At 51.0% G+C, this 54773-nt stretch carries 65 protein-coding genes and 2 rRNA genes (1 of these 67 only partly in view); 41 read left to right on the forward strand and 26 right to left on the reverse strand.

The genetic code is table 11. From position 1 onward, the window contains the following. Positions 1-1136: ribosomal RNA gene (locus MJO52_RS02965) — 23S ribosomal RNA — on the forward strand; it begins 1745 nt to the left of the window's first position. 203 nt (positions 1137-1339) lie between these two features. After that, positions 1340-1455 (forward strand): 5S ribosomal RNA (rrf, locus tag MJO52_RS02970). 785 nt (positions 1456-2240) lie between these two features. Here the strand turns inward: rrf and MJO52_RS02975 are convergent. The 5 genes from MJO52_RS02975 to MJO52_RS02995 all read right to left on the reverse strand — a co-directional run bounded on the left by MJO52_RS02975 (position 2241) and on the right by MJO52_RS02995 (position 7070). Next, complete coding sequence (locus tag MJO52_RS02975) at positions 2241-3653, reverse strand: M20/M25/M40 family metallo-hydrolase (protein ID WP_252084474.1); 1413 nt, start codon at positions 3651-3653, stop codon at positions 2241-2243. A gap of 29 nt (positions 3654-3682) precedes the next feature. Continuing rightward, the gene (locus MJO52_RS02980) at positions 3683-4033 is read right to left on the reverse strand and encodes a hypothetical protein (protein ID WP_252084475.1); all 351 of its coding nucleotides are present in this window, start codon (positions 4031-4033) and stop codon (positions 3683-3685) included. 3 nt (positions 4034-4036) lie between these two features. After that, the gene (locus MJO52_RS02985; protein ID WP_252084476.1) at positions 4037-4678 is read right to left on the reverse strand and encodes a TSUP family transporter; all 642 of its coding nucleotides are present in this window, start codon (positions 4676-4678) and stop codon (positions 4037-4039) included. A gap of 108 nt (positions 4679-4786) precedes the next feature. After that, positions 4787-5419, reverse strand: coding sequence for a lysophospholipid acyltransferase family protein (locus tag MJO52_RS02990; protein WP_252084477.1), 633 nt, complete (start codon positions 5417-5419; stop codon positions 4787-4789). A 70-nt stretch (positions 5420-5489) separates the two neighbouring features. Then, positions 5490-7070 carry a peptide chain release factor 3 gene (locus MJO52_RS02995; RefSeq protein WP_252084478.1) on the reverse strand — a complete coding sequence of 527 codons (1581 nt, stop codon included), beginning with the start codon at positions 7068-7070 and terminating at the stop codon, positions 5490-5492. A gap of 361 nt (positions 7071-7431) precedes the next feature. Between MJO52_RS02995 and MJO52_RS03000 the strand changes: the two genes are divergently transcribed. Beyond that, complete coding sequence (locus MJO52_RS03000) at positions 7432-7839, forward strand: hypothetical protein (RefSeq protein ID WP_252084479.1); 408 nt, start codon at positions 7432-7434, stop codon at positions 7837-7839. Between the two features lie 67 nt (positions 7840-7906). On the opposite strand, the gene MJO52_RS03005 is transcribed toward MJO52_RS03000, so the two are convergent. From MJO52_RS03005 to MJO52_RS03060, 12 genes are all read right to left on the reverse strand, one after another. Then, positions 7907-8104, reverse strand: coding sequence for a helix-turn-helix transcriptional regulator (locus MJO52_RS03005; RefSeq protein WP_252084480.1), 198 nt, complete (start codon positions 8102-8104; stop codon positions 7907-7909). Between the two features lie 49 nt (positions 8105-8153). After that, positions 8154-9635 (reverse strand): DNA cytosine methyltransferase, encoded by a 1482-nt coding sequence (locus MJO52_RS03010; protein WP_252084481.1) that lies wholly within the window; start codon positions 9633-9635, stop codon positions 8154-8156. 18 nt (positions 9636-9653) lie between these two features. Then, entirely contained in the window at positions 9654-10568 is a 915-nt protein-coding gene (locus MJO52_RS03015; protein WP_252084482.1) for a hypothetical protein, read from the reverse strand. Beyond that, positions 10565-11248, reverse strand: coding sequence for a hypothetical protein (locus tag MJO52_RS03020; protein WP_252084483.1), 684 nt, complete (start codon positions 11246-11248; stop codon positions 10565-10567). The genes MJO52_RS03015 and MJO52_RS03020 overlap by 4 nt, the downstream gene beginning before the upstream one ends. After that, complete coding sequence (locus tag MJO52_RS03025; protein WP_252084484.1) at positions 11248-11694, reverse strand: hypothetical protein; 447 nt, start codon at positions 11692-11694, stop codon at positions 11248-11250. The genes MJO52_RS03020 and MJO52_RS03025 overlap by 1 nt, the downstream gene beginning before the upstream one ends. Positions 11695-11764: 70 nt before the next feature. Then, on the reverse strand, positions 11765-12046 hold the full coding sequence (locus MJO52_RS03030) for a hypothetical protein (RefSeq protein ID WP_252084485.1): 282 nt from the start codon (positions 12044-12046) through the stop codon (positions 11765-11767). A gap of 85 nt (positions 12047-12131) precedes the next feature. Beyond that, entirely contained in the window at positions 12132-12419 is a 288-nt protein-coding gene (locus tag MJO52_RS03035; protein WP_252084486.1) for a phage antirepressor KilAC domain-containing protein, read from the reverse strand. Further along, positions 12416-12574, reverse strand: a complete 159-nt coding sequence (locus tag MJO52_RS03040; protein WP_252084487.1) for a hypothetical protein — start codon at positions 12572-12574, stop codon at positions 12416-12418. Before MJO52_RS03040 ends, MJO52_RS03035 begins: the two co-directional genes overlap by 4 nt. Beyond that, positions 12574-12882 carry a DUF6378 domain-containing protein gene (locus MJO52_RS03045; protein WP_252084488.1) on the reverse strand — a complete coding sequence of 103 codons (309 nt, stop codon included), beginning with the start codon at positions 12880-12882 and terminating at the stop codon, positions 12574-12576. Before MJO52_RS03045 ends, MJO52_RS03040 begins: the two co-directional genes overlap by 1 nt. Then, positions 12879-13181 (reverse strand): DUF7673 family protein, encoded by a 303-nt coding sequence (locus MJO52_RS03050; RefSeq protein ID WP_252084489.1) that lies wholly within the window; start codon positions 13179-13181, stop codon positions 12879-12881. The genes MJO52_RS03045 and MJO52_RS03050 overlap by 4 nt, the downstream gene beginning before the upstream one ends. Continuing rightward, entirely contained in the window at positions 13178-13363 is a 186-nt protein-coding gene (locus MJO52_RS03055; protein ID WP_252084490.1) for a hypothetical protein, read from the reverse strand. The genes MJO52_RS03050 and MJO52_RS03055 overlap by 4 nt, the downstream gene beginning before the upstream one ends. Next, positions 13360-13701, reverse strand: a complete 342-nt coding sequence (locus MJO52_RS03060; protein ID WP_252084491.1) for a response regulator transcription factor — start codon at positions 13699-13701, stop codon at positions 13360-13362. The genes MJO52_RS03055 and MJO52_RS03060 overlap by 4 nt, the downstream gene beginning before the upstream one ends. A 143-nt stretch (positions 13702-13844) precedes the next feature. Here MJO52_RS03060 and MJO52_RS03065 point away from each other — a divergent pair, with 143 nt between their 5' ends. Continuing rightward, a complete protein-coding gene (locus MJO52_RS03065) occupies positions 13845-14495 on the forward strand; it encodes a hypothetical protein (protein ID WP_252084492.1) in 651 nt (216 codons plus the stop codon). Between the two features lie 55 nt (positions 14496-14550). Here MJO52_RS03065 and MJO52_RS03070 read toward each other — a convergent pair whose 3' ends face one another. Then, a complete protein-coding gene (locus MJO52_RS03070) occupies positions 14551-15417 on the reverse strand; it encodes a helix-turn-helix domain-containing protein (RefSeq protein WP_252084493.1) in 867 nt (288 codons plus the stop codon). A 111-nt stretch (positions 15418-15528) separates the two neighbouring features. On the opposite strand from MJO52_RS03070, the gene MJO52_RS03075 reads away from it, so the two are divergent. The 33 genes from MJO52_RS03075 to MJO52_RS03235 all read left to right on the forward strand — a co-directional run bounded on the left by MJO52_RS03075 (position 15529) and on the right by MJO52_RS03235 (position 41719). Next, positions 15529-15798 carry a transcriptional regulator gene (locus MJO52_RS03075; RefSeq protein WP_252084494.1) on the forward strand — a complete coding sequence of 90 codons (270 nt, stop codon included), beginning with the start codon at positions 15529-15531 and terminating at the stop codon, positions 15796-15798. Between the two features lie 284 nt (positions 15799-16082). Then, a complete protein-coding gene (locus MJO52_RS03080) occupies positions 16083-16991 on the forward strand; it encodes a helix-turn-helix domain-containing protein (RefSeq protein WP_252084495.1) in 909 nt (302 codons plus the stop codon). After that, entirely contained in the window at positions 16942-17307 is a 366-nt protein-coding gene (locus MJO52_RS03085) for a hypothetical protein (RefSeq protein ID WP_252084496.1), read from the forward strand. The genes MJO52_RS03080 and MJO52_RS03085 overlap by 50 nt, the downstream gene beginning before the upstream one ends. A 136-nt stretch (positions 17308-17443) precedes the next feature. Beyond that, positions 17444-17689, forward strand: a complete 246-nt coding sequence (locus tag MJO52_RS03090) for a hypothetical protein (protein ID WP_252084497.1) — start codon at positions 17444-17446, stop codon at positions 17687-17689. A gap of 46 nt (positions 17690-17735) precedes the next feature. After that, positions 17736-18122 (forward strand): hypothetical protein, encoded by a 387-nt coding sequence (locus MJO52_RS03095; protein WP_252084498.1) that lies wholly within the window; start codon positions 17736-17738, stop codon positions 18120-18122. Positions 18123-18280: 158 nt separating this feature from the next. Beyond that, the gene (locus tag MJO52_RS03100; protein WP_252084499.1) at positions 18281-18673 is read left to right on the forward strand and encodes a DUF5675 family protein; all 393 of its coding nucleotides are present in this window, start codon (positions 18281-18283) and stop codon (positions 18671-18673) included. Further along, on the forward strand, positions 18673-19029 hold the full coding sequence (locus tag MJO52_RS03105; RefSeq protein ID WP_252084500.1) for a hypothetical protein: 357 nt from the start codon (positions 18673-18675) through the stop codon (positions 19027-19029). The genes MJO52_RS03100 and MJO52_RS03105 overlap by 1 nt, the downstream gene beginning before the upstream one ends. Then, positions 19026-19256 (forward strand): holin, encoded by a 231-nt coding sequence (locus MJO52_RS03110; RefSeq protein ID WP_252084501.1) that lies wholly within the window; start codon positions 19026-19028, stop codon positions 19254-19256. The genes MJO52_RS03105 and MJO52_RS03110 overlap by 4 nt, the downstream gene beginning before the upstream one ends. Next, positions 19246-19956 (forward strand): hypothetical protein, encoded by a 711-nt coding sequence (locus tag MJO52_RS03115; protein WP_252084502.1) that lies wholly within the window; start codon positions 19246-19248, stop codon positions 19954-19956. The genes MJO52_RS03110 and MJO52_RS03115 overlap by 11 nt, the downstream gene beginning before the upstream one ends. Before the next feature lie 86 nt (positions 19957-20042). Next, positions 20043-20564 (forward strand): hypothetical protein, encoded by a 522-nt coding sequence (locus MJO52_RS03120; RefSeq protein WP_252084503.1) that lies wholly within the window; start codon positions 20043-20045, stop codon positions 20562-20564. Beyond that, positions 20527-22530 carry a terminase gpA endonuclease subunit gene (locus tag MJO52_RS03125; RefSeq protein ID WP_252084504.1) on the forward strand — a complete coding sequence of 668 codons (2004 nt, stop codon included), beginning with the start codon at positions 20527-20529 and terminating at the stop codon, positions 22528-22530. Before MJO52_RS03120 ends, MJO52_RS03125 begins: the two co-directional genes overlap by 38 nt. Continuing rightward, positions 22531-22746, forward strand: a complete 216-nt coding sequence (locus MJO52_RS03130) for a primosomal replication protein PriB/PriC domain protein (RefSeq protein WP_252084505.1) — start codon at positions 22531-22533, stop codon at positions 22744-22746. Further along, the gene (locus MJO52_RS03135; RefSeq protein ID WP_252084506.1) at positions 22746-24239 is read left to right on the forward strand and encodes a phage portal protein; all 1494 of its coding nucleotides are present in this window, start codon (positions 22746-22748) and stop codon (positions 24237-24239) included. The genes MJO52_RS03130 and MJO52_RS03135 overlap by 1 nt, the downstream gene beginning before the upstream one ends. A 9-nt stretch (positions 24240-24248) precedes the next feature. Continuing rightward, on the forward strand, positions 24249-26291 hold the full coding sequence (locus tag MJO52_RS03140) for a ClpP-like prohead protease/major capsid protein fusion protein (RefSeq protein WP_252084507.1): 2043 nt from the start codon (positions 24249-24251) through the stop codon (positions 26289-26291). A 98-nt stretch (positions 26292-26389) separates the two neighbouring features. Beyond that, positions 26390-26761, forward strand: a complete 372-nt coding sequence (locus tag MJO52_RS03145) for a DUF2190 family protein (RefSeq protein ID WP_252084508.1) — start codon at positions 26390-26392, stop codon at positions 26759-26761. A 7-nt stretch (positions 26762-26768) separates the two neighbouring features. Then, positions 26769-27065, forward strand: coding sequence for a head-tail joining protein (locus MJO52_RS03150; RefSeq protein ID WP_252084509.1), 297 nt, complete (start codon positions 26769-26771; stop codon positions 27063-27065). A gap of 157 nt (positions 27066-27222) precedes the next feature. Beyond that, positions 27223-27615, forward strand: coding sequence for a hypothetical protein (locus MJO52_RS03155; RefSeq protein ID WP_252084510.1), 393 nt, complete (start codon positions 27223-27225; stop codon positions 27613-27615). A gap of 91 nt (positions 27616-27706) precedes the next feature. Further along, the gene (locus tag MJO52_RS03160; RefSeq protein WP_252084511.1) at positions 27707-28189 is read left to right on the forward strand and encodes a hypothetical protein; all 483 of its coding nucleotides are present in this window, start codon (positions 27707-27709) and stop codon (positions 28187-28189) included. 105 nt (positions 28190-28294) lie between these two features. Then, positions 28295-28609: a hypothetical protein gene (locus MJO52_RS03165; protein ID WP_252084512.1), complete on the forward strand. Its 315-nt coding sequence runs from the start codon at positions 28295-28297 to the stop codon at positions 28607-28609. A gap of 158 nt (positions 28610-28767) precedes the next feature. Next, positions 28768-29181 (forward strand): DUF2513 domain-containing protein, encoded by a 414-nt coding sequence (locus MJO52_RS03170; RefSeq protein WP_252084513.1) that lies wholly within the window; start codon positions 28768-28770, stop codon positions 29179-29181. A gap of 137 nt (positions 29182-29318) precedes the next feature. Then, entirely contained in the window at positions 29319-29726 is a 408-nt protein-coding gene (locus MJO52_RS03175; RefSeq protein WP_252084514.1) for a hypothetical protein, read from the forward strand. A gap of 26 nt (positions 29727-29752) precedes the next feature. Continuing rightward, positions 29753-30166, forward strand: a complete 414-nt coding sequence (locus MJO52_RS03180) for a phage tail tube protein (protein WP_252084515.1) — start codon at positions 29753-29755, stop codon at positions 30164-30166. A 2-nt stretch (positions 30167-30168) separates the two neighbouring features. After that, on the forward strand, positions 30169-30594 hold the full coding sequence (locus MJO52_RS03185) for a phage minor tail protein G (protein WP_252084516.1): 426 nt from the start codon (positions 30169-30171) through the stop codon (positions 30592-30594). Continuing rightward, positions 30594-30860, forward strand: coding sequence for a phage tail assembly protein T (locus tag MJO52_RS03190; protein WP_252084517.1), 267 nt, complete (start codon positions 30594-30596; stop codon positions 30858-30860). The genes MJO52_RS03185 and MJO52_RS03190 overlap by 1 nt, the downstream gene beginning before the upstream one ends. 3 nt (positions 30861-30863) lie before the next feature. After that, positions 30864-33080 (forward strand): phage tail length tape measure family protein, encoded by a 2217-nt coding sequence (locus MJO52_RS03195; protein ID WP_252084518.1) that lies wholly within the window; start codon positions 30864-30866, stop codon positions 33078-33080. A 3-nt stretch (positions 33081-33083) separates the two neighbouring features. Then, positions 33084-33479, forward strand: coding sequence for a hypothetical protein (locus tag MJO52_RS03200; RefSeq protein ID WP_252084519.1), 396 nt, complete (start codon positions 33084-33086; stop codon positions 33477-33479). A 2-nt stretch (positions 33480-33481) separates the two neighbouring features. Next, positions 33482-38323 carry a hypothetical protein gene (locus MJO52_RS03205; protein WP_252084520.1) on the forward strand — a complete coding sequence of 1614 codons (4842 nt, stop codon included), beginning with the start codon at positions 33482-33484 and terminating at the stop codon, positions 38321-38323. Positions 38324-38331: 8 nt separating this feature from the next. After that, positions 38332-38715, forward strand: a complete 384-nt coding sequence (locus tag MJO52_RS03210; protein WP_252084521.1) for a hypothetical protein — start codon at positions 38332-38334, stop codon at positions 38713-38715. Positions 38716-39036: 321 nt separating this feature from the next. Beyond that, a complete protein-coding gene (locus MJO52_RS03215) occupies positions 39037-39330 on the forward strand; it encodes a hypothetical protein (RefSeq protein WP_252084522.1) in 294 nt (97 codons plus the stop codon). A 103-nt stretch (positions 39331-39433) separates the two neighbouring features. Beyond that, positions 39434-39742, forward strand: coding sequence for a hypothetical protein (locus tag MJO52_RS03220; protein WP_252084523.1), 309 nt, complete (start codon positions 39434-39436; stop codon positions 39740-39742). Between the two features lie 75 nt (positions 39743-39817). Continuing rightward, the gene (locus MJO52_RS03225) at positions 39818-40237 is read left to right on the forward strand and encodes a hypothetical protein (RefSeq protein WP_252084524.1); all 420 of its coding nucleotides are present in this window, start codon (positions 39818-39820) and stop codon (positions 40235-40237) included. A 74-nt stretch (positions 40238-40311) separates the two neighbouring features. Further along, positions 40312-40932 carry a hypothetical protein gene (locus tag MJO52_RS03230; protein WP_252084525.1) on the forward strand — a complete coding sequence of 207 codons (621 nt, stop codon included), beginning with the start codon at positions 40312-40314 and terminating at the stop codon, positions 40930-40932. Positions 40933-41107: 175 nt separating this feature from the next. Continuing rightward, the gene (locus MJO52_RS03235; RefSeq protein ID WP_252084526.1) at positions 41108-41719 is read left to right on the forward strand and encodes a hypothetical protein; all 612 of its coding nucleotides are present in this window, start codon (positions 41108-41110) and stop codon (positions 41717-41719) included. A 66-nt stretch (positions 41720-41785) separates the two neighbouring features. On the opposite strand, the gene MJO52_RS03240 is transcribed toward MJO52_RS03235, so the two are convergent. Beyond that, entirely contained in the window at positions 41786-42127 is a 342-nt protein-coding gene (locus MJO52_RS03240; RefSeq protein ID WP_286037000.1) for a helix-turn-helix domain-containing protein, read from the reverse strand. Between the two features lie 241 nt (positions 42128-42368). Between MJO52_RS03240 and MJO52_RS03245 the strand changes: the two genes are divergently transcribed. The 3 genes from MJO52_RS03245 (at position 42369) to MJO52_RS03255 (ending at position 44339) form a co-directional block, all read left to right on the forward strand. Beyond that, positions 42369-42578, forward strand: a complete 210-nt coding sequence (locus MJO52_RS03245) for a hypothetical protein (protein ID WP_252084528.1) — start codon at positions 42369-42371, stop codon at positions 42576-42578. A gap of 117 nt (positions 42579-42695) precedes the next feature. Next, the gene (locus tag MJO52_RS03250; RefSeq protein ID WP_252084529.1) at positions 42696-43085 is read left to right on the forward strand and encodes a LexA family protein; all 390 of its coding nucleotides are present in this window, start codon (positions 42696-42698) and stop codon (positions 43083-43085) included. Beyond that, positions 43086-44339 carry a Y-family DNA polymerase gene (locus MJO52_RS03255; RefSeq protein WP_252084530.1) on the forward strand — a complete coding sequence of 418 codons (1254 nt, stop codon included), beginning with the start codon at positions 43086-43088 and terminating at the stop codon, positions 44337-44339. Between the two features lie 38 nt (positions 44340-44377). Here the strand turns inward: MJO52_RS03255 and MJO52_RS03260 are convergent, their stop codons facing one another. Both MJO52_RS03260 and MJO52_RS03265 read right to left on the reverse strand, forming a co-directional pair. Further along, on the reverse strand, positions 44378-44887 hold the full coding sequence (locus MJO52_RS03260; protein ID WP_252084531.1) for a hypothetical protein: 510 nt from the start codon (positions 44885-44887) through the stop codon (positions 44378-44380). A 214-nt stretch (positions 44888-45101) separates the two neighbouring features. After that, a complete protein-coding gene (locus MJO52_RS03265) occupies positions 45102-46319 on the reverse strand; it encodes a tyrosine-type recombinase/integrase (RefSeq protein WP_252084532.1) in 1218 nt (405 codons plus the stop codon). Positions 46320-46869: 550 nt separating this feature from the next. Here MJO52_RS03265 and MJO52_RS03270 point away from each other — a divergent pair. Further along, positions 46870-48633 carry an aminopeptidase P family protein gene (locus MJO52_RS03270; RefSeq protein WP_252084533.1) on the forward strand — a complete coding sequence of 588 codons (1764 nt, stop codon included), beginning with the start codon at positions 46870-46872 and terminating at the stop codon, positions 48631-48633. Between the two features lie 83 nt (positions 48634-48716). Here MJO52_RS03270 and MJO52_RS03275 read toward each other — a convergent pair whose 3' ends face one another. The 5 genes from MJO52_RS03275 to MJO52_RS03295 form a co-directional block, all read right to left on the reverse strand. After that, positions 48717-49388, reverse strand: a complete 672-nt coding sequence (locus tag MJO52_RS03275) for a response regulator (RefSeq protein ID WP_252085957.1) — start codon at positions 49386-49388, stop codon at positions 48717-48719. Positions 49389-49393: 5 nt separating this feature from the next. Continuing rightward, positions 49394-50836 carry an ATP-binding protein gene (locus MJO52_RS03280; protein ID WP_252084534.1) on the reverse strand — a complete coding sequence of 481 codons (1443 nt, stop codon included), beginning with the start codon at positions 50834-50836 and terminating at the stop codon, positions 49394-49396. 223 nt (positions 50837-51059) lie between these two features. Next, entirely contained in the window at positions 51060-51620 is a 561-nt protein-coding gene (locus MJO52_RS03285) for a hypothetical protein (RefSeq protein WP_252084535.1), read from the reverse strand. Between the two features lie 29 nt (positions 51621-51649). After that, a complete protein-coding gene (locus MJO52_RS03290; RefSeq protein ID WP_252084536.1) occupies positions 51650-53011 on the reverse strand; it encodes a YHYH protein in 1362 nt (453 codons plus the stop codon). Positions 53012-53430: 419 nt separating this feature from the next. Next, complete coding sequence (locus MJO52_RS03295; protein ID WP_252084537.1) at positions 53431-54768, reverse strand: YHYH protein; 1338 nt, start codon at positions 54766-54768, stop codon at positions 53431-53433. Between the last annotated feature and the right edge of the window lie 5 nt (positions 54769-54773).

A 54773-nucleotide genomic window follows, 5' to 3' on the forward strand; every position in this document is an offset into this window, starting at 1 on the left:
TGCGACTGTTTATTAAAAACATAGCACTCTGCAAACTCGTAAGAGGACGTATAGGGTGTGACGCCTGCCCGGTGCCGGAAGGTTAATTGATGGGGTTAGCTTCGGCGAAGCTCTTGATCGAAGCCCCGGTAAACGGCGGCCGTAACTATAACGGTCCTAAGGTAGCGAAATTCCTTGTCGGGTAAGTTCCGACCTGCACGAATGGCGTAACGATGGCCACGCTGTCTCCACCAGAGACTCAGTGAAATTGAAATCGCTGTTAAGATGCAGTGTACCCGCGGCTAGACGGAAAGACCCCGTGAACCTTTACTACAGCTTTGCACTGAACTTTGAGCCTACTTGTGTAGGATAGGTGGGAGGCTTTGAAGCAGTAACGCTAGTTACTGTGGAGCCGTCCTTGAAATACCACCCTGGTATGTTTGAGGTTCTAACTCTGGTCCGTTATCCGGATCGAGGACAGTGTATGGTGGGTAGTTTGACTGGGGCGGTCTCCTCCCAAAGAGTAACGGAGGAGTACGAAGGTGCACTCAGCATGGTCGGAAATCATGCAATGAGCATAATGGTATAAGTGCGCTTGACTGCGAGACAGACATGTCGAGCAGGTACGAAAGTAGGTCATAGTGATCCGGTGGTTCTGTATGGAAGGGCCATCGCTCAACGGATAAAAGGTACTCCGGGGATAACAGGCTGATACCGCCCAAGAGTTCACATCGACGGCGGTGTTTGGCACCTCGATGTCGGCTCATCACATCCTGGGGCTGAAGCCGGTCCCAAGGGTATGGCTGTTCGCCATTTAAAGTGGTACGCGAGCTGGGTTTAGAACGTCGTGAGACAGTTCGGTCCCTATCTGCCGTGGGCGTTGGAAATTTGAGAAGAGTTGCTCCTAGTACGAGAGGACCGGAGTGAACGAACCTCTGGTGTTCGGGTTGTCACGCCAGTGGCATTGCCCGGTAGCTATGTTCGGACGGGATAACCGCTGAAAGCATCTAAGCGGGAAGCCTCCTTCAAGATTAGATTTCCCTGACTCCTTGAGAGTCCTAAAGGGCCGTGGAAGACTACCACGTTGATAGGCTGGGTGTGGAAGCGTTGTGAGGCGTTGAGCTAACCAGTACTAATTGCCCGTGCGGCTTGACCATACAACAGAGATGGTTACTAACGACTAGCTAAGCTAGCGGATTGTGGAATGAAAGACACACAATGATCGCTTGCGGTGTATTACTACAGATTGTTTTACCGACTTATTTGGGGTTATCGCCGGTCAGCAGACCGAGGCAAACAGCGATAACACGGCAGGCCAAGCAGATTGCTTATAAGACCAACGCCAACCCAAGCCAGTTTGCCTGACGACAATAGAGTTGTGGAACCACCTGATCCCTTGCCGAACTCAGAAGTGAAACGCAACATCGCCGATGGTAGTGTGGGGCTTCCCCATGTGAGAGTAGGTCATCGTCAGGCTTCTAATCCGAAAAGGGCCACCCAATAGGGTGGCCCTTTTTTTATGTACAAAAAAATTGAATATATAAAAAATAAAAACAGAGAATAAAAAAATAAATTCAAAATACAGAATAAATAAAAAGCCCAATCGAATTTTTACTCGCAACACTCCCGCCGAAAAATCCAACCCGGTAAAAGCTAATGAAAAAAGCGCAGGCTCTAAAAAGCTCCGAAGAGCCTTCCCTCCTATAAATAAAGCACTTTCTTAAATTTTTTCTGTAAGGAAAAAATGGAAATACAAAAAAATAACGCGCTTTATTTAATCTGTACCTCAGGCACCACCAAAAAAATACCTGAAATTAAAAAGTGCTCTTTAACCTAGAAAAATTATTGCGTTGAAAAAAACGGCGCAGAAATACCAATAAAAATACCGGTGATTTTTTGCACGTTTTAATGAACCTGTGCAACCACGGGGCCTGGCGCGGATATACCGCAGTTATGCACAAGTCTATCCAGACTTTCTGTTAATAACGCCAAGCGGTGGAAAGTGGATAAATGGCTGGTGTTTTTTTACCCGTTGAAAAGGCCCCCGCGGAAACAGGGGCCTGAGCGTGGATATCCCTGAGTTATACACAGCTCTATCCATGGATTCTGTTAGTAACAGCCTGTTAATGGAATGGTCACCAGCAGGAAACAGAAATATGCCTTGCTGTTGTGGGTAACTTGGGGAATGGTACGAATAGGATAGGTGAGGTATAAAGAGCCTCCACTGAGGAGGCTCTTGTCGTGGTTGTGAGGTGCTTAGTTTACTCTTTTATTTTTGAGGGAATTCGGCCGAGGTTATCTTCCATCTCGGTGGCAAGGAAGGACATCACTACCCAGGCTGCGACGTTCTGGCGCAGGTTCTCTGGCTTCACCTTATCGAGGGTATCGTTAGGGGTATGGTGGTAGTCGAAGTAGTCGGTACCATCCTGGTAGAGACCGAAGGCAGGGACTCCTTCGGCGACAAACACGCTACTGTCTGGTCCGCCATAGGATTTGTTATGTCCGCGCTCAATGCCGAGAGGTGCTAGTAATTGCATCATTTGGTCGGCAATATCGAATTTACTCTCAGGCAAACGAGTATCAAATCTCCAGATCTTACCTGCGCCAAAGTCAGACTCAGAGATGGCAATAATATTATCCAGCTCGTGACGATGTGCATCTAAATACTGCTTGGCACCGACCAGGCCAATTTCTTCGGCGCCGAAGAGAACTACGCGCAGGGTACGGCGAGGACGCTTGGGGAGCTCGGCAATCAGGCGAGCGGTCTCCATTACTATGGCGACTCCGGCGCCATCATCCAGCGCTCCGGTACCTTCATCCCAAGAATCCAGATGGGCGCCAATAATCATGACTTCTTCGGGTTTCTCGCGGCCAGTAATTTCTCCAATAACGTTAAATGATGGGCCATCACTGTGACGCTGATTATCTATAACGAGCTTAACTTCTACCGGCTTGCCACGTTTCAACATGGCTTCTAAAAGGTTGGCATCCGGGGCTGACAGTGCCAGTGCGGGAACTGGGTTTTCGACATCATTAATAGACATCATGCCGGTATGGGCAAAGCGGTCAGAGTCTGTGCCCACGGACCTTAGGAGCAGTGCGGCAGCACCTTTCTCAGCGGCTGCACGCATACCTTTACTGCGCCCTTGCACTGCGGGGCCGTAGCCTTCACCCGTACGAGCTTTTTCCATACGCTTGTTGATGAAGGCTATTTTCCCTTTTACCTGTTTAGGGGAGGCTTGCAGTAGGGCTTCAACATCAAGAAACTCGACGATTTCCGCAGTAAGGCCACCTTTGGGGGTTGCTACGCTATAGCCCAGGGAAGACACCACCAGTGGTTGGGGGTAGGGCGAAACCACCTGGGCGTGGGCATGTCCACGTGTCCAGCGGGGTACTTCAATTTGCTCTGTATAAACCCGATCGAACCCCAGGGATTTCATTTTTTCCTGGGCCCAAGCCACTGCACGCCGATCACCTTCCGTACCTGCGCGACGGGGGCCCACTTCTACCGTCAAGGATTCAACGATGCTATAGGCATCAGAAGAAGTCAGGGCGCGATCACGCAATACTTCTGCCACGGACAGATCTTCCTGGGGTAGTGGCTTCGCCTGGGCGATGCTGATCGCTGTGGTTGCAATAAAGGCCCCAGTGAGGGTCAGCAGTTGTTTAAACATATGTTTATCCTTGATTAAAGCTCGTTGACTCAAGATCTAGGTTGTTTGTTAGGTGTGTTGATAAGTAGCCTACTGCGAATATGCCGCAGTTGTTCCAGCCCCTTCTCGGTAAATAAATAGGGCGGGTGATCACTGGACTCGTGCTCTTCTATTTCGAGACACTTGAGTCGCATTGCTTCCAGCTCAGGATCATGGCGCATTGGTATCGCCACTAAGGCACGCCATTCACTCTCGCTAGCCTGGCCCGTGATGGCATCCTCCAGGCCTTTAACAAAGCTGGCTCTGTCCATACGAAATCGCGGAGTGCGCAGATGCATTAATGTCCAGATCACAATGACAAAAGCACAGAAGGACAGCAGCAGAGTGAGGAACAGGGTCACTTTCTAGGGCTCCAGCAGTAATTTTATCGCGATGGTCATAGTAACGAGAATAACTACAGGCTTAATCAGTTTGGCTCCATGGGAAATAACCAGGTTAGATCCTAATCTTGCACCGATAATCTGGGTGCCCGCCATAGTGATACCGACTATCAGTGAAAAGTATCCGCCCAGCATAAATATAACCAATGAGGTGATATTGGTGGCCAATACCAGCGGTTTGCTTGATGCCGTGGCTTTACGCATGTTGTAACCCAGTAGAGCGGCGAATGCCAGGGCATAGAAGGCCCCTATCCCAGGACCAAAAAAACCTCCATAAAAACCAATCCCACCACCAATCAGAATGTTAAATAGCCCAGGGCTTATTCTGGATTTAGAGTCAATATCAGAAATTCGCGGCGAAAATGCGAAGTAGAGGGCGATGACGATAATTAATATCGGCAGTAGTGTATCGAGTATGTCTCCCCCGATTTTAGTGACTGCCCAGGTACCCAGAGCGGAGCCAAAAACGGCCGCTATCAAGCCCGGCCACTGGGGTTTCAGTTGTAAGTGCCCTTTTCGAAAATAGTTGAAGCTGGATGAGAGAGTACCGAAAACGGCCTGGAATTTATTAGTGCCGAGGGCATCTAGGGGGGGAGGCCAGCCCATAAGAGTGCGGGCAGGGTTAGCAGGCCTCCGCCGCCGGAGATGGCGTTGATAAAGCCAGCGGTGAAAGCCACCGCGGCGAGTATCAAATATGTGCTAAGGGTTAAATCGCTACTGAATTCTATCACGGGAGGAATCACTGCCCTCCAAGAGATCGGTTTGCATATTGTGGTGGAACCCTTGGTATTTACTGAAGCGACGTTGGATTTCCGTCATATCCTCTTCCAGGTTTCCAGTGGGATGGTAGAGGGAGTCCAGGCAGAAACGCTTGCGAGAAAAGTCCCAGGCAACCAGTAAAATTGGTACCTCGGCAGCATAAGCAATTCGCAGGAAGCCACTTTTCCACTTAGTGACTTTCTTGCGAGTTCCCTCGGGAGTTATACCGACCCACATTTTTTCGTTATTGCGGTATTGCCTAGCTACCTGTTTGGCGATGCCCCCTGCAGAACCACGATTGGTGGGCACACCACCGAGCCACATAAAGAGATTTTTAAAGGGGAAGAAAAAAGCTTCCTTCTTCATGAGCCAGGAAATTTTCACCCTATAAGCCATGATAAAAGGCATGGCCACGACAAAGTCCCAGTTGGAGGTGTGCGGGGCCAGGGCCACCATCACTTTTTTTTCCGGAGGGAAGGTACCTTCCAGGCGCCATCCCATCAGCCGGATCAGCAGCCTACCAATAGCAGCGGTCAGGCCGTTGCCTAGGCGGGGCATTTCTTCCGGTAATTCTTTCTGCTGACTCATTATTGATCTCTCTGTCTACTGCTCAAACATCCTGGAACTGACAAGCGATTTCAGGAAACGTCCACCCAAGTTAATGCTCGCGGGTGGCGTAGAAGCGAATATCTGGATAACGCTCCTCCGCCAACTGCAAATTCACACGGGTAGGCGCTAGGTAGGTCAGGTGTCCACTGCCATCTATGGCAAGGTTGGTACTTGCTTTGCGTTTAAAGTTTTCCAACTCTTTCACGCTCTCGCTTTCCACCCAGCGAGCAGTATTTACATTTACATTTTCATAAATGGCTTCCACCTTATATTCGTCCTTGAGGCGATAGGCGACCACTTCAAACTGCAGGACACCGACGGCGCCGACAATAATGTCGTTGTTATCCAGTGGGAAAAATACCTGGGTAGAGCCCTCTTCGGAGAGCTGCTGCAAGCCCTTTTGCAGTTGCTTTAGTTTTAAAGGATCTTTCAGGCGAATACGACGGAATAACTCCGGGGCGAAATTGGGAATGCCGGTAAACTTTAGAGACTCACCTTCAGTAAAGGCATCTCCGATCTGGATAGTGCCATGGTTGTGCAGGCCGATAATATCGCCGGCAATAGCCTCTTCCACGTGGGTTCGGTCGCCAGCCATAAATGTTACGGCGTCGGCAATTTTTATATCTTTGCCGATGCGTACATGTTTCATTTTCATGCCACGGCTATAAGTACCGGAACAGACGCGCATAAAGGCAATACGGTCGCGGTGTTTGGGGTCCATATTGGCCTGAATCTTAAACACAAAACCGGAGAACTTTTCTTCGTTTGGCTCTACCTGGCGCTCCTGGGTGGCGCGAGGCTGAGGGCCCGGGGCCCATTCGACAAATCCATCGAGCATTTCACGTACGCCAAAATTACCAAGCGCTGTGCCGAAAAATACCGGAGTCAGTTCGCCAGCTAAATAAGCTTCCAGATTGAATTCGTGGGTAGCGCCGCGTACCAGTTCGATTTCCTCGCGGATGTCCTCGGCATATTCGCCGAGTAGCTCATCGGCCTCAGCGGAGTCGAGCCCTTTGATCTGGATATCGTCGGGAATTGTGTGACCCTGGCCTTGAGTAAATACGTGAATTGTATCGGTGTAGAGGTTGTATACCCCTTTAAAATTTTTACCGGAGCTTAGTGGCCAATTGATGGGGGCGGCTTGGATATTCAAGACTTCTTCAATTTCATCCATCACTTCGATGGGGTCGCGAATATCCCGATCCAGTTTGTTGATAAAGGAGAGAATCGGCGTAGTGCGCAGTCGGCACACATTCATCAATTTGATGGTGCGGTCTTCGACACCCTTGGCGCCATCAATCACCATCAGTGCAGAGTCGACCGCAGTGAGTACCCGGTAGGTGTCTTCGGAGAAGTCTTCGTGCCCGGGGGTGTCGAGCAGGTTAACCGTGCGCTCCTTGTAGGGAAACTGCATCACCGAGGAGGTGACGGAGATACCCCTTTCTTGTTCCATGGTCATCCAGTCGGAGCGCGCGTGGGGACCTTTTTTCCCTTTAACCGAACCTGCCAGCTGAATGGCATTTCCGAATAAAAGTAGCTTTTCGGTCACGGTTGTTTTACCGGCGTCCGGGTGGGAAATGATGGCGAAAGTTCTACGTCTTTGAAATTGTTGAGAAAAATCTTGATTCACTTAGATTTAACCTTATCTGTGTACGCCCCTGTGTACACATATTGAAATATACCCCAAGGCCGAATCTGAAAGGCCGCATTATAACAAATTGGCCTTTGGTTTTGCTCTCGGGGGCTGACTAGTGGGCGCTACTTGGTCAGTTTGATTGGTGCGAATAAGGTACAGGATAAGCTCTTGGCCGCGTACATATGTTGTTGCTGGAGTTGAGTCTGTTCAACAATCCAGGCTTTGCACCAATGGTTAGTTTGTGCACTTCAAGTTTTGTACTCACATGACATTATTGACATTTGATGTCAGCGTGAGTTGAAATGGCTGTGGACTTGCTGAAAGTCTTTACACGTCATTTTCAAGGAGCAATGAAATGGAAGTTAAACGAAAATTTATTCTTACAGCGGGATTACTTGCATCTGTAGCATTCTCTGTACCAACACTGGCAGCTACATTATCAACAAGCATAGAGCTAAAAAATAATACTTCTTCTGATAATGTGCTCATTAATGGAACAAATTCAACCGGTATTATTTCTCCACTATTTCCAAGCCCTGCGGCAGCAAACAGTACGACTTTTCATACCTCAATAACTAATGGTGTGGCGGATGCTGGGGTATTAACCTATCAATCATGTAGGTTCAATTGGTCAGTAATCCAGATGAATGGCTATTATCAATTCTCAATAGGGGCAACCCCCTCATCTAAGTGCAGTTCAGATGTATTGGTTCAAAATGTATTCACAGGTGAATACAAAATAAGATTCAATATCGACGCTTAATCAAGGGGTCAATCCTTAGCGAGGGTGATGATGTGAATACCATCGCTAAGGATGAGGTGAGGAACATCTAGGCAGCTGCTTGATATGAAACTTGATCCTCCCATTGCTCTACATCATCAATCGCCCAAAGGTTATGGCTGCCAGAGGCTTTGATACGTGGTTTTGGGAATGGGTTGGTTTCACGCTCTACCCATCTAAAGATTGTACGGCTTGAGCAGCGGTAGCGTTCGCTTAAGTCTTTGGTTGACCAATATCCTTTAATCATAAGATTTTCCTTTTTGGCAATTTCTCAATGTCTCTGTTTTGAAGGTCTTCTAAGCGGCTGCTTGGTTACAGTCCCCGCTCAGTTGCTTTAAAGCTTGTTTGATTTTTTTCCCTATCCAGCGCACTACCGGCACCGCCTTGCTGTTGCCTATGGCCTTGTATCGGGGGCCATCGCTGGCCAGGTAATCGCACTCCTCGGCGGTGAGTTCTCGGCCCAGTTGGCGGCTGTAATAGGCCACCATTTCTGTTTCCACTTTCTTGCGAGTCTCAAGAGGAATTAAGGTGTGGTTATCGGGGAAGCCCTGCAGGCGTTCGCACTCCACAGGGGTGAGGCGGCGCGCAGCCAAGCCCTGGCGAACTGCGGCAAATCCTTGGCTAGGCTTGCCACCGCCAGAGCTCAACGTACCAACTAGTGGTGACTCGCGGAGCTCATCACGGCTGTTTTGTGCAAAGGCCACTGCTGTTGTGTGTGTTACCGAAAGCGCCGGGCTTAGGTTTTCACTGGCGGCGCACTGGGTTCCACTTAGTTCGGCGGGAAAGGCAATTGCGGGCTGTACCAAAAAGGTTTCGCTCTCGAAGTCCTGGCGCCCGGCATGGGCAGTAACTGCGTGGCTCACATCCACCGGACCAGATTGCCGGTTTTGCCCAAATGCTACAGGCAATAGCCCGCCGGGCATTTCCGCGAGGTCCCGGCCTGACTGCTCGCCATAAGTTGCAGTCAGGGTTCCGGTGGTGAGTTGTTCGGGCTCGATGCCCGCGCCACGACGCCTTCCAGCGCCTGCCGTAATAGTTCCGGCAACTTCTTGCGGCGTTTCTCGGCTCGGCGCAGAATCCCGGCGCAAGCCTTCGCGCTCAAAAAGTATCGCTGCGGGATCGAATCCTTCTCTAGCACTTGCGACAAGGAACACACGGCGGCGTCGTTGGGCCACTCCGAAATATTGGGCATCAAGTACCCGCCACGCGATTGTGCGGCGGGGTCCAATAACGTGACCTGACTTCGACCAGACTGGAAAATGCTGACGGGTTTTCTTGCACCACTGCCAATGGGCGCTGGACCGTCCTGGCTCAGGTTGTGGACCAGGAGTAAGGGTGTTGTCGTCACCTGCGAGCTCCGCGAGGAAGCAGCCAAAGGCGTTATCTTTCGAGCTAAGGACACCGGGGACGTTTTCCCACACGGCGATGGTTTTTTGCTCTCCCCGGCTGGTGCGAACATGGTCAATTGCATCGAGTAACTCCACATATTTGATAGTCAGCTGGCCACGCGGATCGCTCAACCCTTCGCGCATCCCCGATACAGAAAAAGCCTGGCAAGGTGTGCCGCCCACCAATACCTCTGGCGCTTCGACAGTGCCGCGCAGCACCTCCGTGGCAATCTTTGTCATATCTCCCAGGTTGCGTACTTCCGGCCAGTGGTGAGCCAGAACCGCAGAGGGAAATGGTTCAATTTCTGCAAACCAGATTGCATGCCAGCCCAGTTGCTCCCAAGCCACACTTGCCGCTTCGATACCGCTGCAGACGCTTCCAAACTTCATGATTCTTTCCCTCGTCTTTTAGCTCTGCACCAGGGCAAACCGCTGGCCGTTGCGTTTGAGTGCGCCTGCCTGTTGCAGGGCGTCGAAAACGGGTTTAACGATTCTGTATCCGCCGGTGATGCTGTTGCTGATGTTGCGTAACACTGGGCGGTTGCCGAATTCACCGGCGCAGATACGTTGGGCCAGTTGTTGCTGTTCTTTGCTCAGGTGGCTGGTGTGTTCTGGTTGTTGCTCTGCTGTTTCGGGCTGTTGAAACGGTTGTGAAACGCGTTTACCAACCGTTGCAGCGGCGTTAAACGCGAGTAACGCGACCAGTCCCACTATGTCGGTGATGATCGCCAGGGCCAGAAAGCCGATATGCTGAAGCCGCGCGGGGTCTGCGTTTAGGGTGTTGGCGAGGCTGTTAAAGGCGCTGTGTGTGTTGGCGGTTTGGCCGATGGTGGATAACTTCTCTATCAGCTGGGTTCGCTCAGTCTCCAATGTGGATAACTGCGCTGCGGTATTAAGAGCGCGCTGGCGGTAGCCGTTGTTGGCATCGGTGTTGATCAGGCCGTTTAGGGTGTTTATCTGCTGTTGCAGGCTGTTGAGCTGCTGTTGCAATGCTCGGTATTCCTGGCTGTTGCGGGCGCTGCGTTGTTGCTGCTCTTCGCTGTGGGTGGCGAGGAATCCAACGGTGGCGACAATGCTGATCACTACCAGCAGGGGCCAGAGGCAGAGTAGGGCATAGCCGCTCTTTTGCCCTTGGCTGCACAACCACAGGCCCAGCGGGGCGAAGCTGAATTTGCACAGTTCTAGGGCCACCGCAGTGGCACCGGCCACCAGCTGCCCGCCCAAACCTGCGGGCATGGATACCCAAAGCTGTACGGTAAAGGCCAAGCTGGTGCCGCAGAAGATTAGGGCGGCGATGCCGGTGAGGGATTGCCAGAGCTTCACGCGGCGGCCTCCGCCTGATGCTCTACTCTGCGAAACTCAATAACCCATACCCATGGGTTTTGGTCCCAACTGTCTTTGCCGTAGGTAGATTCCCAGAGAGCCCCATATGCATCCCTGGCCGACTCACCGCAAATTGGTGTTGGCCACGGCCCGCAGTGATACATGACAGTTTTAGTTGGCGGCGCTTGTAGGGTTGAATTAAGAACTCCTTCAGCTATAGCGTCTTCTTCGCTGATGTTCTGAATACGTTGAATTCGAATAGCTGTAATTTCTAAGGTGATACGGCTGGCCCAGCGGGGCATGTGGATTGAGGGGCGCCACTTCTCCCCAACCATTGAGCAGTCTTCCCCACATTCGTCCTCATTGAAAGGATTGAAGGGGTAATCGGCTCTATAGGTGACTTTTTTTTGGTGGCTAAGGTGGTGTGTTTCGCGCACCCATAAGCGGTCATCAGGCTTTCCAAGTGGGCAAGGGATATCCGCACACCCACTTCGCCAAGCTTGATTAATTACCTGATGCAAGGAGAGTCTAGGGGGCAAGCCGCCAATTTGTTTTATGGCCTCTTCATCGCTTACGCCATTAAATGGCTGCGGATTTATCAGCCTGCGCGTTTGGGTTTTACGTCCATCCAGAATTGCCCGCACCATATCCCCATTAAGTAAAATAGGTCTTTCTTTCATTATGCTGCTCTCCCTTTCTCCTGCTTACGATTCAGCAGAATCTCCGCCTGCCATCCGTGGTCTTTGTAGTGGTTGGGGTTGGCTTGGTTTTGGATGTTGTCCAGCTCTGGGCGCACCAGTTCCGCCAAATCGTTTAGGCGGACTCCGCGGGCTTCGAACTCGGTGGAGTCGGTATAGCGTTCGCCCTTTGGGGTTTTGCACTCGACAAAAACCGTTACCAGCCAGTGGTGTTGCCAATTGAGTATTTCGTGTTGGAGCTTGGCGCGGGCTATATCGCCAACGGCGCCGCCTTGGCGTCGATGGCTGATATCGAGAATGGGGTCTCCATCGGTATCCAGGCCGGTGCTGCTGCGGGCGGTGAGGACCAAGCCGGGCAGCCAGCGGTTTACCAGGCGGGCGTGTTGGGCCTGCTTGCTCATGGGTTTGCGGGGTTTACGCTTGGCCATTCTCTATTCCTCAATATCCTCTACCCACTTAGCCCGCACTGGGCGGGCTGAGAGAGCTATTTTTTAAGGGTTAAGCGTATTGAGGCTCGGCTGCGGCTATTAATTTTTTTGATGGGCGTTCGCACTCGTCGGGTTCTTGTTCCTTTAGCTCGCCTCTGTAGAATTTAAAATTTCTCGCCTTATCGGTTTTCTTGTCGAATATTTGTATCCAGTCAAGAAATGCTTCTGGTTTGGCGATTTCTTTAACTCGTTCCAATGCTTGTTCTTCAGTGTGTACGGACTCTTTAAAATCTTTTGCTCCGCCCATCATGAGGCTGTTGTAGCTGCCGCAAAAAATTGCAAATCGTTTCATTGGTTTCTCCCATTTTTAAAATGGGCTCCGTACAGGCAGCCCTAGCGGTTACAGCTGACTGATGCGCCTGGGCGCGGTTAAATTTTTAGCTGGCTTTAGGTGCCGTATTTTGTTCAACGATGTCTCGTATCCAGGCCATGCCTTTAGTGGTAACTAGTGCGGTGATGTGCTGCACTTTTACCGGTCCTACGAGATATTCGCCTTCCTTTTGCTTTAAGAGTTTTTGCTCTAGGGCCCACTTTGTGGGTGAATTGCGCATGGGTTCACGGCTATACAAAAAGCCATTGTCACGGAGAAGTTTCAGCAGGTTATTCCTGCCCATTCCTAGCATTCGGGCGGCCTGGGTGACGGTATAGGGTTTTGTCTGGTTCACGCTGCCTCCTGATTTTCCTGTTGTGGGACTTGGCCCTGGGTAGCTTCTGAGAGTGCGGCGATTTGTTCGCGCATACTCTCAATTAGAATTTCTTGCAGCTTTACCTTGTTCAGTAGTTCTACGTACAGATCTAAGATTCGGCTGAACTCACTCATCAGGTGGCTCTGGCTTTTGCGGCGGCTTCGCCGGCTAGGCCGAAATAGGCTGCGCCGTCTTCATAATCGTCTGCTACAAATAGGCCGCTGCTTGCGCGGGCCTGTTTAAGCAGCACCATAAACATCCAGCCTTCTTCCTCAGTGAGGTGGTGTCCGTAAAGCGCATTAAATGCGTTTACGGTTTTGGCCATAGATCGCTCGCCGGTTTCGCTATCGCGCTGCTCGGCGCGGTCGCGCATGTGATGGACACCTTTTTCCAGAAAAGCGTGGGCTCTGTAATCCGGTGGGGAAAATTCTTTGTCGTTCACGCTGCTTCCTTCCTTTGTATTTCCAGGTGGTTCCATTCGCGGTAGAGGGCACTCAATTTTTTATCGCCGTCTGCAATTACGCTTTGCGGTGCTCTGCCGTGGTATCGCAGATTCATCACGTTGAGGGCGTGTTGGTAGTTGTCGCCATCCAGCAGTGAGAGGCTTGCAACGGGGACTGCGAAATCACTGCTATTCCAGGCTGAAAGCAAAACCTGTGCGGCTATTTCACTCGCGCCGGAGTATCCGTTGGCAACGCGGAGCAGGGTTTCCACGCTCTGGGTTGGGCTGAAAGTATTCATGCGGCATCACCTCCAAATGGGGGCCAGTTATTGTTTTGTGTTGGCCGTGCAAAAGTGGTTTTTGGTTGCACTAAACGGATGTGCGCTTTGTGGTCGGCGTTGACGATGTCGATGCGGCGTTTCAACTGATCGATATTGTTTTTGCTCATAGCCGTTGGATGTACAAACACGGTGGCGGTCATGCGATTCCCTCCCGGTTGTTGCGGATGCGTATGGTTCGAACTGTGGGGCGGCGCTGGAAGCGGGTGCGCAATTGGTCTTGTGCATCGGCACCGATGCCGCTGAGTACGCAGGTGAGCAGGGCGAATTGTATTAATCCGTGCTTTACCGCTTTGGCCACTGCGTCTGTGCTGTTGCGGGCGTGGAGTTTGTAAAAGCACTCGGCCAGCAGGTTGCTTACGTTTGTGACTGAGCACTGCATGGCCTGGGCTGTCTCGCGATTGGAGAGGCCGCGGGCGCGATGGGTTAGCGCTTCGGCCTGGCGAGGGGCCAGTGGTCTGAGGTGCTTGGCAGTGTTCATTTGAGTGCCCTGTCCTTGGTTGATAAGCAAAATATAGGGATACCAGTTTATAGAGTCAATAGGTATACCTATGTTTTGTGTGTTTGTTGAAGTTGAATTAGGTATTGATATGCTTGGGGCGCATTTATCCATGGAGGACAAAAATGAAAATGCTTGGGTATGGAGTGCTAGGAGTTTTACTGGCTGCTTGTCTTGGGGGGTGTGTTGGTATGGCCGATATGACCTCTAGAATGGGGGGATTAGGAGTAGTATCAGAAAAGGTTTCGACGTTTGATGGGGCTACTATCGTAGAGGTTTCCCCTCAGTTTGTTCATGATCCAAAGCATACTGGCTGGGGGTTCAATAGTTACAAGCTGGGTGCACGCTGGAACAGTAATTCGCCAGAATACGTGGCGTTGATAATGTCTTATAGTTCCAGTGCGGATAATGTGGGTTCTATTTACACAAGCCTGACCGGAATAGATGTGAACTTAAATGGGCAGAAGTATTCATTTGAGGCTGGCGGTGCTACAAGTCATGGAAATGATGGCTGGAATGATTTATCGAAAACTATTTATACAAATAGCCAGAACACTGTAGTGGTCCCGTTGGAGTTTCTACAGGAAATGACTGTCACTGAGGACTGTACGATTCGCATACATAGTAGTGATGGTTACGAAGATGCTTTGTTTTCCATGGAGAGAAGACCAGGTGGGCAGGGTCTAGCTCTGATGTCCATTCGAGAGTTTTTGTCTAAGGTGAAAAACAAAAGGCAGATATTAGCTGTAGGCGATACAGCTGGCAGTGGCGGCTAGTGAGTTGCTGGAAAGAGCACAAAAAAGCCCGCAATTGCGGGCTTTTTTATAGGCGTTATTCAGGGCTGAAAGAGCCAATGATTACTCCGCAGAATGTTACTTCTTTGTCGGTTACGTCCATTGGGGAGTAGGTTGGGTTGATGGGGCGTAAGTAGATATGGCCCATATCTTCCGCGTAAGTTTTAAATGTGGCCTCACCATTAAGCTTGGCGATTACGCGGCAGCCATTTACCAGCGGTTTATCTGGGTCTACAAAAATGATGGTGCCTTGTGGGTAGGACTTTTGACCAGGGTATGGGCTGGTCATGCTGTCGCCCTGTATGCGCAAGGCGTAGGTACGGTCTGAGTGTTTAACCGGGCAGGGCATCCAGTCTTCCGCATCGCCAGGCTCGAATAGATCAATTGTCTCGCAAAATTCTCCTGCCTGTACCCAGCTGATTAACGGCACGCGTCCTTGAATGCGTGGGCCTGGGCTTACATTGCTGTGATGAATGTTTGCTTCCTGCGTCGTTGCGTCGTAGTCCAATGAGCCTATAGGAAGATCCATGCCGGCTTCGATCTTTCTGGCAGTCCTGCTATTGATAGGGCGATTTTCTGTGAAAATGAAGTGAACATGGCTTTCTAGGCCAGGAAGTTTTTGTTTAAGCCCTTCCAGTCCGTACTTCTCCAGAAAAGGTTCTAAATTCTTGCGGCGAATCTCTTCTATCAAGGGGGGGCGCATTGTGCCCGTCCCAGAGGCTAACCAAACGGGATTTACGCCAAGGAATGTAGCTATCTGAGTGATATAGCGGGTGCCATAAGACCGCCCATTCTCCAGCTCAGAGTAAGAGGGCTGGGTAATGCCTACCGCTTCCGCAACTTGCTTTTGAGTCTTTCCAGCTCCTTTGCGGGCTTCTTTGAGTCTGTCCTTTAGGTCGGTCACTGATGATTTCCGGAGGGTTTTTGGTTGGGTTGTATGTTATAGGGCTCCCTATACCGTGAAAAACTGGAATACCAGTTGACGGTAGTATAGGTATACCGATACTCTGCGGATATGAACAAATCAGACGGGGTCGAAGAGGCCATCAAAAAGCTGATTGAACATTTCGGGGGGCAGCAAGCTGCTGCCAGAGCCCTAAAGGTCAGTCAGCCCACTATCAGTAACTTACTACGTGGAATACATGGTGCGTCAGCCACGCTGGCTCTGCGTGCGGAGCGGGTTGGAGGTGGCCTTGTTCGGGCTGAGGATCTTTGCCCGAAGTTGGCTGAGCTTTTTGAAGTTGCTGATCAGCAAGGAATTCCAGAATTTCGGGAGGCAAGTTAAGCCCATCCGGGTTTGTCGGTGAAGCCAGAATAACGATCATTTTCAAATCCCCCATTTTATTGTCCTGCCATTCTGCGGTGAATGAGGGTTGGGATTAATTCATTGCGGTATATGGGGATTTGTACAGGGTTATCTCAAATAACCACAGGAAGGGCCGGTGAGGGACGCCAACCCGGCCCGCTTTGATGACGGCGGGAAAGACCGCTGACAGCCGGGAAAGACCGGCATTCAATATCTAATCATTGATTTTTGCCAATTCAGGTGGATTTGCTGGAGGGTTAGTTGTGTCTGAAGAAAGGGCTTTTGAGGGGGTTTGGATTTCGGCCAGTTTATGGCTGGATAAATCCTTAACGATGCAAGAAAAGGTGATGTTGGTAGAGATCAAGAGTTTATCCGCTGACCGGGCGAGGGGCTGTTACAAATCTAACAAGGCTTTTGCTGAATTCTTTGGGGTTTCTACATCGAGAGTTTCGCAAATCCTCACCTCGCTAGAGGAGAAGGGGTATATCTATCTTCGCCATAAGCGAGAGGGAAAGCGGGTTGTTGAGCGCAACATTTTCCTGTCTGAAGCTTACTCTAAAAACCAGCCTGACCTATTTAGAAAACCTAAAGGGGGGTATTTAGAAAACCTAAACGACCCCTTTAGGAATCCTAAAGAGGGGTATTTAGGTTTCCTAAAAGAGAGGAATACATTACTGAGTAATACAGTAGAGAATAATACTATTGGAACAAATCCGGATTTTTCGGAAGTTGATCCGATTGAATCTGAATTTGACCAGCTGTGGAAATCCTACCCAAAACGCGCTGGCGGTAATCCAAGGGGTGAGGCCCTGAAGGCGTATCGCAAGCAACGCAAACAGCACCAGCCTGAAGAATTTCAATTAGGGCTGGATCGCTATCGCTCCTTCTGCGAGCAAACCGGAAAGATCGGGACTGAATACGTTATGCAGGCCAAGCGGTTCTTTGGCCGAGGAAAACATTGGCAGGAGGAATTCAAGCCTCCAGTGAGTCACCAACAGGGAGTGGGCAATGAAAACCGTAACTCAGGCGCTGGCAACCGGTTCCAGCAGCAACAGCAGCAGATCAACACGGCCTTCGCTAGAGCCACGGCACGAGAGGCTGCTGTTGGCACTGTGGAAACGCATGGCGCAGCTGTATGGCCACAAGTGGACTTCCCAGCGCGCGTTGTATGACTCGGAGCAGGGGGAGCGCAATGGGGTTTACGGTGAGGATTTTATGCTGTGGGCGCGAAAGACACATGGCTTGTCTGACAAGGATTGGGCGAGGGGGATGGAAAACATCGAGCACCGCAATATCGAAGCTGCGCGGCGTGGGGAGTCTAGCTGGCCGCCGAACTATGCGGAGTTTCTGGGGCTTTGTCAGCCGTCCCCAGGCAGTGCGGCGCACAACAGGTTTAAACCTCTGGCGCTACCTGACGATGGCGCTCAGGAGCGGGCCCGACGCTGCGGGGAGAGCGAACTGGCAAAAATGCGGGGATTATTCCAGTGAGTTCAGAGGGCGCAGAGGAAGAGGTTTTGGAGGGGGAATATATCCCTTGCGAGGAGTCCACCAGTGGGCCAACTACCTGGGCCGAGATGCTGGAAGATTTTAACTGGTAATTACAAATCATCATGGAGCGTGAAGTATGACCGTTGTAACTCTGACAGAAGCCCAAGAGCGAATTATGACTACCGTTGCGAGTAGACCCTTAGCGGTATTTCGCACGGATAACCCGCGCCAAGTGGATCTGGTGTTTGCTCATACGGTGGTGACTCAAAATAAAATCCGAGAGGTGCATGAGGATTATTTGGGGACTTTCCACCGGGATAATTTGCATGTGGCGAGGAAGGTTTTTAGGGAAAATGCCGAAAGTTTACGGGCGGCAGCGTGATTGGGATTGGTTGGTGAGTTAGTTGGTCGAGAAGAGGGTATTCGTAATGTCAGAATTAGGTATTCGTGAACTCCTGTGGGAATGGGCTAGGGCATATCCTGAGAGGGCGGGGGATTCTGTGTCTTGGCCTCGTATGGCGGCATTTCACAAGGGTATGGTTTGTGAGGGGCAAGGGATATCCGCATTAATTGATTGGAATAGGGCTGACAGAATGGATGCGGTGGTGCTGGCCTATTTGAATACAATTACTCGGCGCCGGGACAAGGAGAAGGCGGAATTGGAGGGGCTGGTTTTTTGGTTGAGATATTATTACCGGTGGGAAATGCCTGACGTGTGTAAAAAGCTCGGTCAAAGCAAAAGCTGGGTAATAAACATGTGTCGAGTTATTGAAGGGACCGTTGAGGCATTTTATTTGGCGCGTGATGCTGCATAACTGGTTTTTAATTCAGTAGCTGGCTGTTGACAGTGTACACGTGTACACCCTAATATCTGCAACGCTGCCGAGTTTTGTGATTCGGCGAACAGAATACCTTCCTAAACCGGCCCCTTGAGCCGGTTTTTTTGTGCCCGAAATCCGGGAGCTAATACCTCATGTTTGAATTAACGCGATTCGCCTATGGGCTTGATGCCACATTGGGGCGGCTGAGAGTGCGCGACTTTGTGTTTTATACGGTAGAGCGCCCGTGGTTGGGGAATCGTCCGTTCGAGAGCTGTATTCCTGAAGGGGTTTATTCCTGTAATCCCTATAACTCACCAAGGTTCCCCAATGTGTGGGAGCTAAAGGAAGTCCCTGGCCGTACAAAAATATTAATCCACACCGCTAATTATTCGGCGGATGTGCAGGGCTGTATTGGTATTGGTTCTAACCTGGCTCCCGGTGGTTGGTGGGTAACGCAATCCCGTAAGGCAATGCAGCAGTTGCGAGAGCTGCTGCCGCCTGAATTTGATCTGACAATTTCGCACTTTGTGCCGGAGTATCCGTGATGGGTATTTGGTCTGGAGTTAAGGGTTTATTTGCTGGCCCAGAGTCTGCGGGCAAGGTGCTGGATGCCACTGTAAATACTGTGGATGCAGTGTGGTTTACCAATGAGGAAAAATCCCGTTGGTATCTCAAATACCTGGAAGCCACGCAGCCGCAGAACCGGGCACGACGATTAATTGCCTTTCTGGTGACATTGGTTTGGGCGCTGCTGGTTTTATTTATTGCGGCGGCCATGGCTTTCAAAGCGCCTTTTGTAGCAGATCTTAAGGGCCTGCTAGTTGATGTGGTTGTGCAGCCTTACAGCATCATCATCGGCTTCTATTTCGTGAAGTCGTGGGTGAGTGAGGTCAAGCGGTGAACACTGTAGCTCAAGAGGCAGCGAGGGAAGCCATGGTTCAGAAGATCGCCAGTGCAACCACTACGGTTGCTGCGGGTACAGCGGTAGTCGGTGGATATGCAGCGCAAGAGCTGTTGGCGGTGGGTGGTTTCTTGATTGCTTTGAGTGGGTTCATTGTGAATTGGTATTACAACCATAAGCGCTTGAAGCTGCAGGAAAGGCAGCAGGACGGGGACGATGGACGTTAGTGTAAAGCTGGATACTTCAAAGTTTGATCGAGCATCTGCTGAATTAAAAAAGCAATTACCTTATGCCAGTTCGGTTGCCTTAAATAACGTGGCCTTTCGAATCCGGGGAGAAGAGCGCTCAGTGATGGGGCGGGTATTTACAAACCCGGCAAAGTTAACGCTGAACTCTGTATTGGTAAAGAAAGCCACGAAGCGTTCTGGCATTGCCAAAGTCTTTATACGTGATCAGGTTTCCAACGGAACTGCACCGAGTAAATATCTGGCCCCGTCGGTCATGGATGTTAACCGGAACGACAAGCGCTTTGAGCGCGCCCTTCGACATATGGGTGTCCTACCTGCTGGTATGTATGTGGTACATGGCGAGGCGGCGAGATTAAACAAGCATGGGAATATCTCGGTCGGAACCTATAAAAAAATCCTGGCTGAATTACGGGGCAACTCTGGTGCTGCTGGCAATACGCAGGGTAAGAAGGGTAAATATTTCGTTGGCAAAGTGAATGGTGTCTTAGGAGTTTGGAAGAGGGCAGGCGGCAAACGCCGGCCAACGGTTAAGCCCATCCTGATTTTCCTCAAAGGCAAGCCAGACTACCGCAAGCGTTTCCCATTTATCCGAATTGCCGAAGGCATAGCGCGGCGTCACCTGCCGATTGAACTGGATAAGGCCATGGACCATGCGATTGCGACCGCAAAGAGACGTTGAACGGGTCCTCCTGAGAGGGCCAACACACGGGTGATTCGGACCGTGTTTTTTTAACAGATATCTGAAATTTTCTAGGGGGTTATACCTTGGCTGACAACCTATCACTTGATGATCAGGCCACTCAGTCTGGTTTTGCTCGCCTGGTTGGTGCTACTCAACCTGCTATTGCCAAACACTATAAGGCAGAGATTTTTACCGTAGGCGCCTGTTACAAAGTTTGGCTTCATGAATACTGCGAGCGACTGCGAACCGAGGCCGCAGGCCGCCAGGCGAATGAGGCCCGAAACCGTCGCGATATGGCGCAGGCGGTTGAATCTGAGGCGAATGCCCAATTAAAAATGCGCGAGCTGTACAAGCAGGATCAATTAATTCTGGATATTGAGTCTGTACGCAAAGCGATGGTGGAGTGGTCCACCATTGGCAAGAATGAATTTATAGGAGCGGTAGAGAGCATCATTATTGCTATCGAAAGTCAGTATGCCATTACCGTCAACAGAGAACCCCTACAGCCAAACATTGACGCTGCCCTCAGAACTATTGGCGGTTACGAGATTGAATTTACAGAGGCTGGTGAAGGAGGTACGCAAGACCTGGATACCGCAGCCTAAAATTCCGCTGATTGAGTGGTTGCCAGAAAATATTAAGTTGCCATCCGAAGATAGCGATAACGCGGGCTATTACCGGGTAGATTTTGTGCCCTATTTTTGGGGCGTAATGCACGCACTCGATAGCCAAGTCTCCTGGATGGTTGTAATGCAAAAAGCGGCGCAGATTGGCTGGACGGTATTGCTAGCGGCAGATATCTGTAAGGTGGCGGTGACTGATCCCGCGCGGGTATTGATGCTCTTTCCGAAGGATTCAAAAGGCCAGAACTTCATGGACGAAAAGTTCGTGAAGATTGTTGAGGGCTCGCCGAATGTAGCGCGTGTGATTGATGTCTCTACCAGTCGTAAGCTGGGCAACAGATCTACCAGAAAAGTATTCCCTGGTGGGGAAGTGCGTACTGTCGGTTCAAATTCTGTCTCTAATGTTAAATCCACCACTGCCAAGCGTGGCTATGTGGAGGAGCCGGACGATACCAATAAAGACGTCGGTGATCAGGGCGATTCCATTCGCCATCTGCGTGAACGTCTAAAACGGATGCGCAATAAGAAATTGATTATTGGCGGCACGCCGGCGGTTGCTGATCTTTCCCAAGTGGAGCACTACACCAAGCTCGGCACCATGCGCGTGCTACCGGTTACCTGTCACGACTGTGGTGAGTCCCATGTACTGGACTGGGAAAACGTTAGTTGGTTGGAGAAAGAGGGCGGCACACCGCACCCGGTATTCGGCCTGAATCAGCCAGAAACCGCCGTTTATACCTGTCCTAAATGTGGTAGTGCCTGGGATGACTACCGCCGCCAGGCCAATATTCTGCAGACCTGTAAAACCGCGTGGGAAAATGGCGATGATTTTGCCGGCTGGGTGAAAACTCAATGCGGCGAAGACTTTGCAGAAGATGAAATCGAACCGATAGAAACCTTTATGGAGCTATCAGAGCTTTATGTGTGTATCCCTGGTACTGGCTTGGCGGAGGTCGTCAGGGATTTCTTGGAAGCCGAACACGAAGCCAAAAGCGGCGATGAATCTGCGCGCATCGTATTCCAAAACAACAAGTTAGGCAGGCCCTATAAATATGCGGCCAACCGGTTGCTGGATCATGAAAAACTGCAAGAAACTGCCGAGGATTATCCAGAACTATTTTGTCCGGCTGGTGGGTTGCTGGTTACTGTCGGTATTGATGTTCAACATGACCGCCTCGCCATCACCATCCGCGCCTTTGGCCGCAATGAAGAAAGCTGGCAAATGCACTGGGGCGAAATCGATGGCGACACGGTAGATAAGCGCGATAGCTGCTGGGATGCCTTGGACAAGTTAGTTTTCCAAGGCTTCAAGCATGAGCGCTTTGGTGAGATTTACGCATCTGCAGTCAGTATCGATTCCTCTGATGGTACTACCAGCGGCGCGGTGTATGAATGGGTAAGAACTAGAGAAAAAAAATATCGCCGCGTCCTGGTGATGGCAATTAAGGGCGATAGTAGAGACTTTGGCAGCAAAGAAATATTTTCACATCCAAGGAAAGCTGAGGTTAGTAAGCCAACGCGCACTACTAAAGCAGATCGCCATCAAGTGAAGTTGTACATGGTGGGCACCCACAAGGCTAAGGATCTTATTGCTAGGCGATTGTTAGGCACCAGCGCCTATATGCATAGCAGCAAGCATGTGCGTCAGGATTACTGGGAGCAGGTCACCGCCGAAGTAAAAGCTCCAAGCAAAAAATATTCAGGAAGGGAAGTTTGGCAGAAAAGACCTGGAAAGAGTAATGAAGGGCTAGATACCGAGGTCTATGCCCTACACGCGGCCTATGCCATGGAAGTGCAAAAAAAGACTGAGAAAAAATGGTCAATTCTTGAGGCACGTCTAGGCCAGCGCACGTTGTTTAGTGAACCCGACCAACCCCCAGCATCCAAGCAATCTACTAGAAAACCACCCCGGCCAGCACAGCCTGTTGGCTCCTTACTGGATAGTTAAATGTCTAAAACTGCACAAGAGATGGTCGACCTCTATATCGATGCCGAGATAGACGTGCTCGCCGGTAAAACCACGGTGATCAATGGCCGGCAATTTACTGCGGAGAACCTGCAGGAAATCCGCGCAGGCCGTCAGGAGTGGGAGCGCCGCGCATATCAAGAAAAACTGAAGGCTGCAGGTAAACGCTGCGGGCCCGCTTACGCGAATTTCTACTAATGAACAAACTAGATTCTGTTATCGGGTTTTTTGCCCCCGAGGCTGCCTTGCGCCGTGTGCAGGCTCGCCGGGCATTAGAAGTGGTTGCAGCCTACGAGGCTACGCGGCCCAGTCGTACAAGAAAAAACCCCGGTGATAACCGCAGCGGGGATCTAGTGGTAGAGGGGGATCTGGAGGCCCTAAGAGGTCAAGCCAGGCACCTTGAACAAAACCATGATTTTGCCTGTGGCATTCTCACCACCCTGGTAAACAACATCGTCGGCCCACGCGGTATCGATGTGGAATTCCAACCAAAAACCTGGGATGGCGATATCCATGACGGCCTAGCCAGCCAAATGAATGACGCCCATAAAGAATGGGCGCGGCGCCCGGAATGTACCCGGCAGTTCAGCTGGGGAAAATCTCAACGGCTTTTATGTAATACCTGGCTGAGGGACGGGGAAACCTTACTTAGGCACCTGCAGGGCACAGTACCTGGCTTAAAGCACCGCACCAATGTGCCTTACACCATAGAGTGTCTGGAGCCGGATTTCTTGCCGGTCAGTTACAGCGACCCCAGTAAGCGTATTGTTCAGGGCATACAAAAGTCTGCCTGGGGCGAGCCCGCTGGGTTTTGGTTGTACGACGAGCACCCTGGTGCCTCTTTGAACTGGCGTATGAAGCGCAGGTTCCATAGTGCCAAAAATATTGAGCACCTTAAGTTTGTACGCAGGCTACATCAAACCCGAGGGGTTTCCATCTTTGCTGCGGTAATGAATCGCCTTAACGATATTAAAGACTATGAAGAAAACGAGCGCGTCGCCGCTAAGATCGCCTCGGCTATGGTTGGATTTATTCAAAAAGGTGGCCCTGAAGATTACAAGCCAGATGACAGAGACGATGAAGGAAATCGCACCTTGGCTATCCGCGCTGGTGCTATCTATGACGATCTACGGCCTGGGGAATCTGTCGGCACCATTCAAAGTAATCGCCCCAGTGGTTTACTAACCCCATTTTTGGAAACCATGCACCGCATGGCCGCCGCCGGCACCATGGCCAGTTTTAGCAGTATCAGTAAAAACTACAACGGCACCTACAGCGCACAGCGCCAGGAGCTGGTAGAGCAATGGGTTAATTACGAAACCCTAAGCCTTGAATTCTGCGAAGAAGTTGTGGAGCCGGTCACCCGGCGCTGGGTGCAAATGGGCTTACTGGCAGACGCCTTTCAGGTGCCCGCTGATGTGGACCCATCCACGCTGATGCACGTCGATTTTATCACCCCGGTGATGCCCTGGATTAACCCAGCCCACGAAGCCAGCGCCGATGAAACCCTGCTGGAAAACGTGCTGGTCAGCCCGCAGCAGACCATCCGTCGTCGTGGCAAAAAGCCAGACGATGTGATCAAGCAGACTGCAGCCTGGCAGCAGAAGTTAAAAGCCAGCGGCATTACCACCCCAACCAAACGCGCTGCGGTCCCCGCAGAAAATACTGAGTCCGACTCCGACTCTAAATAGGAAACTGCTATGCCCAAAAATTCTTGGTACAGCATTACCGCTGCCGCAAATAACACTGAAGCCGATATCTATCTGTACGATTACATCGGTTATTGGGGCGTAACTGCAAAAGACTTTGCCCGCGATCTTAAAGCGCTTGGCGATGTCAGCAAGATCAATCTACACATTAACTGTCCCGGTGGTGATGTGTTCGACGGCACCGCTATTTACAACCTGCTCAAAGACCACAAAGCCGAAGTGGAAACCTGGATTGAAGGTATCGCAGCCAGTATGGGCAGTGTGATCGCCTTAGCCGGGGATACCGTTCACATCGCTGAGAATGCCTATTACATGGTGCACAACCCCAGCGCCGGTGTGCGAGGCGATGAGCGCGCCCTGGAAAAAACCAAGAGCCTGCTGGCAAAAGTCAAAACCACCATGATTGGTTTGTATTCCTCACGTACCGGGATGTCCGATGAGGAAGTCAGCCAAGTCATGGATGACGAGACTTGGTATACCGGCGCAGAAGCCGTGGAAGCGGGTTTTGCCACCGACACCACCGCAGCAATGGAAATGGCTGCCAGCTTCAGCGCTGATCACTTAAACCAATTCAAAAATACCCCTCAAGCCATTAGTGCATTGGTTATGCAGGGGCCTGCTGAATTTAGATTCCCGTCTGCGGTTGCAGACAACTCACCCCAAACCAAGGAGGCGCAAGCCATGACTACAACCACCTCCACCACGCCAGCTGCAACCGCTGCGACCGAGGTTACCCCAGAAATGAAAGCGCAGATTGCCGCCGATGCCAGAGCACAATTCGCAGCGGATGAGCAAAAGCGTAAAGACGATATCAAAGCGGTTTTTAAAGGCTTCGAAGCACACAGTGTTGTTATGCAGGAATGTCTCAATGATATGGACTGCACCGCTGAAAAGGCTAAGGATAAACTGCTCACAGCCCTGGGTAACCAAACCCCAACCCCAGTGCAAAGCTACAGCGTAGTGGTGCAGGAAGGTGAGGGCATTAAGCGCATCAAGGCAGACGCTGAGAATGCCATTGCCATGCGTGCCTTTGGTGAGAAACGCACCGAAGGCAATAGTATGGCCGGCTATACCATGCTGGAAATTGCCCGTATGTTGATGCACGCCCACGGAAAGAATTTATCGGGCCTGGACAAAATGGGCGTGGTTGCCGCAGCGTTTACCCATAGCTCTGGTGACTTCGCTACCGTCCTCGGCAATATTGCTAATAAATCGATGCTGAAGGGGTACTCTGAAGCGGCAGAGGTGTTCCCGCAGTTTACCGCCACTGGAAACTTAAGCGATTTCAAGATAGCCACTCGCACGGATCTTGGTACCTTCCCCTCACTACGCCAAGTGGCACCTGGGGCAGAATTTAAATATGTGAGTATTGGCGAGCGCGCCGAGACTGCCGCTCTGGCTACTTACGGGGAACTCTTCTCCATCACTCGCCAGGCGATTATCAATGACGACCTGGGGGCCTTCACCCGAATCCCACAAAAGATGGGTCTCGCTGCTATCAGAACAGTGGGGGACCTGGTGTTCAGTATCCTGATCAATAATCCACAAATGGCCGATGGCAAAGCCCTGTTCCATGCCGACCATGGCAACCTCGCCACTAAGTCTGGTATCAACACCGCCAGCATCGACGCCGCACGAGTATTGATGGGCAAACAAAAGGACGGCACCGCCTTCCTGAATATCCGCCCCAAATTCCTGCTGTGTGATATCGCCGATGAGGGTGCCGCAAAGGTTGCCCTGGAGTCAGAGTTTGAAGTAGGTGCTTCTGAGAAATCCAACACTGTACCCAACAGCGTGCGCAATATTGCCAGCGTGATCTCCGATGGCCGCCTCAGCGGTCATAACGGTTGGTACCTCAATGCCGACCCGGTAGCGCATGACACTATCGAAGTGCTCTATCTGGATGGCCAGCAAGCCCCAGTACTGGAACAGCAAAACGGCTGGAATATCGATGGGGTGGAATTCAAAGTCCGCCTCGATGCCGCTGCGAAAGCCTGGGATGCAAAAGGCATGGTGAAAACGCCCAAGAATTAATACGCAGCTCAAACCGAACCAAACCTTAAAGAATCCGAAAAGGGCCGCACATCGCGGCCTTTTTGCTTTCAGTAATTTACTCAATTGAGAGAAAGAGAATGGCTACTAATTTTGTGCAAGACGGGCGCATGCTGGATTTCACCAACAACACAAGCTCGGTAATTACCTCTGGCCAGGTGCTAGCAGTAGGCGCAGTACTGGGTGTGGCGATGGATGATATCGCCGTGGGTGAGTCCGGTGTGATTGGTATTGATGGTGTATTCACTGTGCCCAAGGTATCCGCCGCAGAGATTGGCCAGGGGGAAACCCTCACCTGGGATATCTCTGCAGCAGCCTTTGACGATAGCGCCGCAACAGCCGCAACCGGTGATATTACCGGCCCCACCGCCTTTGCCGCAGAGGCAGCCGGTAATGGCGTTACCAGCCTAGCGGTCAAGTTTACCGGCGTACCGGGCACGGTGAAGGCCTAGGTGATCCATGGATCTGGACCAAAGAGCCGCAGAGCGCGCGTTTCGCAAATGGGGCAAAGCCGCTACCTATGACAATGGTAGCGGTGCTGGGCCTATAGATTGCAAGGTGATCTTTGAGCAGGAGGTTGACGAGTTCGAGGAAGAGGAACGGCTGCGGGTAGCGCGTATTGAGTTGAGTTTGTTGGTCAGTGAAGTGGGTACTTACAGCTCAGGGGCGGTGGTTACGCTGGGTGGTGTGGCTTATACGGTACGTAAGCGGCTGGCGGATGATGGGGTGGTTTGGCGGGTGTTGGTGGATGGGTAGCCCCAGCGGGTAGTTCAGCACAGGATTTATGATTACCGTAATCTATTGAGTTAGTAGAAAATGATGGCGTGTTGGCGTAAATTTGTATCAGAAATAGTAGTCAAGATAATAGTGGTCATGATGACCACTATATAAATGTTATGCATCAGGAGAAATCATGAACCCCGAAGTTTCTGATTGGATTGCGTTAACTGCATTGGTTACATCCTTTGTAGCTTACTTAGAGGCTAAGAAAGCTAATAAAACCGGTGAGGCTGTCAATGCCTTGCAAAAGGTAATTGAAGCCTCTGAAAAAACTCAGACCTATCTTCTTTACAGAGCAGAAGGCGGTGAGCGCCAACGAGAAAAAGAGTGGGACTTGGCCGAACGCTGGTCGCACGCTTCTTTTTTAATCTCACGAGTAAATATAGACTTATCTGTTCGCTTAACGGCTAAGAGTAAATTCTGGCGTAATCCTGATACTTGGGAAACTGACCTGAGAGCAAGTAAAGATATATCCCTTGAGTCGGTAACTCAGCATGCCAAACGACTCTTAGAGTCATATGCATAACTATACGTTTAAACATGCACGCTAGGTGTGCTGGACTCAGCACTGCGTACTTCGCCGTTTAGCGCGGCGTTAAAAGTCATAAGGAGATATCGTGCAAGAAGTTTATGAAAGGGTATTTGTGACAAATGATATGTCATGCATACGAGGTAACGGAGATGTTGCTGTAGTTCACGCTTGTAAGAGTCCTTGCCATCAAGGACGAGTTGGGTATCGCGGTAAACTTCCAAGTGATCATCCAAACTATCTTGTACTTGAAGATGAATATGACTTGTTCTTAAACATAATTGATCCTCCCGTGCCTTTGTTTAAGCCCCCTTTGTTCTCGCACTTCATGGATTATGCAATTAAGCATTGGAGTGCTGGACGTAAATTGATCATTCATTGCAACCAAGGCGAGTCAAGAGCACCTTCGTTGGCAATGCTATTTTTGGCGAAAGGCGCTTCTGTAATTGATAACACTTCGTTTGACAGTGCAAGGTTAATGTTTGAAGAGTTATACCCAAGGTATAATCCAGGCAAAGGTATAGAAACATATTTTTCTAAAAATTGGTCCGTTCTGGGCAGTGACTTTTAACAAGGCGATAAATTTCGTTACGCCCTTACAGGGTTTCATCGGACATGCTACGCTGCGCTTCACATGCCGATTGTCACGGTGTTATAAGCCAGAAGGAATCAAAAAATGACTGTAAAAATTACTAGAAAAGGGAATGGTCTTAACGATCTATTAAAGAAGGTTAAAGAAAACTCAGGACAGCACCAAGTTAGCTTTTCTGAAATGTTCAACCCTCAATTTATATCTGCGAATTCTGAGTTTTCTGACATAGATTCTTTATTTCAGGCAGGCGGCTTTAAGGTTGAGTCTAAAGAAGACTTTGAGGCCATACCGGATCAAGAGTGGGAAGAATTCATCGTTGCTAATACCTCTTTCAAATCTTGGGTAGATATGCATCAGGCAGCGGAGTCGGCTTACATGAAAAAGAAACTGGGCTTATAACAAGTTGCTCAATTTCGTTTTGAGGTGCCTTAAAGTGATATACTTATAAAGATGAAAATTTTATAGGTCATAATAGCCAAAGACCGTAAAGTCCGATTAAGGGCGTTCGTTACTTTTAGCTTTATTTGTAGAGGCTAGATACAAAAGGATAGGAAGCTGTGAGAATTGATATTGAATATTTAAAGGAACTACTGGGTATTATTCTGGACCATGATAAGCCAGATTTTAATATCGGCCTCGACAAGATAAATCCCCTGTGGAACGATGATGATAAGTTGAATAAGCTTGTTTTTCATCTGGAGATCCTCAACGATCAGGGGCTAATAAAAAGCACAAACGGAAGTAGTAGTCTTGGGTTTAGAAGAGCCTCTGATGGCAGTGTTATGGTCGGTGTTATTCCTCTCAGATTGACAGCCGACGGTCATCAATTTGCTTCTGATTTATCAAAGCCTGGTGTTCTGGAGAAGCTTAAGACATCGTTTCAAGACTCGGGGCCGACAGAAACTGTCAAATTGGTTTTTGCCCTTGGGAAAAAAGCTATAGATAGAAAACTTGCTGAATTGTCGGAGTAGGTAAGATGGAGCAATGATGTGAGCTAAAGCACCTTGGGGATTTAAAAATGTCTATTTAATAAGGCTCTACTCATAATATGTTTTCAAACCCGCACCAGCGGGTTTTTTTATGCCTAAAACTCCTGGAGCACACCCCAATGACCCAACGCATCACTATCCGCGATGCCGTTTTAAACAAGCTGCAAACCCTATCCGGCTACACATTTCCACCACCTGGCACTACAGAAGAAATTGACTCAAGAAAGCTACCAGCCATTGTGGTGGGCTTTGCAACTGAAAACATCGAGCACGAAATGTATGGAGGTTCAGATCGGCAGCTGGATTTAACTGTTGCCGCCGTAGTGAAGAGTCGCGGTGATGTGTATGCCGCTCTGGATCAGGCGGCCGAAGATATTGAGCTCGCACTGCAGGAATCTGCTTTAGACAAAACCTGTGACTTATTTCTGCTTATTCAGACGCAATTTGCACTCGACGAAGATCACCCTTTAGGCGAGGTCCGATTGACCTATAGGGCCCAGTATTCCACTGAACCCTCAGCCCTTTAACCCAACAACTCAATAAGGTCTTAACTATGGCACAAGGTTACAAAACAAAATTTTCCCGCAGTGATGATGGCAGCTCCTATACGCCAGTAGCTGGGATGCTGGATATTGATCCTGGTGAGGAGTCACGCGGTTCTGTTGAAATGACACCGATTGATGGCACCAGTGGCTATATGGACTACGACCCATCAGGGCTACGTGATGCCGGCGAGGTTTCCATTACTTTGATCTGGAAAGAGACAGATAGCGGCCAGCAGGCACTGCGGGCAGATTACGACTCCGATACCAATAAGTATTACCAGATTGAATATCCTGAAGGTACCAAGGTGGAATTCACCGGCCATATTATCGGCTGGGGTAAGGCCGTACCCAAGGATGACAAGATCACCCGCACCGTGAAGTTCAAAATCTCTGGTAAACCCACAGTAACCGCAGGCAGCTAGCAATGAATTTAGTTCCTACCCCTATTTTAGAATCCGAAACCGTTGTATTTGGTCAACAGGAAGTAGAGTTATTTGAGCTGAGTGCCTACCACCGCTGTGAATATCTGCAGAAGACTACCGAAGATATTCCACTGCCGCAGGATGAAGAGTTGCCGGAAACTGAGCTGGAAAACTTTGGCCAGCTTTGGGCGTTTCGTGCAGGGGAGGTGAGCAAAAAATTGCTGCTGGTAGCCTATGCCATCTGGATGAAGCCAGATTGCCAGGCATCACTGGAACAGATCCATCAGGGCTTAATCCGCAGCGTTACCCCTAAGTTGATTGACCAGCTCTATATCCCTGCTGCAAAGCTATCCGGGCTTTTTGTCGATGTTCAAACTGAGAAAGCGGATAGTGAAACAGAAAGCGAGGAAGCCGAAAAAAAAGGCTAGTGCCGGGTTTTCACTTTGCCCGGCAGCTCGCACGGGATTTTAACCGTCCCGACTATTTCAATATGTTGCGCTCCATGAGTTCTACCGAGTTCGACCACTGGTATGAATATCACTCTGAACGCCCTCTAAACACCGAAGTCCAGCAGTGGCAGCTAGCCCACATTGCCGCCGGCACCTTGGGGGGCAAAGTCTCTAACTTCCTACCTCAGCCGCACAAGCCCAAAACCGTGCAGCAGCAAATCGCAATCTGGAATTCCATGAGCTGAGCAATGGCAAAACAAACTTCCATGGCCACCATGGTGGCGAACCTGGAGCTGCGCTCCACTCAATACAAACGTGAGATGGCCCAAGCGGCCGCGCGCAATAAACAACTCACCCGTGAAATAAAATCCACCAGTGCCGCTGGGGATGTATTCGGCCGCTCTATGCGTGGTGCCGCCCAAGGGGTCGCCGCTATCGATGGCCCTTTGGGCGGTGTTTCTGGTCGAGTCGGTGCGCTTAATGGCCTGTTGACCAGCGGTGCCAGTAGCTGGGCATTATTTGGGGCAGGGGTCGCTGGGGTTACCGCTGTTTTCTATCAGAGCATTCGCGCTGGTGAGGAGATGGAGCGGCAGCAACTCAAGATTGAGGCCCTGCTTAAAGCGACCGGCAGTGCTAGCGGCCGCACTGCACAGCAGTTAGATGATCAGGCTCGATCGGTTGCCCGCGCTACCCTGGCCAGTGTCACCGGCATTCGTGAAGCCCAAGGTGTGCTCATAACCTTTAAGGGCGTGCAGGGGCCTGTCTTCGATGACGCTATCCGGCTGAGTCAGGATTTATCGGCCGTTATGGGTGGCGATGCCAAGAGTGCCGCTTTGCAACTCGGTAAGGCATTAGAGGAGCCATCCACTGGATTGACCGCCCTGAAGCGCGCCGGGGTCAGTTTTACCGAGCAAGAAAAAGAGCAGATTAAAACCCTGGAGCAGTCAGGCCGTGTGGCAGAAGCCCAACGCATGATTTTGCTTAAGCTGGAGCAGCAGGTCGGCGGCGCCGGTGCGGCTGAAGCTGGAGGTCTTACCGGTGCTACTGATTCTTTAGGACAGGCCTGGCAGGAGTTTTTGGAAGGCCTCAGTGAAACCAGCGGCTCGACCAGTATTGCCACGGCAGGTATTCAGAAGCTCACCGGAGTAGTGGATACCCTGCGCCGAGGTCTTGCCCCCACTGAGGAAGAAGAGCAGCGCAATCAATTTGCCAAGCTTCATAGTCAGTTAGTGTCGCACCAGCACTTGATGGCCAAGGCGGAAAAAGAAGGCGTTCAAGTTCAGTTCGAAATTCACAAATATAAAGCCGAGAAGATACTCGCACAGCTCGACGAACTGCAGAATGCACAAATAGCCGCACAGAAAAAGCGGCAGGAGGAAGAGCGGATAGCCGAGGAGGCTGCCGCTGCGGCCAGGGAGCAGGCAGAGCGCGATCGTATCGCCCAACAGCGTGCCATGGCGGAAGAGGCCGGTGGTGCTCAGTTAATCCAGCTGGATCAATTCCTGGCTGACCAACAAGGAAAAATCCAACTCGACCACGAACAGAGGCTACAGCAAATCGCCGCGCTTCAGGTTGCCGAGGAGGAACTGACAAAGCGGGGATTCGAATCCATTGAAGCGCTGCGGGCGGAATATTCTGAGCGCGAGAAGGCCCGCTATCAAATGGCGCTGGCAGAAGAGCAGTCACGGTCAGCCAATGATGGCGGGGAAGGCAGTCAAGTCGGGGCTGACGGCCTAACCGATGCGGAGCGCCAGCGAATCACTGCACGTTTGGAAACGCTCCAGCTTTCCTGGCTCACCGAGATGGAGCAACTGCAGGTTCAGCAAGATGAGGAAATGGCCCTGCTGGATCAGGCCTACGCCAAGAAGCTCATCAATCATGATGACTATGAGCGCAAGCTTACTCTGCTGGAAGGTAAGCACGCTAAGCAGAGGGAAAAGCTCGAACAGGTTAGCAGCAAGAACCGTTGGAAGGCGTTCGGCGGTGCGATGGATATGATGCTGGGTATCTCGAATACCGGCAGTAAAAAACTTTTCAAGATTCAGAAAGCGCTCAGTCTGGCCAAAGCTGCCGCAACCCTCCCGAGTGCAATTATCGAGTCTTATAACAACAGTGGGGGGTATCCCTGGGGTATTCCTGCAGCGGTCGCAATGGCTGCAGCTGGCGCGGCTCAAATTGCTCAAATCAAGAGTGCTTCCTTTGATGGTGGCGCTAGCGCTTCCAGTGTGAGTACTGGCGGTGCGGTAGCGAGCACACCATCAGAGAGTTTTGCCGCTTCTAATGATGACGGTTTTGTAGAGGGCGATTCACAACAGCCTGGCACGGTTGTGAACCTGACGATACAAGGCGATTTAATCGGAGATAACGCACAAACCATTGCCGATAAATTAACAACCATGTTTGCGGAGCAGGATTTGGTAGCAATCCCCGAGGATAGTCGCCAAGCACAAATACTCAGGGGATAGAAAATGCTAATTCAATACACACCTACACGGTTATTAGTGGGTGATGGCAGTGATTATCAGATTGAATCAAAACTGAAGCGTTATGACTGTAACGATCGTCCCGAGGGTAAAGAACACACATCGCTCAGCGGTAAAACAGAATACACAATCTACCGTCTCGAAGAGGAATATTCTTGTCAGACAGTACCGCTAAGCCTCACCCATACAGAGTTAGCGCGTTGGCGAGAGTTTAAAAGAAGCTGTGCTTTCGGTGAATTTTTCATCTTCGATGCTTACGGCACTGCAGACACTCCTGATTTCCCCCAAATCGTTCAACTGAAATATAAATCCTTCAAAGAAAAGCGCGAGAAAGACGGCCGCTTTATTTTTTCTTTTACTACCGTTCAAGTCATCGCTTAACTATGCGCAACAACTCAGAAACTTTTGACCTGTACAATCAGGCTGCACAGCGTGAGCTGCGCCTGGTGATTGAGATCGGTTTTGACCTGCCGCTTTATATCACCAGCCACAACGATATTCCCAGTCTTCCTGCCAATGCCGTGCTTGGTGCACTGAAAAAATGCAGTGCCACCAGCCAGAGAATAATTCCCGAGCAGGGCCGCGCAGAGATTGGGGCTATTTCCTTTGAGGTGGTGGATATCAATGGTCTGCTGTCTTATGTGCTGCGCGATGAGCTGGAACAGGGAAACGGTATCAAAGGGCGCTCGGTGCGTTTATACCAAGGCTTTGCCGGGCTCGACTGGGCGGATTTCCGCCTGGAGCAAACCCAGATTGCCGAGGAATCTATTGCCTACGCCGAGGGTGTTTACCGAGTGCGCTGCCGGGATATTCAGCGAGAGATGCGCCGCGATATTTTTGTGCCCAATAGCACGCGCCTGGCTGCCAATTTCTCCAAGACAGCCAGCACCCTGTGGGTATTCGATACCAGTTCCTTTGAACCTAATCCTCATACCGCGGCTTATGGTGATGCTCCTAACCAATCGGTCTACTACCTGAAGATTAAATATCAGGACGGCTTCGAGATTGTGCGAGCCACCGGCAAAACAGGGAATAGTTTCACCGGCTGTACGCGTGGATTGTTCGGCACCTTTGCCCGCGACCATGCGTTGCCAGAAGACAGCGGCGATGAGAGTGGCGTTGAGATAGAGGAGTTTGTTTATTTGGAGGGACCGGGCCCCCAGCTTGCCTATGCACTGCTGACCGGGAAGATTCTCGGCACCAATAACGTACTGCCCTCTAATTGGCACTTGGGCATAGATCCCGCCTTTGTGGTACAGGACGAGTTCGAAAATATCGGGGCAGATTGGTACAAGCCCAGTGACCACCGCAAGGGCAAGATCCTGCGCTTTGATGGCCTGGAAAAAACCGATGGCAAAAAGTTTATCGAGACCGAAATCAATTTATTGCTCGGTGCCTTTATGCCAGTCAATGCCGCCGGCCAGCTGGGCTTTCGCCGTATGGCTGGAGTGCTGGCTGAATCCGGCACAGTGGCAACCATCAGCCCTGATGATGTCAGTAGCCTGGGGGAATTGAAATACAACTTAGCCGGGGTGCATAACGCCTTCTCAGTGCAGTGGAGTTGGTTTGAGCAGCCGGGATTCGACGGCAAGTTCCTGCGTTCGAATAATCTAATTGATGCGGACTCTATTTCCACCCATGGCGAGGCCAAGCCGCTCGCTCTGAAATTTCGGGGGCTGCACAATTCCCGGCATACCTATACCACCCTTAAAAATACCTTTGATGCCCTGCGCGATCGGTTCGCCGGGCCTCCCCTTACTCTGCGCCTGGGGTTACTACCCAGCAAGAACGATTTGGAAGTTGGGGACATAGTACGGGTTAGCCTGCCGCAATTGCGCGACCACTCGCAAAATGTGTCGGGTGGTATTTTAGATCGCGCCATGGAAGTGCAGCGCATCAATGTCGATCAGGTCAGCGGAGCGGTGTCCGTTGATTTGTTTGGCAGCTACCAGCCTGCTTCAGCGGTGCCTGACCAGCCTAGCGGCAGCACTTCTACAGGAGAGCTACCCGACAGCTGGTATAGCGCAGAGGGCACAGAGATGACCGCCGCCGGCCTCGCTATCGATGCCAGTGGCTTCCTCACCGCTAACGGCACTCTATACGGTGCGGATAACAGCCGCACGGTATTTTATTACCTGGGAGACTTAGCCATTCCCGCAGGCCGCACACTGTTTGTCAGCGACAATGTTGAATTACATGTGCGCGGTGTTCTGCAAATAGACGGTACTTTGCGCGGTGTCCCCAGTAATGGGGGGCGTGGTTTTCTGGGCTCTTGTCGCGGTGGTGGTGGGCGCGTATCTGGAATTGGCGCCACCAACCGCACTATGTACAACCGTATTCGCGGCCAAATTGTGGTCGGTCGCAATTCCGTCATGCCACCGCTCAATATTGAGAATAATGGCGGAGAGCTGCAAGGTATCCCCGAGGATATGCGCGGTACCGGCGGCGCCCGTGGGGGAAATAGTTATTACTACCTGCGCGGCGATCAGAGCTATGAAAATAGCGGCTACGGTGGTTCTGGCGGCCAGGGTGGGGCGAGTCTGGTTATCGTCGCACGGGGTATCGCCCTAGGTGTGAGTGGAACTATTAACACCTCTGGGGGCAATGGCAGTGGCGGCAGCCTGGGAACTGGTATCCAGAAGATTCCCGGCGGTAGTGGTGGCGGTGGTGCGCCTGGCGGTATTGTTTTATTAGTGGACGGTACCCAAAACCCCATGCCGGTACTGACCAATAGCCGCATAGTGGCCTGTTATGGCAGTAGCCCGAGCAGTCCCGGTACTGCCGGCCAGGGGGGCACCTGCTTGGGTACAGCAGCCGCGCGCGTATTATTTGTGCCCAAATCCCGCACACCCTATCCAGATCCAGAAGATCCCGCGCTAGACCCCGATTTACAGGCTGCGCTAGAGGCTGCAGAGGAAGCCAAGGCTGATGCACAAAAGGCCCTTGAAGATCTTGGCAATATTTCTGCAGACGGTGTGCTGCACATCAATGAAAAACTGCAGCTGATCCGCGAATACAGCCAGCTAATAAACGATCAAGTGAAGCTGGATGCGCTGGCCAGTAATTTCGGCACTGCGCTCGATCCCAAACGGGCGGCGTTTACGAATGCTTTGACCGCGCTGACAAGCTATCTGCAAGGGTTAATTCCAGCCTGGGATAACCGACAAGAAAATACTCCGGTAAGCCGCACCCTATTTGATAGCAATTGGACCTACGCCTACGACCAAAAAACAGCACTGCATAATGCCGTAGTGGAGGCGACCCGCAGCAAAGCCTTTGACGCTACCCGCAATATCATTGGCTTTGACGAGGCCAGCGGACAATTCACCGATAACGGTATCTTGATCGGCAATATGCAAAGCGTACGCAAGGCACAGTTGCGCGCTCAGCAGGCTTCGGGCTCGGTGTTTTTTGAGGCGTTTACCGATACCACGGCTGCCGATGATTGGGTGGTCTATGCCGGCTCTGACTCAGGATACCTTTACGAAGTGAGGCCGGATACCGACAAGGATGTGGCGGGCGGAAATGTGTTGCGCGTCGGCCAGGATGACAAGGCCTCCAATGCTTGGCTTGAGTATAGGGAAAGGTTTCCTTTCGACCCGGACAAGCTGTACCGGATTAAATTTCGGGTGTGGGTGGGCTCTGGGGGCGATGCAGACCGGTCGCTGTATCTGGGTATTAATTGCTTTGATAAAGATGGCAAGAGGGTCAATGCTAGCGGCAGTGAGACCCATTCGGGCTCCCATTATATCGCTGCGCCTGGTGTAAAGGCGTCTGGTGCGGGCTGGAAAGAATACACCGCATATTTTCAGGGCCGAACGACGGGTAATGCTAGTTACCAATCTACCGTGGGGCACAACACCATAGCCCAGCCGGCTCAGCTGCAGGCGACCGTCAGACAGTTTACGCCGGTGATTATTGCTAACTACGACGCGACCAAGAAAGGGGTGACCCAGATTGATTATGTGCGCATCGATACGGTTGAACCAACTGGCAACGGCCTTTATTTAAAGATCAATAGCAATTCGAGCCTGGGCGATAATGCCAGCCCGGGGGAAGCGCGGTTGTGTGGCTTTGATGCAAATGGCAACCCCGATGGCACTCTGCCGGGCTGGTTTTACTGGGGTGGCAAGCGGATAAAAATTCCACCGGTGGAATTAAATCCAAGTCTTGGAGGCCTGTTTTATATCGTCACCGAGACGGATGGAGTTTGGATTTCAGCGGGTTCGGCCTTGTCGGTATCCATTGAGCGCGGAGCCTATAGATACCACTATTACGATGGCGCTAGCTCAACAACCAAACGCGGCTATTTCTCATCAATAGAGAACAAGCTGATTATCGGAGAGATTTTCCTTTCTGGATCGGAAGTCGTTAAAAGCGGTGGTATTTACCAAAATCCGCGGCCATTGGGTGGGTTCTCTGCCTATCTCAGCGGACTTAATGAAAAAGGCGCTATCAATGAACAGCGTAGCCTTCCGCATATCCAGTCCGGTATCTCTTCCATCACGAGCGGGGGCGCGCCGCTTACCGCGAGAGATGACGGCTCTACTGCGAAAATCACGGTTGCCTCGCATACCGTGCAGTATGGATTTGGGGCGGTCTCCTATAACAGCGGCAGCATTACCGGCCTGTCATTTTCCAGAAAATATTATGTGTATTGCGATGATGAAAACTACGCAGGCGGCGCGGTAACTTACAAAGCCACCACAAGTTTTACCGTCCTGGCTGCAAATACCCACCGACGCTATGTAGGGACAATCACGACCCCGGCGAATGGTGGTGGCGGGACCATACCGACAGATCCCTGGTGCGTAGACTATGACACTTTGCTGCCGGATGGCCGCTATGTGCGAGACCTACAGCCTGGGGATTTGGTGGAATGCATCGATGTCGGCACCGGTGAGCGCGGCGTATTCCCGCTGCGCGCAATGGGTTCCGGTGAGGAAGTGTGTTACAGCCTGCGCACCCCTGAAGGTGCGGAAATCTGGCAATCGGAATCCACACCCATGGACCTGCCGGACGGCTCAATCGTGCGCACCCCGCACATGCTAGGCAAGCCGGTGTATGTGCTGTGCCATGGCGCTTCTCAATTATCGACGGTTACAGAAATCCGCAAACTGGGCCCGCGGCGCGTGCTAAAGCCTGATTTTGGCGATCGTATGTTTTTCGCCGGGCGCCAGGCAGAGCTAACCATGGCAACCCACAACGCAAGACAAAAACCATAGGAGGCACCATGCCCAGCTTTTCCCCGAAAACCGTGCCAGGCCTTGAAGCCTGGCAGTTCACCTACACCATCGACGACGGCCACAGCGCCGGCACTATTGTGCGCGCAACGGTAACGCAAACTACCGAACCGGCATCCACTGAAGCCAAAGCCGCCGCCGTTTTAAAATGCACCATCGCGGTGATTGATGACCAAAACAAAGTACAGATTGACGGCGCTGGGGACGAAATGCGTAGCGTGTATGTAACGACCAAAACCCTGCAGACCGATGCGGGGCAGGCCATCAATGTTGCCGACCATGCTGCCGATCTTGTAGCCGACTGTATTGTTGAAGTGGCGAACCGCCTAGCGGTGCATAGCTCGATTGCGGCTATGGCTATTCCGAGTGGGTGATACTGGCTTCGGTTTTCAGTAGTGGAGAGAGCGTGTCGCCGGTGCGAAGGCCCGAATTATAGAGCCATGGCTTACATCTACAGAAAGGTCCCCCTAACTTATTGATTTAATTATGGGTAAAATGTGTTCAAGAGCGGGAAGTTGAACCAGGCGTCTTGAGCCAGTGGCTCACTATCCCTGGTTACTATTTAGACAGTGGTTTATAACCTGCTGTAAATAAGGACTTTTTTGTGGAGCTTGAAGGCTCCATCCCAGAAATAGTAGCCAAATGGATAGTGAGCCACTGGCTCTTTAATAAACTGTTAAGCACCAGAGAGAAATATGGTCCAGGCTATTGATCTAACAATGTTGCTAACCATCTACGGAGGTTCCGCGTACTTGGCATATCGCTATGCTTTGCGTGGCCTACTCGCTGGCGTCATCTTAGTTTGGTTTGGTGGTATTCTCTCAATGGAGGTCTTGATGCTTCTTGATCCAGACTACAGTCCCGGGGTGTTGGGAGCTGCAAAATTTCTTTTTGGTGGGGTGGTTGGTTTACTTTGGTGTGCCCCTTTTTATGCAATTAACATTGCGGTAAAAAAACTAATTAAGCGCAAGGCAAAAAGGCATGCTTAACAAAGCCAAGCACGGACGCCAGCAAAGCTGGCTGGACCTACATTCCGCAGCTTCGCTGCTTCATTTCGGCCCGTGTTGGCGGCGTTATGCAGAATAGAAGACGATGAACTTTGATGAAGAAAAATTGATTCAATGTGGTGTGAAGTTGGCAGAAATGCATGATTTGCCCGCGCCTCCCAATGAGCTTTTCAGAAGAAAAATTCATGAGCTTCTTATTGAGAGAGAAAATTACGAAGGGGCATTGAAGGGGATTATCACACGAGAGGAGGCTGCATTACTGGTGTTACAGCATTTCCAAACATTAATCTGTCATAGTGCAGGAAAAAACGAAGTGTCGTTGGTAGAAGACTGGAGTAGTTTAGTTGAGCCCGTTACTTCGGCATTATTTGTGAAGTCAACTGGAAAGGCATAACAAGTTGCGTCAGAAGGACGCAGCGAAGCTGCGCCTCTGCGCAAGGCGTTATATTTCACAAGTATCAGAGAAATGATGAAATATCTTAAATATTTTCTAGCAGTAGTAGTCGGTTTTATAGTTATTTATATGGGTTCAGTTGATATTCCCGGTATTTTATTACCATTACTTTATGGTCCTTACCCAACTGATGGAAACGTGCCATTTCTAAGGGTGTTTACCGATTTCTGGTTGTCATTTGCTTTCACAATGTTGGGTGGTTATCTTGCTGCGTTTATATCCCCATCCAGGCCGCTTACTGTAGGCTTTGTCGCAGGGCTTCTGTATTTCAGTTTAAGTGCATATTGGTATAGCGGCTATGGATTAGTTGGTAGTGAGTGGGTTTCCCCGGTATTTATGCTTTTAAAAGTGCCGGTTGCTGCGTACTTAGGTGCGCTGCTATATAAAAAATATAACAAGTCAATCAACTACGCGCCTTCGGCGCCGGACAGCTAAAAGCGTGGCTTCGCCACAACGCTGCCGGTTATTGAGGCGTTAGCTTTCGTTCTGAGCAAGAGAACTATTAAGGTTTGAGAATGTTACATTGGGTGGTTGTAGAGCAAAATAATAAGCAGTATCTGCTAGAAATGCCTCACAGGCTTTACTATGAGTTCTCAGTAAGATCATGTATTAAATCTCAAGAATTGATGGGTGACATAAAGAGAGTTCAGGCGGAGAACAAAGGAAACCATTCGGGTGAGCTTGAGGCGCTACTCTATGAGCAGCGTCTATCAATGATAAACGTTCCTATTTATGCTGCTTTGTCCCTCGAAGCCTACATTAATTATTATGCCTCTAGATACAGCATGCCTTTCCAAAAGGATATTGATCGTTTATCAACTGTAAAAAAATGGAACATCTATTCGAACTGGAAAACGAAAAAAACCATAGACAAAGATGCACTAGATAAAATAAAGGAAATTTTTGATCTTAGAGATCAGTTTGTTCACTCAAAACCTGAACTTGTTGAGCACGGCACTCAAGAGCCACCGAAAGGAAAAAGTGTTCAGGCAAGAATAGAGGTTATCGACAAAAGCAAGTTGATTTTTGATCTTAACTGTATTTATGAGGCTATTTTCAAAATAGATTCAGATGAGGGTGATGACCACAAGAAAGCACCGTGGTTATACGAGCTCCGCAAGAAAAGCTAACAATGCGCTGCAGGCCGACAGCTTACTTTGCGTACCTTTTGCGCGGTCGCTGCGCTCCCATTTTTGCGCAAAATGCGCACAAAGCAAGCTGCGGCTGAGCGTGGCGTTATGCACAAAAGGAGCTTTGTAGTTGATATCTCTATCCAATCAAATAGACGATATTTTACTGGAGCCGATGAAGATTCCAGATGCTTTTGAGAAGCTCTTCAGCTGGATTGAAAAAAACGGCTTCTACGAAGATACGGAAGATGGGAGAGTTGGCTACCTATATCCAATCGGCAAGCTTAGATCTGAATGGAGTAGCAATGAAAGGCCTGGTGGAACGCTGATTGAATTCTATGCAGAGAAAGACTGTGATTTATTCTACTTCATAAATGAAAAAACAAAGGGTCGACTTCGGGTCTTCGCCAGAACCGGTGGTGATGGGTCAATGGCTGCGTTTTGGATTGATGATGAAGGGCAGCAAAAAATTGTACATATAGGATCGGGCTCTGGGTCCATGCTCGCTTGTGTCTTATGTGATGATCCTTTGGACTTTTTAAGGCTTATCGCCATAGGGTACGATGAGATCTGCTGGAATGATGAGTTCGATCTTACACCCAGCGAAAGCTTCAAAAATAGTAACTTTACGGTTCAGCCAAATTTAAAATATCAAGATTGGCTAATTCATGAGTTTCAAACTTCTATTCCAAGTAAAGCCAGTGAAATAGTCAAAAAGCCTGCGGAATATGGAGATGAAGATTCAAAGGATCCATTTTGTAAGTGGTTAATAGAAAATGATGCATAACAAAGCCAGCCAGAAGGGCCAAAAAACCGCCGCTTCGCTCAGGCTTTTCGGCCTCTGCTGGCGGCGTTATTGCCTCCCTTTCCAAAGCTGATAACTACTCTCAATCACTCGGTGAATATGCCGACGAAACTCCTGCGGCAGTTTTGCATAGAGCCGCGCAACTAACGGCGGAAAGGGAATCTGCGCAAAGTGGTGCAGGTTCTCGGCCCCGTACACCTCCGCTAGCGTAATCCCCACCGCCTCACACCAGGCCGGCAGCAGTTCCGCCGCTATCTTCTGCTTGCCTGTTTCCATTTTCGAAACTTGAGATGGTGCCAGCCCCAGCTGCTTGGCCAACTGTGCGATCGTCATCCCCTTCAATTTCCGTGCGTTGCGCAGGCGTTTGCCCAGTGTTCCGGCCTCCAACATCTAGCCGTATCAGGTACTCCCGTAATAACAAACTTTCGATTTTCGAAATAAAACCGCATTTTGCATTGCTAAATTAGAAATAATCCAGAATATCCGTTTATCAACTGAGAAATAGCTAGTAGTGTCCCGGTGTTTGTCGCCAAAAGCCCGGATAATTCACTAACGGGCCTTGGCGGAGGTAAGCCACCGGGGCCAGTGCCTGTGGTGGTTAGGATTTGTCGTTCCTACAAGGAGGTAGACCATGCCTTTGACCGCTCATGTTCAACAACTTCACCACGTCAATAACCTATGTGCCGGCCTGGAATGGGTGGCGAGCTGTCCCAATCAGAACGCGCGCACTGCCTTGCTGCAGCTGATTGGTGAAGAGGTGGGGGAAACCCTGCAGGGCGTTATTTTTGCTGTTGAGGCAAAGGCCGCAGGTAGAAGCCTACCGACAGAGGAGGCGGCCTAGCCTGCTGTTCAGGCTGGTGCTGTGGTTGGTACCGGCCTTATAGTCATCCATTGCCCTTGCCGGTTGCTGCCCTCTGGCAATAAACTGTATGCATATACAGTATTCAGGGTTTCCAGAATGAAGCTTTCCCCACTCTACGGCCACGGCATTGCCTGTGGCTTTCCCTCTCCCGCCGATGACCACAAGGAGGCGGCCCTTAGCCTGGATGAGCATCTGATCAGCAAGCCGGCGGCGACCTTTATGGCGCGGGCGAATGGGGATTCCATGATGGGGTTGGGCATCTTCGACAAGGATCTGCTGATTGTCGATCGCTCGTTAACCCCTGCCCATGGCGATGTGGTTGTGGTGGCCCTGGATGGCCAGCTCACCTGCAAGGTGCTAGACCAGCAGCAGGGGCGGCTGCTCTCTGCCAATGATGACTACGCCCCAATCCCCATCTGGGAGGGGCAGGAATTGATTGTGGAGGGGGTGGTTAAAGCTTCGGTGCGTTACCACCGGCCGCGTTGAATGCTAGTACTGGTGGACTGCAATAGCTGCTATGCCAGCTGCGAGCAGATATTCCGGCCGGACCTGCGTGGACGCCCGGTGGTGGTGCTCTCCAATAACGACGGCTTTGTGGTGGCACGCTCCAAGGAAGCGAAGCTATTGGGTATCGGCGACCTGGAGCCTTTCTTTAAGGTCCAACACCTGCTGCGCGCGCATCGGGTGGCGATTTTCTCCAGCAATTATCCCCTGTATGGCGATATCTCCCACCGGGTGATGACTACTCTGCGCGAGTTCGGCCCCAATGTGGAGGTCTACAGCATCGATGAGATGTTTTTGGACCTGCACGGGCTGCAGGAAGATTGGAGTGATTACGGCCGCAAGATCCGCAACACCCTCTGGCGCAATATCCGTATGCCTGTCGGTGTGGGTATCGCCCCCAGCAAAACCCTGGCTAAGCTCGCCAACCGCGCGGCCAAGAAAATCCCCAAATGCGATGGCGTCTGTGCGTTGGATACGCCAGAGAAGTGGCAGTGGATGCAGCGCCGCACCGCCGTCAATGATGTGTGGGGCATAGGCCGGCGCCTCACCAAGCGCCTGGCGGATTTCGGCATAGAGACCGCCTATGACCTGGCGCAGGCCAACCCGAAAATCTTGCGTCGCCGTATCAATGTGAATATTGAGCGCACTATTGAAGAGTTGAACGGAATCCCCTGCCTGGGACTGGAGGAAGAGCCCCCAGCGAAGAAGCAGATCTACTGCACCCGCTCCTTCGGCGAAAAGCTCACCGGCTTACCCCCGATACTGCAGGCCGCCACCCTCTACGCCAGCAGGGCCGCAGAGAAACTGCGCGCACAGAAGTCGCTGGTAAAGTCGATTCATGTGTTTCTACACACCTCACCCCATGAGCCCAACTACTACAGCTGCAGCGTCGTAGTGCAGACCCCATACCCGACCGATGACACACGGGTAATTGTGCGGCTGGTGAGAGAGGCCATTGCCGATTTATACCGCCCCGGCTGCCGCTTTATGAAAGCAGGCGTCGGGCTAATCGAGATTATCCCCCGCGCGCTGGGGCAGAGAGATTTATTCACTCCAGGGCAATCGCTCAGGGCAGGGCAGACCATGCAGGCGATGGACCGGATCAATAAAAAGTTTGGTCGCGGGACGCTGTTTCTAGGGGCTGAAGGCATCCAGAAGAAATGGAAGATGCGGCAGGCGTTTACATCGCCTGCCTATACCACTCGGTGGGGGGATTTACCTAGGGTGGTGACTTGAAATTGGTAACAATAGTCGAGCCAACTTTACAGCCAATTTTATACCGTGCTGCTAGGTTGTTTTTTATTGTTATGGTTTTCTTTGCGAATTTTCCCTTGATCAAAATGAAAAGCCCACGTATATGCAAAATCCCATTCGGATGAATCTAGGATTACTTTTATTGTTGACATGTACCAAAAATTGACTAAACACATAAGTGAAGTGAAAGTAATCGAGACTACCACGTAGTAAAACATCTGAAGGTGTAAAAATATCTGTAAAAAAATAATACCAGTCAGTAAGGTAATGGCTAATTCTGCATAGACTATGAGAACCTTATGGCGGAGTATGTCTAGTAGATGTTGGATGGAATTGCCGGCATAACTTCTTTCTGTGGGGGTTTCAGCATTCTTAAGCATCGAAACAAGCCCATCTCTGGTGTGAATGGCATTTTTTTTGAGACGCGCTCGGTATGCACTGTATTTTTTATATGCATTCCACGCTCCCCCAAATATCACTAGAATTAGCGCAATGATTGATGCAATAGAGCCGATATATTCAAGTTCCATTTATTTTTCTCCTTCAATTTTTTTAAAAGTTGTGTTGTGTCTATAAAAAGCAATTTAAACTTTTTAAGAATAACCAACTAGTTATTTTTCCGTGTTTAATAAGCTGGCTGGGCTGCTTAGTAAGAGTTTATGCCTCTACAATTTTCCACATTTCTGTAAATGTGATGTAGCTTAAGCTTCCTGATTTGTGGCAACTTGCTTAAAGCAATTACTATTATTCGAGCGAAGAGCTATTGATATCTATTAGTTTTTCCCACCACCTTGTATAAGCTTCCGTCTGCTCTTTCAAGTAGTCATAGTGGTCATAGACTTGCCACTGGCCTGGTAATTTATGCCCCAGCATAATTTCAGCAATATGGGGCTCTGTCAGTTCGGAAAAGTTTGTCCTTGCGGTTTTTCTCAGGTCATGGACCGACCAGTGTTTCATCTCATAGTCTCTGTGCCGGCGCAGCCACTGCATCAGGTTGTAGGGCAGTGCCAGCGGTGCGCCCTGGCCCATAGGCTTATCGCTGCCGCTATTGTTGAACAGGTGTTTGCTTTCACCGCTCAGCAGAAAAGCTTCTTTTAGTAGGGGCTCAATCTCGGGGGTGATGGGGCGCAGCAGGGGTTTCTTGGTTGACTTGCCCATCTTGTGGTTGGCGGGTGGCACTGTCCAAATGCGCTTCTCGAAATCGAAGTGCTCTTTCTCGCTTACGCGCAACTCACCATTGCGGCAGCCATAGAACAGACAGAGCTTGAGGAAGATCTTATTCTTTGGCGCCATGCGTGAGTGCTCCAGGGCCTGCCACATCATGCCGATTTCGTCCGGGCTCAGGGAGCGGGTGCCGGTGCCTTTCTTGATGCGCAGATCTTCCGTTGCGTTGATATTGGCAATCGGGTTGCTAGTGATGAGCCTGCGTCGCACGCCCCACTTCAGCATTTGCTTGGCATTGGTCAGGATGCGGTCGGCAATACCGGGAGTGGCCTGTGCCCGTTTCTCCAGTAGGGCCAGCCACTCATGCAAAGTGACTTCTTCGGCGGGGAGGTGGCCAACGGCCGGGAACACATACAACTGAAAAGAACGCAGGATTTCATGGTGGCCCTTTTTGTTCTCCTTGCAGTAGGAGTGATACCACTGCAGGAAAAGCTCCTCCAAAGAATCCGCGTTTAGGATCGCCTGCTTTTCAAGTTGCTTAACTACCCTGGGGTCATAGCCCTGTTCCAGCTTTCCTTTTAGGCGCTGGCCTTCACTTCGGGCGCTCTTCAGTGTCATTAAAGGGTAGGAGCCGAGATCCACACGGGCCGCCTTGCCGTCGTAGCGGTAGCGGAGCTGGAAAGTGATTTTCCCCTGGGGCGTAACGCGCACACTGAGACCATCCCGGTCGGCCTTTTCAAAACGCTTCTCTATCTTCTTTCCTGAATTAGCCTTCAGCCAGGCATCCGACAACGCCATAACAACCTCCATGTGTACATATTTTTTAAGGCTAACAAAAAGGTGATTTGTGTACACGCCTATGTACACATTTTTTGCGGCTGGGGTTGGTTTTGAGTGACTTAGGCTGTCGCGGGTCTAATGCTTGAAAAGTAGTGTTTTGTACGGGTTTTACTGGTTTTCTGTCGTAGGTTGTCAGGCTGTGACGGCGGGGGATTTATAGGGGTGGGAAATGATAGCGAAGGTGCGGCGGCCGGCGTAGCCCGCCAGGGAAGAACTCTGGCCCATATTTTAAGATTCGATCACTCGATATTCGGAATAAAAACAGGTCTGCATTATACACGCCGGCGCTGATACAAGGGTGGGGTATACTGCGAAATTGGTCTCTGAAATTGGGGCATAAAAACCATTTCGGCAGTGTCAATAGGCGGAGCTGCCAGCACTGCTGGCACTCCAGAACATCTTTTTGAATAAATTCGACTTTTCAGTCGAGTCAAGGTCATCACAAAGAACAGTGACTAAGCATGGGGCTGCAGAAGTGGCTCGGGTGCTGGAAAACCATGGGGGAAGTATGAGTCAGGAAAGATTACAGCGAGTGCGGGAGGAGTTGCGGCGACAGGGCGTGGAGGCTTTCCTGGTTCCCCGCGCCGATGAGTATCAGAATGAATATGTGCCCGCAGCAGATGAGCGTTTGGCCTGGATTACTGGCTTTACTGGATCTGCGGGCATGGCGGTGATTGGCCTGGATAAAGCTGCTCTTTTTGTAGATGGTCGCTATACCCTGCAAGGCCAGCAGCAATTGGGAGACCTGCCCATAGCCCTGGAGGATCTAAATAGCGAGGTTATTGCCCGTTGGGTGGGTGATCAGCTGCGCTCGGGTCAGTCTCTGGGCTTTGATCCTCGCCTGCATACGGACCCGGGGTTAGCGCTGTTGAAAGAGTATTTGGGTGAACGAGATATTGCCCTAAAGCCCTTGGAACAGAATCCCATTGATACGATTTGGCTCGACCGGCCAGCATCTCCCTGTGGCCAAGCCTGCCCCCACCCCTATGTGTTTACTGGTGAGCACTCCAGTGAAAAGCGCCAGCGCATCGCCACTCTTCTCGCCGAAAAGCGTGTAGATGCTCTGTGGCTGGCAAATCCCGAGAGCTGTGCCTGGCTGTTCAATATTCGTGGAGACGACATTCCCCATTTACCTGTAGCACTATCCAGTGGAGTGCTCTTCAGAGATGGCAGCGCAATTTTGTATCTGGCCGAACCGGCAGTTGGTGAGGGGCTTTTGGAGCACCTTAATCGGGAAGTGATGGTGGTAACCGAGAAGGGCCAGTTGTTTGAAGGTCTGCGCCGCCGCCACGTGAACAGGATTTGGGTAGACCCCACAATTAGTAACTGTTGGACTCTGCAGCAGCTACGCGCTCTGGATTTGCAATTGCTATTGGAGCGTGACCCTGTGACCCAGGCCAAGGCGTGTAAAAATTCCGTAGAGCTGGCGGGCTCCAGGGCAGCGCATGAGCGCGATGGTGCAGCGCTGTGTGAATTCCTAGCCGAACTGCCCACTGCAGTGGCAGAAGGTTTGGATGAGCTGGCTGCGGTGAAGCTGCTTTACAGCAAGCGTCAGCAGCGCGAAGGCTTTCGCGGCAATAGCTTTGAAACTATTTCGGGCTATGGTCCCAATGGTGCCATAGTGCACTACCGGGTGAGCGAGGAGTCGAGCTTGCCGATGGCTCCTGAGGGAATTTTCCTGTGCGACTCGGGCGCTCAATATCCCGATGGCACCACGGATGTGACTCGTACAGTGGCCCTGGGAGAAATTCCTGCACTTGCACGAGAGCACTTTACCCGTGTGCTCAAAGGACATATTGCCATCGCGACCCTACGCTTTCCGCAGGGCACCTGTGGAGAGCAGATCGATGCGATTGCACGTAGATCTCTTTGGGATGCCGGCTTGGATTACGCCCACGGAACAGGTCATGGTGTTGGTAGTTTCCTAAGTGTGCACGAAGGGCCACAGCGTATCGGCAAAGCGGTTACCAATACCCCGTTACAGCCCGGTATGATTCTCTCCAATGAACCGGGTTTTTATCTCACCGGTCAATACGGTATTCGTATTGAAAATCTGGTGTTTGTAAAAGAGAGTGTGGATTACCAAGGCTTTTTGCAGTTTGAGGAATTAACGCTGGCGCCGATCGATCGGAGTCTGATTGATACTACACTTCTCACCGCGCAAGAGCTGCAATGGTTGAACTGTTACCACCAGCGTGTGCGGAAGATCATCACGCCTCTGGTGAATGAAAAAACGGCTTCCTGGTTACAGAAAGCCACCGAGGCTTTGTAATTTGATCGCTGGGAGCCCAGCTCCCAGCATCTCTTTTGCGGCTCTATCAAAATACAGAATACTACGCGTTTACACCGTAATAATTACTGCACCTCAAATTTGTATCCCGCACCGTAAACTGAATGGATTAATTCTTTATCCGGCAGCAAGGCCGCAATTTTCTTGCGCACTTTTTTTATGTGGCTATCGATAGTTCGATCGCTGATTACCCGGTAGTCGGAATAAATACGATCCATGATTTGTTCTCGGGAAAAAATACGGCCCGGCTCACTGTAGAGAAGCTCGAAGAGATGGAACTCCAGGGCCGTTAAGCCCACGTCTTGGCCCCCGATCAACAGTTGACCGGTGTTGCGCTGCAGCTGGATTTCCCCGAGTTTTTGTTGCTCGGAGCTGTGTGTACGACGCAGAACGGCTTTGACCCGCGCCACGATTTCCCTGGGGCTATAGGGTTTACACACATAGTCGTCCGCTCCAATTTCCAAGCCTCGCAAGCGGTCAGCCTCTTCAATTCTGGCGGTCAGCATAATAATCGGTACGCTGCTGTAGCGGCGGATTGCCGTGCAGATCTCCAATCCGCCTTTCCCCGGTAACATCAGATCGAGCAAAATCAGGTCCGGGGGATGGGCCTCAACATGGGGGATGACCTCATTGCCATTAGTGAGTATATCGGCCTGGTAGCCAGCTGCTTCAAGGTAATCCAGCAGCAAGTTGGCCAGTTCTATTTCATCTTCGACAATTAAAATCCTTGCGCCCATTATTCCTACCATTTGATCCTCTCGCTGAGAGGGAGATAAATACTAATTTCCAGGCCGCCCAGGCGAGACGGGCCAGCGGAAATACTGCCCTCGTGGGCTTGGACAATATTCTGGCAAATCGACAGCCCCAGGCCCGCCCCCCCGGTTTCTCGGCTGCGCGAGACTTCGGTGCGATAGAGACGATCGAAAAGGTGAGGCATATCTGCACTGGTGACTCCCGGAGAGGAATCAGCAAAGGTGATAATAGCCGTTTGCGCTTCCGCGCGGGCATGTATTTTAAGTTGGCCACCGCTATCGGTATAACGCAAGCTATTGGTGAGGAGGTTGCCAAACAATTGTTGTAGACGTGCCTCATCAGCGTAAATGAGTTTGTTTTCGGCCAACTCACACTGCAATTGCAAATCGATATTTTTCTCGGCAAAGGCACTGTGAAAATCCTCAACTACCTTGATCAGCAATGGGCCCAATGAGAGGTCGGATTTGCAATAGTTCAAGGCCCCTGCATCGGATAGCGAAAGCTCATAGAGGTCGTTTATCAAGCGGCTGAGCTGGCGAATTTTATCGTGCAAAATATTGAGATTTTCCGGTGTGGCTGTGCGTACACCATCCTGCAGGGCTTCAATTTGCCCTTTGAGTACTGCCAGTGGAGTGCGCAGCTCATGGGAGATATCGGCCATCCAGCGATTGCGTGCGTGCTCGTTGGCCTCCAGGGTTGCCGCCAAGCGGTTGAAGTCTGCACTCAGCTGGCCAAGTTCGTCGCGCCGCTCGATATCAATTCGGGTTTTATAATCTCCCGAAGTGAGGCGGTGGGTGGCTTCGGCCAGGCGTTGGATAGGGCGTACCAGCTGCCAGGCCAGGGGCAGGGCAATGGCTAGGGCAACGAGAAAAGTGGCGATGGAAATCAGCGCAAAAGTGCGGGATAACTCCCGGATAAAACCCTGTTCATAATTATTGGAGAGCTCGGGCGGTGGATTGATAGTGAGGTAGCCAACAGTTTTATCTGCTACTTTAATTGGCTGATAGAGCAATTCTTTTTCCGGTGCTGGTCGACCAATCACGAGTCGCTTTTCACTGTCAAAAAGGCTTAGGCGCGGCCCCAAGCGGTTACCCATAGGCGGGCGATGGCCTGGCCCGAACATGCCTCGCGGTGGCCTGCCATCAGGTGGTGGGGGTGGCGGTAAGCGGTCGAAGCGACGAAAGATTGTTTGTCTGTGCAGGTCAATCCACTCGGAGCCATTCGCTTCTAGTGATTTCCAGCTGCCCTTACGACGGTAAAAGCGTTCCAGTGCCTGGACCAGTCCTTCCACATCGCGCAACTCTTGTGCACGCATATAAGCCTGAAAACCGTGGCTGAAACTCCACTGGAAAAAAACAAACATACCACCGACAGTAATCGCCGTGGTGAGTAAAAAAGCCAGGCTGAGTTTGTTGCGAATATTTAACGACATCTTTTTTGCAGTCCTTCCTACGGACAGTGGGTATAGCGGACTCTCCCGTTCCACCATTTTGGGCTTTGCCCGTTCGGATGATTCTCCAAGCGTACACTTACAGCAAAAGGGGAGGCAATCTCAGTGACCAATTACTTACTGTTTATGACCAAGAATACAAAGCAATTCAGGTACTTTGCGAAAAATCGTGCTGAATAAATACAGCGGGAAAACCTCCAGCGGCTTACTGACTAATGTGCGCTAAATCTTGTGGCTTCTTACTCTCTTCCCTCCTTTCACCCTGAGATAAAGGCGATGTGGAAAAATGGTGCAGGACAAAGTTATCGCTGTCGCGCTGAATAAACAGTGTTGCCAAAACCCGCTTGCCTCCGCGACTCCAGGTACTATGGTCGTGCGCATTGAGAGTCACTGTGATTTGGTTGAAGCCAGGTTTCAGCAGTTTTTCTGACAGATGCACGTCGGCGGCGTAGAGGCGCTGTATTTTTTCCCCATTGATGTAGAGGTGTGCGTGCCCTTCGAGGAAACGCTGTGGCTTATTGCTGGCGTAGCGGGGGGATTCCAGTTCGAAGCGGTCGTAGCCGATATGTAAATTGAAACCGGACAGGCTATCTCTTTTGATGTCCAGTTCAATTCTCGGTACGGCTATATGCACGGGTATCTCTATGACCGGATGTTGATCGCCGTTGTGGCCGGCGTGGGGGTTGGCTTGGGCGGTCAGTGCGGGGCTGCCCGATACCATCAGACCGAAGAGGGAGCCAATAAGAAAATACCCGATTATTTTCATAGAAAGTTCGCCTTTAATGATGCTCGATGTCAGCGCCCAATGGTTGAAGAACACCGGTTTACAATGGTTTGCTCATCCAGTTTTCCGTAAAAGCGTGGTCCAAAAGTGAAGGGGAATGCGGGCACCAATTGGGCGTCATCGCTAAGTGTGACAGTCAAGTGATAATGGTAGCCGCGTTCTTCATCTGTATGGCCGTTGTACTGGTCCAGGTATGCATCACCCTGGGCTGACAGTTCAGGATCCCAGTAATAGTCTTCGTAAAAAAAGCCGGCCGTAGTATCGAATTCGTTACCGGATAGGGAGGTATAACTGCCGTTGGTGGATGGGCCGGTATTGTTGGTATTTGCAACGCCCTTGCTAGTGTCGTATTCGTCAACCAATAGGCATGAGCGCTCGCCGGCGACGCCACAACCGGTTTCTGAGCTGGGATCGTCGTAGTCGCGTATTGCCCAGCTGCTTATTGCCAATTGTCCGTCGCCTTCCCAGGGCCCATAAATCGGGTAGCCGTCGGCGGTATAACCATAAATTGGTGAGTGGGCATCACCTACATCCCCCACCAGATTTGCCAGGCAGTCGCTGTAGAAATGATGATGGTAATCACCGTTGGCGGCATGACCACCACAGACATCCACATCATAGACTTCGGCCAGAGGGGCTAGGGTGTGCCAGGTGTTGTTGACAGACTGGCCGTCGCTCCACTGATAGATAGAGGTGCCATTTACCCAGTAGCCCTGCACGCCGAGGCTAGTTTCACAGTCCTCTGTTGCAGCTTCCGGGGATTTGGGGATGTAGCCCTGATGCGAGACATTCTCCGGGCAGACAGGGCCGGGGGGCCAGAAGCCATAGCCTGCTTCGGCACCACAGGAGGCGTTGCTGCGATAACCGATATCCTGACCAAAACTGATGAAGTCACCCAGTTGAACATTGGGGCTGCCGTTTAGGAAATCACTGTTAACCTTGGGGCGGGTGAGCAGGGCACTGAGGATATTTTCGGTGATCAGAATTTCGTAGTCGGGAATTCCGCTTGCGGATACCCGGGTGTATTCCTTGCCGCTTACAGTAACAGATTCAACACTCTGCACATTGACCAGAACTTGCTCATTACTGTTGTTCTCGTAGATATAGGGCGCGCGCTCTCCGGTGGTATTGACGACCCAGACCCCAGTGTCTTCCGTACTGCTGTCGCCTCCTCCAGTGTCTTCGTCCCCATTGCTGTCATCACCGCTGTTGCTGCCGGTTGAGGAATCACTGCCCTCGCTGCTGATTTCTGTATCAGAGGAAGAACTCCCTCCGCCACCGCATCCCTGTAAGGCACCGGTGATCAGTGTAAGGGCGATGGCGCAGGATAAAAGCGAGCGCTGGTCCGGGAGGAGCATTTCTATTCTTTTCATGGGTAACCCTGACATCTAGGGAGAAGCCACCTGAAAGTACTGAAGAAAAGAGGACAAAATATGGACAATATGGGGGCTTGCACAGCTGGTTTTCCCGATGAGAAATGCCTTTCACTATTGCACTAAAACAGACCATTGCGTGAAAGCGGCTATGTCTGCAAAAACCTTTCTCCCCAATGGATATGGGGAAGTCATTCATTCCCCCTTTGCCGATTTTTTAACGCGATGAAAAAATATGATGCCGCTCTCTGGCAGAGATCGATACTGTTAAATTTTGCAAAGTTTGCCTTGGGGAATAGTCTTCAAGCGTAGTGACAGTTGTGGGGGTGAGATTGCCAACCACGCTGGGGGGAATCCCGCAGCGCGGTTTAATTGCAGCAGCGCATAAAATTAAATGCAAAACCTTAAGGTGTTTCGGCTTACCTTGGTGGGGGCCCCGGCGGAGTACCGCCCCCGACCTCATCGGAACAGACACTGACGATCGTCTGGCTATCCAGCTTGCCGTAGAAGCGCGGCCCGAAGGTATAGGGAAAGGCTGGAATAAGCTGCCCGTCTTCGGCCTGGGTCACGGTGAGGTGATAGTGGTAACCGCGTTCACTATCGCTGTGACCGTTGTATTGATCCAGATAGGCACCGCCGAGCGCAGTAAGGACGCTGTCCCAATAATAATCCTCATAGAAAAAACCAGACCTGGTAATAAACGTATTGCCCGATAGAGAAGTGAAAATATCACTGGTACTGGGGCCTCTATTGTTTAGTACTTCAGTGCCTTTAGTGAAATCGTACTCATCGATCAACAAGCAGCTGCGCTCCCCGGCTATGCCGCAACCACTCGGTGCGCTGGGGTCGTCGTAATTGCGAATGGCCCAGCTGCTTATGGCCAGTTCTCCATCGGCTTCCCAGGGGCCGTAGATGGGATAGCCATCGGCGGTAAAGCCGTAAATCGGGGAGTGAGTACCGCCTGAGTCCCCAACCAGATCCGCCAGGCAGCGGCTGTAAAAATGGTGATGGTAATCCCCCCTAGCCGCATGGCCTCCGCAGATATCTACATCGTACTTTTCTGCCACCGGTGCCAAGGTGTGCCAAGTGCCATCCACTACCTGGCCATCGCTCCACTGATAGATGGAAGTGCCGTTGACCCAGTAGCCCTGTGCTCCAAGCCCGCTTTCACAGTTTTCATCGGACATTTCTGGTGCCAGTGGGAAGTAGCCTTGGTGAGAGACGTTCTCAGGGCACACGGGACCGGGAGGCCAGTAGCCGTATCCCGCACTCGTAGCACAACTCTGCGTGTTACTGCGGTAGCCGATATCCTGGCCAAAGCTGACGACATCGCCAACCTGCACAATGGGGCTACCGCTGACGAAATCAGTGGCGGCCTTGGGGCGATTGATCAGCCAACCGTATAGGTTGTCGGTGATTTCGGTTTCGTAATCGGGGATACCTGTCGCCGTTACCAGAGTGTAATCTTTGCCGTCCACCATGACTGACTCCACACTCTGGATGTTCACCAATACCTGTTCGTTGCTATCGCTTTCGTAGATATAGGGTGCGCGGACGCCAGTGGTGTTCAGAATCCAGGGCTCGTGGTTCCCGTTGTTACCGCCGCCATTATCTCCGGAATCATCTTTTGGAGGGGTATCGGGGTCGTCCTGATCGCAGCCCATTAGGCTTGTTGAAACCAGGGTCGAGAGTAGAGCTGACAGGACTGTGTTGCGCCACAGTTGCCAGCGAAGCGATGCACTTTCCTTTTCTTGCATAAATC

The organism is Microbulbifer variabilis, from assembly GCF_023716485.1.
Classification (GTDB): domain Bacteria; phylum Pseudomonadota; class Gammaproteobacteria; order Pseudomonadales; family Cellvibrionaceae; genus Microbulbifer; species Microbulbifer variabilis_B.

What these genes read in the sequence shown, in the direction of transcription:
- MJO52_RS02975 (WP_252084474.1), bottom strand. Translation starts at nt 3,653, where the DNA reads ATGTTTAAACAACTGCTGACCCTCACTGGGGCCTTTATTGCAACCACA.
- MJO52_RS02985 (WP_252084476.1), bottom strand. Translation starts at nt 4,678, where the DNA reads ATGGGCTGGCCTCCCCCCCTAGATGCCCTCGGCACTAATAAATTCCAG.
- MJO52_RS02990 (WP_252084477.1), bottom strand. Translation starts at nt 5,419, where the DNA reads ATGAGTCAGCAGAAAGAATTACCGGAAGAAATGCCCCGCCTAGGCAAC.
- MJO52_RS03000 (WP_252084479.1), top strand. Translation starts at nt 7,432, where the DNA reads ATGGAAGTTAAACGAAAATTTATTCTTACAGCGGGATTACTTGCATCT.
- MJO52_RS03005 (WP_252084480.1), bottom strand. Translation starts at nt 8,104, where the DNA reads ATGATTAAAGGATATTGGTCAACCAAAGACTTAAGCGAACGCTACCGC.
- MJO52_RS03010 (WP_252084481.1), bottom strand. Translation starts at nt 9,635, where the DNA reads ATGAAGTTTGGAAGCGTCTGCAGCGGTATCGAAGCGGCAAGTGTGGCT.
- MJO52_RS03020 (WP_252084483.1), bottom strand. Translation starts at nt 11,248, where the DNA reads ATGAAAGAAAGACCTATTTTACTTAATGGGGATATGGTGCGGGCAATT.
- MJO52_RS03025 (WP_252084484.1), bottom strand. Translation starts at nt 11,694, where the DNA reads ATGGCCAAGCGTAAACCCCGCAAACCCATGAGCAAGCAGGCCCAACAC.
- MJO52_RS03030 (WP_252084485.1), bottom strand. Translation starts at nt 12,046, where the DNA reads ATGAAACGATTTGCAATTTTTTGCGGCAGCTACAACAGCCTCATGATG.
- MJO52_RS03040 (WP_252084487.1), bottom strand. Translation starts at nt 12,574, where the DNA reads ATGAGTGAGTTCAGCCGAATCTTAGATCTGTACGTAGAACTACTGAAC.
- MJO52_RS03050 (WP_252084489.1), bottom strand. Translation starts at nt 13,181, where the DNA reads ATGAATACTTTCAGCCCAACCCAGAGCGTGGAAACCCTGCTCCGCGTT.
- MJO52_RS03055 (WP_252084490.1), bottom strand. Translation starts at nt 13,363, where the DNA reads ATGACCGCCACCGTGTTTGTACATCCAACGGCTATGAGCAAAAACAAT.
- MJO52_RS03060 (WP_252084491.1), bottom strand. Translation starts at nt 13,701, where the DNA reads ATGAACACTGCCAAGCACCTCAGACCACTGGCCCCTCGCCAGGCCGAA.
- MJO52_RS03065 (WP_252084492.1), top strand. Translation starts at nt 13,845, where the DNA reads ATGAAAATGCTTGGGTATGGAGTGCTAGGAGTTTTACTGGCTGCTTGT.
- MJO52_RS03075 (WP_252084494.1), top strand. Translation starts at nt 15,529, where the DNA reads ATGAACAAATCAGACGGGGTCGAAGAGGCCATCAAAAAGCTGATTGAA.
- MJO52_RS03085 (WP_252084496.1), top strand. Translation starts at nt 16,942, where the DNA reads ATGGCGCAGCTGTATGGCCACAAGTGGACTTCCCAGCGCGCGTTGTAT.
- MJO52_RS03090 (WP_252084497.1), top strand. Translation starts at nt 17,444, where the DNA reads ATGACCGTTGTAACTCTGACAGAAGCCCAAGAGCGAATTATGACTACC.
- MJO52_RS03095 (WP_252084498.1), top strand. Translation starts at nt 17,736, where the DNA reads ATGTCAGAATTAGGTATTCGTGAACTCCTGTGGGAATGGGCTAGGGCA.
- MJO52_RS03100 (WP_252084499.1), top strand. Translation starts at nt 18,281, where the DNA reads ATGTTTGAATTAACGCGATTCGCCTATGGGCTTGATGCCACATTGGGG.
- MJO52_RS03105 (WP_252084500.1), top strand. Translation starts at nt 18,673, where the DNA reads ATGGGTATTTGGTCTGGAGTTAAGGGTTTATTTGCTGGCCCAGAGTCT.
- MJO52_RS03115 (WP_252084502.1), top strand. Translation starts at nt 19,246, where the DNA reads ATGGACGTTAGTGTAAAGCTGGATACTTCAAAGTTTGATCGAGCATCT.
- MJO52_RS03130 (WP_252084505.1), top strand. Translation starts at nt 22,531, where the DNA reads ATGTCTAAAACTGCACAAGAGATGGTCGACCTCTATATCGATGCCGAG.
- MJO52_RS03135 (WP_252084506.1), top strand. Translation starts at nt 22,746, where the DNA reads ATGAACAAACTAGATTCTGTTATCGGGTTTTTTGCCCCCGAGGCTGCC.
- MJO52_RS03140 (WP_252084507.1), top strand. Translation starts at nt 24,249, where the DNA reads ATGCCCAAAAATTCTTGGTACAGCATTACCGCTGCCGCAAATAACACT.
- MJO52_RS03145 (WP_252084508.1), top strand. Translation starts at nt 26,390, where the DNA reads ATGGCTACTAATTTTGTGCAAGACGGGCGCATGCTGGATTTCACCAAC.
- MJO52_RS03150 (WP_252084509.1), top strand. Translation starts at nt 26,769, where the DNA reads ATGGATCTGGACCAAAGAGCCGCAGAGCGCGCGTTTCGCAAATGGGGC.
- MJO52_RS03155 (WP_252084510.1), top strand. Translation starts at nt 27,223, where the DNA reads ATGAACCCCGAAGTTTCTGATTGGATTGCGTTAACTGCATTGGTTACA.
- MJO52_RS03165 (WP_252084512.1), top strand. Translation starts at nt 28,295, where the DNA reads ATGACTGTAAAAATTACTAGAAAAGGGAATGGTCTTAACGATCTATTA.
- MJO52_RS03175 (WP_252084514.1), top strand. Translation starts at nt 29,319, where the DNA reads ATGACCCAACGCATCACTATCCGCGATGCCGTTTTAAACAAGCTGCAA.
- MJO52_RS03180 (WP_252084515.1), top strand. Translation starts at nt 29,753, where the DNA reads ATGGCACAAGGTTACAAAACAAAATTTTCCCGCAGTGATGATGGCAGC.
- MJO52_RS03185 (WP_252084516.1), top strand. Translation starts at nt 30,169, where the DNA reads ATGAATTTAGTTCCTACCCCTATTTTAGAATCCGAAACCGTTGTATTT.
- MJO52_RS03195 (WP_252084518.1), top strand. Translation starts at nt 30,864, where the DNA reads ATGGCAAAACAAACTTCCATGGCCACCATGGTGGCGAACCTGGAGCTG.
- MJO52_RS03200 (WP_252084519.1), top strand. Translation starts at nt 33,084, where the DNA reads ATGCTAATTCAATACACACCTACACGGTTATTAGTGGGTGATGGCAGT.
- MJO52_RS03205 (WP_252084520.1), top strand. Translation starts at nt 33,482, where the DNA reads ATGCGCAACAACTCAGAAACTTTTGACCTGTACAATCAGGCTGCACAG.
- MJO52_RS03210 (WP_252084521.1), top strand. Translation starts at nt 38,332, where the DNA reads ATGCCCAGCTTTTCCCCGAAAACCGTGCCAGGCCTTGAAGCCTGGCAG.
- MJO52_RS03215 (WP_252084522.1), top strand. Translation starts at nt 39,037, where the DNA reads ATGGTCCAGGCTATTGATCTAACAATGTTGCTAACCATCTACGGAGGT.
- MJO52_RS03220 (WP_252084523.1), top strand. Translation starts at nt 39,434, where the DNA reads ATGAACTTTGATGAAGAAAAATTGATTCAATGTGGTGTGAAGTTGGCA.
- MJO52_RS03225 (WP_252084524.1), top strand. Translation starts at nt 39,818, where the DNA reads ATGAAATATCTTAAATATTTTCTAGCAGTAGTAGTCGGTTTTATAGTT.
- MJO52_RS03235 (WP_252084526.1), top strand. Translation starts at nt 41,108, where the DNA reads ATGAAGATTCCAGATGCTTTTGAGAAGCTCTTCAGCTGGATTGAAAAA.
- MJO52_RS03240 (WP_286037000.1), bottom strand. Translation starts at nt 42,127, where the DNA reads ATGTTGGAGGCCGGAACACTGGGCAAACGCCTGCGCAACGCACGGAAA.
- MJO52_RS03245 (WP_252084528.1), top strand. Translation starts at nt 42,369, where the DNA reads ATGCCTTTGACCGCTCATGTTCAACAACTTCACCACGTCAATAACCTA.
- MJO52_RS03250 (WP_252084529.1), top strand. Translation starts at nt 42,696, where the DNA reads ATGAAGCTTTCCCCACTCTACGGCCACGGCATTGCCTGTGGCTTTCCC.
- MJO52_RS03255 (WP_252084530.1), top strand. Translation starts at nt 43,086, where the DNA reads ATGCTAGTACTGGTGGACTGCAATAGCTGCTATGCCAGCTGCGAGCAG.
- MJO52_RS03260 (WP_252084531.1), bottom strand. Translation starts at nt 44,887, where the DNA reads ATGGAACTTGAATATATCGGCTCTATTGCATCAATCATTGCGCTAATT.
- MJO52_RS03265 (WP_252084532.1), bottom strand. Translation starts at nt 46,319, where the DNA reads ATGGCGTTGTCGGATGCCTGGCTGAAGGCTAATTCAGGAAAGAAGATA.
- MJO52_RS03270 (WP_252084533.1), top strand. Translation starts at nt 46,870, where the DNA reads ATGAGTCAGGAAAGATTACAGCGAGTGCGGGAGGAGTTGCGGCGACAG.
- MJO52_RS03275 (WP_252085957.1), bottom strand. Translation starts at nt 49,388, where the DNA reads ATGGGCGCAAGGATTTTAATTGTCGAAGATGAAATAGAACTGGCCAAC.
- MJO52_RS03280 (WP_252084534.1), bottom strand. Translation starts at nt 50,836, where the DNA reads ATGTCGTTAAATATTCGCAACAAACTCAGCCTGGCTTTTTTACTCACC.
- MJO52_RS03285 (WP_252084535.1), bottom strand. Translation starts at nt 51,620, where the DNA reads ATGAAAATAATCGGGTATTTTCTTATTGGCTCCCTCTTCGGTCTGATG.
- MJO52_RS03290 (WP_252084536.1), bottom strand. Translation starts at nt 53,011, where the DNA reads ATGAAAAGAATAGAAATGCTCCTCCCGGACCAGCGCTCGCTTTTATCC.
- MJO52_RS03295 (WP_252084537.1), bottom strand. Translation starts at nt 54,768, where the DNA reads ATGCAAGAAAAGGAAAGTGCATCGCTTCGCTGGCAACTGTGGCGCAAC.